The following is a 57,671-nucleotide window of genomic DNA, read 5'->3' as shown; positions in this document are numbered from 1 at the left end:
TCTCGTGCGTGACGGGCTTCTGCCCCAGCTTCGTGACGGTGGAAGGCGGGGCCCTGAAAAAGCCCAAGAAGGCCGCCGCCGGCGACGCCGCCATGCCGGTCCTGCCGTCGCCCGTGCTGCCGGCCACGGCCCAGCCCTACGGCATTTTGATCACGGGTATCGGCGGCACCGGCGTGGTGACGGTGGGCCAGATCCTGGCCATGGCCGCCCACGTGGAAGGCAAGGGCGCCATCGTGCTCGACATGAGCGGCCTGGCCCAGAAGGGCGGCCCCGTGATGTCGCATGTGCGCCTGGCCGACCACCAGGCCGATTTGCACTCGACCCGCGTGGGCACCGGCAGCGCCGACCTGGTGATCGGCTGCGACCTGATCGTCACGGCCAGCCGCGACGCGCTGTCGCGCATGGGCGAGGGCCGCACCTACGCGGCCATCAACTCGACCGGCTCGTCCACGGCGGCCTTCGTCAAGAACCCGGACTGGCAGTTCCCGGACGCTTCCTCGCGCGGCGAGATCGTCAAGGCGTGCGGCGCTGACCATACCGACTTCGTCGATGCCGGCCAGATCGCCACCGCGCTGATGGGCGACTCGATCGCCACCAATATGTTCATGCTGGGCTATGCGTTCCAGAAGGGCCACGTGCCGCTGACGGAAGCGTCCATCGTCAAGGCGATCGAGCTCAATGGCGTGTCCGTCAACTTCAACAAGGCCGCTTTCGCGTGGGGCCGCACGGCCGCGCACGACCTGGCGTCCGTGGTGCGCCTGACCACGCCGGCCAAGGTGATCGAGTTCAAGCGCACCCAGTCGCTGGACGACATCGTCAGCCGCCGCGTGGAACTGCTGACGGCTTACCAGGATGCGCGCTACGCGTCCGACTACAAATCGTTCGTCGACGAGGTGCGGGCGCAGGAGGCCAAGCTGGGCAAGGGCAGCCGCCTGACGGAGGCCGTGGCGCGCTACCTGTACAAGGTGATGGCCTACAAGGACGAGTATGAAGTGGCCCGCCTGTACACGGACGGCGCGTTCCAGCAGAAGATCGCCGGCATGTTCGAGGGCGACATCAAGCTCAAGTTCCACCTGGCGCCGCCGCTGCTGGCCAAGCACGATGCCAAGGGCCAGCTGATCAAGCAGGAATTCGGTCCGTGGATGATGAAGGCGTTCGGCCTGCTGGCGAAGTTCAAGGGCGTGCGCGGCACGGCGCTCGACATCTTCGGCTACACGGCTGAGCGCAAGATGGAGCGGGCGTTGATCGGCGAATACCGCGCGACCGTGTCGGCCCTGCTGCCCAAGCTGACGGCCGACAACCTGGCGCAGGCGGTGGCCATCGCCAGCATCCCGGAGGATATCCGCGGCTATGGCCATGTGAAGGAGCGCCACTTCAAGGCCGCCAGGCAGAAGGAGGCGGCGCTGGTGGCCGCCTTCCACGCCCCGGCCGGTGTAGCGAACCACGCGGCCTGACCACCGTCCGTGGCGCAACCGCCATGTGTGCCTGCGACGCGCAAGCTCGTCGCACGGCCACATGGCGGCTTTTTTTCGGGCCCGCATGGGGCGCAAGCGGATGTAGCCCGTGTGCAAGTAATTGTAATTAACGCCATCTCGCGGCGCGGTGCGCGCTACAATCGCGCGGCCTCTTTTTCGTCAGCGCAAGCCCATGCTCAGCAAATTCACCGTTCTCCTGGCCTCGGCCGCCCTCATCACCCTGGCCGGTTGCGGTGGACAGGGGAGCGCGGGCGCCGGCGACGCGCCGGCCGATCCCGCTCCGCCGGGTGGCGATTCGGCCATTATCGATCCGGCCCACCCACCCGACTGGCTGCGGCTGCGCGGCGTGTGCCAGCACCCGCGCACGGGCCGTGCGCCCAACGGCGCCTTCTATGACGACAAGCAGGGCACGCTGGCCGACGAGCAGAACTGGCTGACCTCCGTCATCGACGCCACTTACTTGTGGTACCGGGAGATCCCCACCGGCCTCAAGATGGCCGACTATCCGACCCCGATCGCCTGGTTTAACGTGCTCAAGACGCCACGCATCACGGCCGTTGGCCGGCCCAAGGACCGCTTCCATTTCACCTATCCCACGGAGGCGTGGAACGCGATGTCCAGCGCTGGTGTGGAACTCGGTTACGGCCTGACCTGGCAGCGCAACGCCGACCCGGCCGCGCCGCGTACCTGGCTGGCCACGGTGGTGGAACCTGGTTCGCCGGCCGACCTGGCCGGGGTGCGCCGCGGCGACCGCTTGCTGGAGGTCGATGGCGAGCGCATCGCCGACAGTGCGGACAGCGCCGTGGCGGGCCGCCTCAACGCCGGCCTGTTTCCCGCGACGGCCGGCGAGACCCACCGTCTGCGGCTGAGCCGCGACGGCGCCACGCGCGAGGTCAGCCTGGTGTCGGCCCGCCTCAGCATCCTGCCGGTGCGGAATGTGAAAGTGATCGAAACGGCCGCCGGCAAGGTCGGCTATCTGCTGTTCAAGCAGCACAACGGCGTGGCCGAGGCGGCGCTGGTGGACGCCATGGCCGGCTTCAAGGCGGCCGGCATCGACGAGCTGGTGCTCGACATGCGTTACAACGGTGGCGGCCTGCTGGCCATCGCCAGCGAGCTGGCCTATATGATCGCGGGCCCGGAGGCGACGGCGGGCAAGGTGTTCGAGCGCTCCAACCACAGCGACCGGGTCAAGCCGCAGCCGCCGCTGGGCTTTACCGCCAGGGCCGCCGGCTACCCGGCGCCGCAGCCGCTCAAACCGGGCAGCGCGTTGCCTTACCTTGGCTTGAAGCGGGTCACCGTGCTGACCACGGCCGGCACCTGTTCGGCCAGCGAGTCGGTGATCAACAGTTTGCGGGGCATCGATGTGGAAGTGAACCTGGTCGGCGACACCACCTGCGGCAAGCCGTACGCCTTCGTGCCGCTGGACAATTGCGGCACCACCTATTTCGCTATCCAGTTCCAGGGCGTGAATGACAAGGGCTACGGCGATTACGCGGACGGCTTCCAGCCCGCCTGCCAGGCCGGCGACGATCTCTCGCATGAATTGGGCGATCCGTACGAAGGCATGCTGGCGGCGGCGCTGGCGTACGGCGTGAGCGGCATGTGCCCCGCCCACCAGGGCAATCCGGCCGGCGCCATGCAGCTGGTGCGTTCGCCGGTCGAGGAATTGTCGATCAACGCCGGTGGCCGTTGATCGCATGGGCTGAGCGGCCCTGGCTTCCTGCCGCGGGCCGTGGCTGGCTCCTGCGCACGGCGGCCATGCCGACTATAATTTCCCGCACCGCGTGCGCCGGCCGCCGGCCGTCAGCGCGGCCCTTTCCACCTTTCCAACTTCGCAGAAAGCCCGTCCATGCTCCGTAACGCCTTGCTGTTCGTCTTCGCCGCCGCTCCGTTGGCGCACGCCGCCGCCACCGATGGCCTGATCACTGCCGCCGAACGTTCCGGCTTCCAGAACACGGGCCGTTACGATGAAGTGGCGGCGCTGTGCGCGCGCTTCCAGAAGGCCTATCCCAAGGCCGTGCGCTGCTTCGAGTACGGCCGCACGCCGGAAGGGCGGCCCATGCTGGCGCTGGCCGCCTCGCGCACGGGCGCGTTGACGCCGGCGCAGGCCCGGCAACGCGGCCTGCCTGTGGTGCTGGTGCAGGGCGGCATCCACGCCGGCGAAATCGACGGCAAGGACGCCGGTTTCCTGGCGCTGCGCGAGACGCTGGAAAGGAAGGCGGCGCCCGGCGCGCTTGATCAGCAGGTGCTGTTGTTCGTCCCCGTGTTCAACGTCGATGGCCATGAGCGCTTCGGCCAGTGGAACCGCCCCAACCAGCGCGGCCCGGTGGCCATGGGGTGGCGTACCACGGCCCAGAACTACAACCTGAACCGCGATTACATGAAGGCCGAGTCGCCCGAGATGCAGGCCATGCTGGCGCTGGTCAACCAGTGGGACCCGCTGGCCTACGTCGACCTGCACGTGACGGATGGCGCCAAGTTCCAGCCCGACGTGTCGATCCAGGTGGAGCCCGTGCATGGCGGCGACGCGCCGCTGCGCCAGGCCGGCACGGCGCTGCGCGATGGCGTGATCGCGGACCTCAAGCGCCAGGGTTCCGATCCCAAGCCATACTACATGTCGTTCGCCGCGACCGACGATCCGGCTTCCGGCTTCGTCGATGAAATGGCCTCGCCACGCTATTCGATGGGTTACTTCATGCTGCGCAACCGCATGGCCATGCTGGTCGAAACCCATTCGTGGAAGGATTATCCGACCCGGGTGCGGGTGACGCGCAACGCCGTGCTGTCGGTGCTGGAGCAGGTGGCCGCGCATGGCAAGGACTGGCTGCGCACGGCGCGCGAGGCCGATGCGCGCGGCGCCACGCTGGCCGGCGCCGAGGTGCCGCAAAGCTACCGCACCACCTACAACAGCAAGACCATCGATTTCCCCGGCTACGCCTACACGCGCACCCAGTCCGACGTGTCGGGCGCCCTGATGACGCGGTACGACGAGAGCCGGCCGCAGACGTGGAGCGTGCCGCTGCGCGACGAGATCGTGCCGGACCTGCGGGTGGCCGCGCCGCGCGGCGGCTACCTGGTGCCGGCCGCGCAGGCCGACATGGTGGCGGCCAAGCTGCGCCTGCACGGCATCGCCTACCGGGTGCTGGGTGCGGCGCTGGAGAACGCGCCGGTGCAGGCGTTCCGCGCCGAGCGCGCCACGCCGGGCGCGCAATCGTTCGAAGGACGCCAGTCGCTCAAGGTGGAAGGTGATTGGCGCGACGAGACGCGCAGCGTGGCCAGGGGCGCGCTGTTCGTGCCCATCGCCCAGCCCAAGGCGCGCCTGCTGATGGCGCTGCTCGAACCGGGCAACGTCGATTCGCTGCTGGCCTGGGGCCTGTTCAACAACGCCTTCGAGCGCAAGGAATATATGGAAGCGTATGTGGCGGAGGAGGTGGCGCGCGGGCAGATGGCGGCCGATCCGGCGCTGGCGGCCGCATTCCGCGCCAAGCTCGCCGCCGACCCGACCCGGCCTTCGCCGCCAGTCCGGAGGCGCGGCTGGAATTCTTCGCCCGCCGCCACGCCTCGTGGGACGAGCGTTACAACCTGTATCCGGTGCTGCGCACGGAGCGCAAGCTCTAAGCGCGCGGTTGCAGCTGGATGAAGCCCGGGGTCTCCGTCGGCGTGGCGCATGGGTCTTCGTCGAACGCGATGTCGCCCTGCGGGTTGGGCACGCCGTCGGCCTTGACGGTGGTGAAGCCGTACAGCGCGTGGTCCATCAGGTGCGACGGCACCACGGTCGACAGGGCCGAGAAGATGTTGTCCACGCGGCCGGGGAATTTCTTGTCCCATTCGCGCATCAAGCCCTTGATCTGCTTGCGCTGCAGGTTCTCCTGCGAGCCGCACAGGTCGCACGGGATGATGGGGAAGCCTTTCACTTCGGCGTAGCGCGTCGTGTCGGCTTCCTTGACGTAGGCCATGGGGCGGATCACGACATGCTTGCCGTCGTCCGACACCAGCTTGGCCGGCATGCCTTTGAGCTTGCCGCCGAAGAACATATTGAGGAAGAAGGTTTCCAGGATGTCGTCGCGGTGGTGGCCCAGCGCGATCTTGGTGGCGCCCAGTTCATCGGCCACGCGGTACAGGATGCCGCGCCGCAGCCGCGAGCACAGCGAGCAGGTGGTCTTGCCTTCCGGGATCAGGCGCTTGACGATGCTGTAGGTGTCCTGGTTCTCGATGTGGAAGGCGATGCCCAGTTCCGTCAGGTAGCCTGGCAGCACGTCGGCCGGGAAGTTGGGCTGCTTCTGGTCCAGGTTGACGGCCACGATGTCGAAGTGGATCGGCGCCCGCTCGCGCAGCGTCATCAGGATGTCGAGCAGGGCGTAGCTGTCCTTGCCGCCGGACAGGCACACCATCACCTTGTCGCCTTCTTCGATCATGTTGAAGTCGCCGATGGCCTGGCCCACCAGGCGGCACAGGCGCTTGTGCAGCTTGTTGTTCTCCAGCGCGATCTTCTCGGCCGATTTGCCGCCCTGGGCGGTTTCGTTCATCACGGCGCTCATACGTTGTCCTTGATCTGGAATACTTCCACGCCCACGCCTTCGCAGTCGGGATAGACGTCCGGTTTCATGGTCGACACGCGCGCGGCGCGCACGCGCGGGTGGGCCAGCATGGCGCGCACCACGTCGTCGCACAGGCTTTCCTGCAGGTGCACATGGCCTTGCGCCATGCGGCGCGCGATGGTTTCGCGCATGAAGTCGTAATCCACCACTTCCTCCAGCTGGTCGTGGGTGGGGGTGGACAGGGCCAGCGGGATGTACAGGTCGACGTTGATCAGCACGCGCTGCTCGCCTTTCTTCTCGAAGTCGTGCACGCCGATATTGATCAGCACTTCGTAATTGCGCAGGAACAGGCGCCGGCAATCGGTCAGGCGCGGATGGGATAGAGCGGACAACATAATTTACCTTCTTTCGGAAATACGGGATAAACGATATAAATAGTATTCAGTCGCTGGCATTCATTTGGTGCATGGTGCTTGGCGTGGTGTGGGGCGCTACTGCGCCAGGAACATCACGTCGCGCGCCAGCGGCATCAGGTGCTGGCCGCCGTCCACCAGCAAGGTGGTGCCGGTCAGGGCCCGGGCGCCGGCCGCGTAGACGACGGCGGCGGCGATGTCGTCCGGGGTGCTGGAGCGGCCCAGCGGCGTTTGCCGGTGGGCCTGGACGAAGCCGGTCTCGCTCTGCTCGCCCGACACCAGCGTGATGCCGGGCGCCACGCCCACCACCCGCAGCTTGGGCGCCAGTTGCTGGGCCAGCATGGTGGTGGCCGTCTGCAGCGCGGCCTTGGACAGGGTGTAGGACAGGTAGTCGGGATTGAGATTGTACAGTTTTTGGTCCAGCAGGTTGATCACGGCGCCCTGGCCGCCGTCCGGCGTGGCCCCATGCAGGGCTTGCGCCAGCAGGATGGGCGCGGCCAGGTTGGCGCGCATGTGGGCTTCCATTTTGGCCACCGTGAAGTCGGCGGCGCTGTCGTAATCGAACAGCGAGGCGTTGTTGACGACGCAGTCGAGCGCGCCCAGCGCCGCCACGGCACGCGGCACCAGCTGGCGCACGGCCGCTTCGTCGGCCAGGTCCGCTTCCAGCGTGACGGCGCGCCGGCCCAGCGCCTCGATGGCGGCGGCCACCTCGCGCGCCTGCGCTGCGGAGGCGCGGTAATGCACGGCCAGGTCCCAGCCGGCATGCGCCAGCGCCAGCGCGATGGCGCGCCCGATGCGCCGCCCGGCGCCCGTCACGAGCGCCGCTGGCGCGCGCGATCCGGTCGCCACGGCCGCCTGTGGCGCAGGCGCTGCGGACGAAGCGGGACCCGGCGCCCCGGACGCCGTCGCTGGATGGGAAGGATGGTGTGAGTCAGTCATGGGTTCTACATTGAATCGCTGGATAAAGATGGCCAACTGGCGCCCGTGCGCGCCGATTCGCTACAATGCGGAAATGTCCCTACCCGCACCTACCTCGGACGCGCTGGCCGCGTCGCACGCCCTGCAGCACCGGATCGCCGCCGACATCGCACGGCACGCCGGCGCCATTTCCTTCGCCCGCTACATGGAGCTGGCCCTGTACGCGCCCGACCTGGGCTACTACAGCGGCGGCGCCGCCAAGCTGGGAAAAGATGGCGATTTTACAACCGCGCCTGAACTGTCGCCCCTGTTCGGGGCCGCGCTGGCGCGGGTGGCAGCCGCTATTATCGCCCAAAGCGCGCCGCGCATCCTCGAATTCGGCGCCGGCACGGGCAAGCTGGCCCTGGACGTGCTGACGGAACTGGCCGCCGCCGGCGTGGCCGTGGAACGTTACGCCATCGTCGACCTGTCGGGCGAACTGCGGGCGCGCCAGCGCGAGACGCTGCGCGCCTTCCCCCAGGTCGAGTGGCTCGATACCCTGCCCGACGCGTGGGATGGGGTGGTGCTGGCCAACGAGGTGCTGGACGCCATGCCCGTGCAACTGGTGCGCAAGACGGCCGCCGGCTGGCGCGAACTGCAGGTGACAGTGGAGGAGGGGCGCTTCACTTACCTGGAGGCGGCGCCCGACGCGGCGCTGGCGGCCCAGGTGGCGCGCCAGGTCGCCCCCCAATTCGCACCTGAATTCGGCCACCAGGATGGGCCGCCGGACGGCTACACGACGGAAGTGCACGGCGCGGCCTGCGGCTTCATGGCGTCGCTGGCGGCCATGCTGGCGCGCGGCGCCGGTGGCGCGGCCATCCTGCTCGACTATGGCTTCCCGGCCCATGAATACTACCTGGGCCAGCGCGACGCGGGCACGCTGATGTGCCACTACCGCCACCATGCCCACCCGGATCCGTTCTATTACCCCGGCCTGCAGGACATCACGGCCCACGTGGATTTCACGGCCATGGCGCTGGCGGCCCAGGACGGCGGCGCCGAGGTGCTCGGTTATATGAACCAGGCCGGCTTCCTGATCGGGGCCGGCATCGGCGAACTGCTGCTGCGCACCGATCCGGCTGACGCGCGCCGCTACCTGCCGCAGGCCAACGCCCTGCAAAAGCTGGTGTCGCCGGCCGAAATGGGCGAACTGTTCAAGGTGCTGGTGGTGGGCCACGGCGTCCAATTGCCGGCCGCCATACTGGCCCACGACCGTTGCCACCGGCTGTGATCAGTTTGACCATACCGGGAACAGCCGTCACTTTCTCCTTGAATTCCATGCGATTTCCCGTCAAAACTCGGCTATGATGACTGATTGAGCGTGAAAACCCGTCGCGGCGCGCTTGTTGAAAACTGAATGGAACGATGGGAAAGATACACACACACTATGACAACCTGAAAGTGGCGCGCATGGCGCCTCAGGAAGTCATACGTGCTGCCTACAAGGCCTTGAGCCAGAAATATCACCCGGACAAGAATCCCGGCGATGAGAAGGCTGCGCGCATCATGGCCATCCTCAACAGCGCCTACGGCACCTTGTCCGATCCCCAGCGCCGCAAGGAACATGACGAGTGGATCGCTGCCGAGGAATGGGAGATCGAGTGGCTGGAAAGCACCCGCCACGAGGACAGCCGCGACAGCCATGGCCGGCCCCGCCACGAGGCGCCCCAGCAAGCCTGGGGCACGGAGGACGAGGAGCCGCGTTTGCCGCGCCGGCGCCGCAACTGGCGTTGGTGGACCAGCCTGGCGCTCTGCCTGGCACTGGGCTGGGCGGCCGGCGTCAGCATGGTGGGCACGCCCCAGTTGCTGGCCACCGTGCTGGCCTCGGCCTGGGGCGACAAGGCTGAAGGGGCCGGCGGCGACGACGCCGCCATGCGCGCGCCGCGCGTCCCCGGCAAGCTGGCCGCACGGCCGGAAGCGCGCGCCGACGCGCGCACCGAGGCTCTCGACAGCTGGGCCGTGGCCCATCCCTACCAGGCCGAGGCGGCCAATGTACGCCCGGCCCCCATCAAGGTGATGGCCTTGTCCCAGATCGTGCTGCCCGGTTCCACGGCCGACTGCGAAGGCGCCACGCCGGCCGCCAGCGCGCCCAACGGCGAAGCGTGGCCGGTCCAGTCGGGCTACGTGGACGGTTTCCCGGTGGCCGCCAAGGGCGACGACATGCAACTGCTGCTCGACAACAGCAGCAACCCGTCGGCCGTGTTCATCAAGGTGTATGACATGGACCGCCACGCCAACGTGCGCTATGTGTTCGTGCTGGCGCGTGACAAGCTGGTGGTGGATAAGCTGTTGAGCGGCAAGTACGAGATCCGCTACCAGAACATCGACCTGGGTGCCGGCTGCCCGCCGCCCAAGCCCACCACCACGGCCAGCAACGGCTAGGCCGGCTGGCGCTCAAGCGGTGGGCGCGTCGCTCAAGCCCATTTCCGCGCTCGACATGAGCTTGTCGATATCGACCAGGATCAGCATCCGTTCGTCGATCGTGCCCAGCCCGATCAGGTAGTCGCTGCTGAAGGCGGTGCCCATCTCGGGCGCCGGCTTGACCTGGTCGGGCGTGAGCGTGGTCACGTCCGACACGGAATCGACCACCATGCCCACCACCCGTCCGGCGATGTTGAGGATGATGACCACCGTGAACTGGTCGTACACCGGCTCGCCCAGCCGGAACTTGATGCGCATGTCCACCACCGGAATGATGATGCCGCGCAGGTTGATCACGCCCTTGATGAATTCGGGCGCGTTGGCGATCCGGGTCACCGTCTCGTAGCCGCGGATCTCCTGCACTTTCAGGATGTCGATGCCGTATTCCTCGGAGCCGAGGGTGAAGGCGAGAAATTCGCGCCCGGCGATGTCGTTGCCGGACAGGGTGGCCGATGCAGGTTCTTGCATGCTAGGGTCCTTTGCGTCGTGAGGGCGGTTCGCGGGTGCGAACCGGTCGCCGGCCGGCCAGTGCCGCCGGGCTGTTCCTATCGTGGTCGCCGCGGCCCGTCCAAGCTGATACGCCGCCGTGCAAGAGTAGCAGAGTCGGTGCCGGAATACGAGCGCGGCAGCGCATCTTTTCATACTTTGTCGGCCCCCGCCGGCGTTCCCCTCGTAAGGGGTTGTCACGCTGTAAGAATCTGATTATGCTAGGACAAAAGGCGGCGGCGAGACCGCCTGCCGGGCGGCACCCGCCCCCTGAGGAGAATGTATGACCGAATCCAACGCTGCCGACGAGAACTGGCTGATCGACGAGGACGAGGACGAAGCCCCGTCAACCAGCCCGGCGGCGCCCGACCAGCGGCTGTGGCGCGTGCTGATCGTCGACGACGACGTTGATGTGCACGCCGTCACCCGGCTGGCACTGCGTAACGTGAGCTTCAAGGGCCGCGAGCTGGAATTGTTTTCCGCCTATAGCGGCCGCGAGGCGTTCGACATCCTGCGCGACACGCCCGACATCGCGCTGGTGCTGCTGGACGTGGTGATGGAGACGGACGACGCCGGCCTGATCCTGGCGCGCCGCATCCGCGAGGAACTGCACAACAGCATCGTGCGGGTGGTGCTGCGCACCGGCCAGCCGGGCCAGGCGCCCGAGCAGCGCGTGATCATCGAATACGACATCAACGATTACAAGGCCAAGACGGAACTGACCACGCAAAAGCTGTTCACCACCGTGATCTCGGCGCTGCGCGCGTATGAAAGCTTGAACATGCTTGAGCGCAGCCGCATCGGGCTGGGCAAGATCCTGGCCGGCGCCACCAATCTGTACCAGATCCACTCGTTGCGCGAATTCGCTTCCGGCGTACTGAACCAGGTGTCGGCCATCCTCGACGTCGGTTCGGACGGCGTGCTGTGCCTGATGCAGGGCGACACCGGCGTGACGACGGTGGTGGCCGCCACGGGCGGCTACGCGGCCTTGAACGACACTGAACTGATGCCCACCGGCCACCCGCTGTGGCCCACCATCGCCAAGGCGTTCGCGGAAAAGAAAAGCCAGTTCGACCATCCGGCCAACGTGCTGTTCATTCACACCCAGGAAAACCGGGAAGTGGCGATCTCCGTCACGCCGCCGTGGCCGCTGGCCCAGATCCAGCGCGACTTGCTGGAAGTGTTTTGCCAGCGTATCGCGGCCGCCTTCGACAACCTGTACATGTTCGGCCAGTTGCGCAAGGCCCAGGAAGCGACCGTGGTGGCGCTGGCCGACCTGGCCGAGTTCCGCGACAGCGGCACGGGCGGGCACGTGCGGCGCGTGCAGCAGTTGTCGAGCGCGCTGGCGCTGCGGCTCAAGGAGCGGGGCGCCTGCCCCGACGAGCTGACCCCGCAGCTGATCGACATGATCGGCCTGGCCAGCATCCTGCACGACGTGGGCAAGGTGGCCACGCCCGACCACATCCTGCTCAAGCCGGGCCTGCACACGCCCGAGGAGCGGGTGCAGATGCAAAGCCATGCGCAAGTGGGCCGCACCATCCTGGAACGGGCCGCCAACATGGTCGACGGCGTCAGCTACCTGACCTACGGCGCCGAGATCGCCGGCGCCCACCACGAGCACTACGATGGCCACGGTTATCCGAACGCCCTGGCCGGGCGCGCCATCCCGCTCTCGGCCCGCATCGTGGCCGTGGTCGACGTGTTCGACTCGCTGCTGCACCAGCGCCCCTACAAGGAACCGTGGCCGCATACGGAAGTGATGAACTACATCACGGAACGGGCCGGCAAGCAGTTCGACCCGGACGTGGTGGCCGCCCTCATCGACCTGATCCACAGCGACCCCAGCATCGGCCACACGCCGGACTGAACCCGGACTGCACGTCGCCGCCCCGCGTGGCGCCGCCGGCACGCTGGCGCCACGCCGTGGCACGCCGGTGCCACTGTGGTTCAATTCTCACAGAAACCCACCAAAATCCCGGCCGCCGCGGCCCCGCCGTATATACTGGGGAGCAGGGCAGGCCCGCCCATGGCGCCTGCCGGCGCGCGCCCCGATGGCGCCGCCCCGAAGCGGAAAACACGAGACATGAACGATTTACAAGGCCTCAGTGCGCTCATCATCGAGCCGCACCAGGGTATGCGCGCCAGCCTGCATGGCATGCTGGGCCAATGCGGCCTGGCGCGCATCACCGACGCGGCCAACGCCAGCCAGGCCATCCGCCTGATGGCGCTCAAGGGCTATGACCTGATCCTGTGCGAGTACGACCTCGACGCCGGCCAGGACGGCCAGCAAATGCTGGAGGATTTGCGCCATCACCGGCTGATGCACCCGGCCACCCTGTTCTTCATGGTGACGGGCGAGGGCAGTTTCGGCAAAGTGGTCAGCGCGGCCGAGCTGGCGCCGGCCGACTACATCCTCAAGCCATTCGCGGCCGACGCCATCCTCGAACGCATCACGCGCGCGCTCGACAAGCGCGCCGTGTTCCTGCCCATCCACGAACTGATCGACCTGGGCAACCAGGCTGGCGCCATCGCCGCCTGCGTGGCCGGGGCCGAACGCCATCCGCGCTACAGCGTCGATTTCGACCGCCTGCGGGCCGAGCTGCACCTGGTGCTGGGCGAGGCGGCCGTGGCCGACGGCATCTACCGCGCACTGTACGAGAGCCGTGGCGTGGGCTGGGCCCGGCTGGGCCAGGCCAAGACCCTGTTTTTGCGCGGCCGCTATGAGGAGGCGCAAACCATGCTGGAGCAGTTGCTGGCCCAGTATCCGCGCTTCCTGGACGCCTACGACTGGCTGGCCCGCACCCATGAGGCCTTGGGCGGCCTGCCGCGCTCGCAAGCGGTGCTGGCGGAGGCGGTGGAGCTGTCGCCGCATGCGCTGCGCCGCCTGCGCCGGCTGGGCGAGGTGGCGTTCGAGGCGGGCGATGTGGACACGGCCGAACGGGCTTTCCGCCAGGTGGTGGCCAAGTCGCGCTATTCCGAATTCCGCGACCCGCAAGACCATACCAAGCTGGTGCGGGCGCTGCTGCGCCAGGGCGACCCGGTACAGGCCGCCAGCGTGATCCGCGACCTGGACAAGGCCATGACGGGCCAGCGCAACGGCGTGGCCTGCGGCGCCATCGCGGCGGCCATGCTGCACGACTACACCGGCAACGACATGCGTTTGCAGCAGTCGCTGGACCAGGCGCTGGCCGGCTGCCGCATCGCGCAAGGCTTGTCGCCCGACCTCAAGCTGGAACTGGCCCGCACCTGCCTGGCCCACGGGCGGGCGCGCCAGGGGGCGGAGCTGGTGCGGGAAGTGATGCGCAACGCCCCCGGCCCGGCCGGGGTGGAGCAGGCCAGCGCCATGCTGGCCCAGGCCGGCCATGGCGCGCTGGCCGAACGGCTGGCCCAGGAAAGCCGGCAGGAAGTGGGCGACATGGTGGCCCACGGCGCGGCGCTGGCCAAGCACGGCGATTACCGGGGCGCGGTGGAGCTGATGCTGGAAGCGGTGGCCAAGCTGCCCGACAATCCGCAAGTGGTGTTCAACGCGGCCGTGGCCGTGCTCAAGTGCCTGGAGCACCTGGGCTGGGACGACCGCCTGGGCCAGTACGCGCTGCAGCTGATCGCCGGCGTGCGCCGGCTCGACCCGCTCAACCCCAAGCTGAACGCGCTGGCAGCCCTGCACCAGCAAATTTTGAAGAAATACAACATCCGGGCCGCGCGCTGGAACGACACGACGAAAGTGGCGCTGGTCTAGGCGGTGCGGCGCTACAATGGATATTATTGCAGAGACATAGATGGAACCCCTATGGAACAGGCATCCTTACGTGGCGCGTCCGGCGAAACCCGTCCGGTGCGCGGCCTGTTGCTGAAAAAACTATGTGACGACGAGGGCATGTTCGCGCTGGGCGCCTCGGTGGCGCGCGTGGTGCAACTGGTCGATGCGGACGACCAGGGCACCCACAGCCTGGCCTACTACGTGCTGTCGGATGTGGCGCTGACCCAGAAGATCCTGCGCCTGGCCAACACCCCCGCTTACCGCACGGCCGGCGGCAGCCCCGTGACCACCATTTCGCGCGCCATTTCCCTGCTCGGTTTCGACAACGTCAAGACCACCGCGCTGGCCATGCTGCTGGTCGATACGCTGGCCAACAGCAAGCACGCACTGGCCGTGCGGGTGGAACTGGAGGCGGCCCTGTGCGCCAGCCTGGTGGGGCGCGAGATGGCCCGGCTGTCGGCCTACCAGGGCGCCGAGGAAGCGTCGATCGGGGCCCTGTTCAAGAACATCGGCCCGCTGGTGATCGCGTCCCAGGAGCATGAGCGCTTCCGTGAAATCGCCGCCCTGATGGCCGGTGGCAAGCACACCCAGGCCCAGGCGTCGCAAATGATCCTGGGCAGCACCTACGACACGCTGTCGGCCGCCATCCTGCATGAATGGAAGATCCCGGATGTGATCGTGCGCGCCTTGAGCGCGCTGCCGCCGGGCAAACAGAGGCCGGCCCTGAACCGCCAGGAATGGGTGCGCCAGGTGGTGTCGTTCAGCATCGACGCGGCGCGCCTGCTGGCGCGCAAGCTGATCCCGTCCGACCCGGACGGGGTGGCGCTGGAGCAGCGCTATGGCGGGGCCTTGAACCTGGACCAGGAGCGCTTGCAGCAACTGTTTTCCACCGTGCGGCGCGACATGGCGGCCCTGCTCGACAGCATGCAGCTGGGGCCGCAGACGGAAGTGGAGGAGCCCAGCGCCGACGGCTTGCCCAACGTGCTGCTGCTGGCCACCATGAACGGCGACAGCCGGGAACAGGAGGGCGTGCACCCCAGCGGCAAGCCGTTCAACGCGCGCGAGCTGTTGCTGGCCGGGGTGCAGGAGGTGACGCAGATCCGCGCCACCCCGCACAGCAAGGCCAACCAGGTGATCCAGGCCGTGCTGGAAACGCTGTACCGCAGCATGGGTTTTCGTTTCGCCACCGTGGTGCTCAAGGATGTGCGCAGCGGCCAGTACCGGGCCCGCATCGCCATGGGCGAGCACCATGCGGCGCGCCAGGCCGGCTTCGTGTTCCCGCTGCTGGCCGATGGCGGGCTGTTCCACCTGGCGATGGAGAACGACGCCGACCTGATGATCGCCGACGCCAGCGCGCCCAAGATCCGCGACCTGCTGCCAGCCTGGCACCGGGCCTTGCTGCCCGATGCGCGCAGCTTCATCGTGCTGCCGCTGGTGGTGCAGGGCACGCCGCTGGGCCTGTTCTACGCGGACCGGGTCCAGTCCGCGCCGGAAGGGGTGCCGCCGGATGAGGCGTCGCTGATCCGGGCGCTCAAGGGCCAGGTGCTGGTGGCGCTCACGCCCGGCAACGGCTGATCCCCTAAGCGATTAAGCGGCTGAGCTGCTGAGCGGCTGGGCGGCCGGCCCGTGCCGCCGCCGGCTGCGCCTCAGCCGGCTTGCGCCACGTCCGCCGGCGCCGCATCGGCCAGCAACAGCGCTTCGAACTGCGCCGCCGGCATGGGCCGCGCGAACAGATAGCCTTGCCCTTCCTCGCACTGCTTGGCGCGCAGGAAGTCGCGCTGGGCCGCCGTCTCCACCCCTTCGGCCACCACGCTCAAGCCCAGCGAGTGGGCCAGCGCGATGGTGGCCGCCACGATCACGGCATCGTTCGGATCGCTCTCGATATCCTTGACGAAGCCGCGGTCGATCTTGATGCGGTCGATCTCGAACAGCTTCAGGTAGCTGAGCGAGGAATAGCCGGTGCCGAAGTCGTCGATGGCCACCTTGCAGCCGCGTGCGCGCAATTCGCGCAGCAGCTTGCGGCTGCGTTCGGGATCCTGCATGGCGGCCGATTCCGTGATCTCCAGTTCCAGCAGGGCCGGCTCCAGCCCATGTTCGGCCAGCAGCCGGTCCAGCTGCGGCAGCAGGCCGGCGCCATGGCACTGGCGGGCCGACAGGTTGACGGCCAGCCGCACATGGCCGAGGCCGCGCGCGCGCCAGCCGGCCAGCAGCGTGGCCGCCTGCTGCAGCACCCACTCGCCCAGCGGCAGGATCAGGCCTGATTCCTCGGCGATGGGAATGAAGCGGTCCGGCCCCACCAGGCCCAGTTCCGGATGGTGCCAGCGCAGCAGCGCTTCGGCGCCGATGATGGCCTGGTCCGCCAGCCGCACCTGCGGTTGCAGATACAGTTCGAACTCGTGCTGTTCCAACGCCAGCCACAGCCGGTTTTCCAGCATCAGCCGCTCGTGGGTGGCCACGTTCATGGCGGCCGAGAAGAACTGGAAGTTGCCGCGGCCCTGGCTCTTGGCCGCGTACATGGCCGTGTCCGCGTGGCGCAGCAGGGTGCCGGCATCGGCGCCGTCGCCGGGGAACATGGCCACGCCCACGCTGGCGCCGCTGTGCACGGTCTTGCCGTCCAGCAGGTAGGGTGCGCCCAGCGCTTCCACGATGCGCACGGCGATGGTACTGGCCTCGTCCGGGGTCACGCTGCCGGAAGTGACGACGATGAATTCGTCGCCGCCCAGGCGGGCGATGGTGTCCACTTCGCGCAGCAGTTCCTGCAGCCGCTGGGCCACTGCCTGCAGCAGCAGGTCGCCCGTCTGGTGGCCGTGGGTGTCGTTGATTTTCTTGAAGTGGTCGAGGTCGATGAACAGCACGGCCGCCGTGCCGTTGGCACGCTTGGTCTGGGCCAGCAGCTGTTCCAGCCGCAGGTTCAGCGACAGCCGGTTGTCCAGCCCCGTCAGCGGATCGTGGTGGGCCAGCCGGTGGATGCGTTCCTGGGCCCGCTGCTGTTCCGTCAGGTCGTGCAGGATGGCCACGAACAGGTGCTCGTCGGGCAGTTCCACTTCGCTCACGGAAACCGTCAGCGGGAAATGGTGGCCGTCGCTGCGCGCGCCCGTCAGCGCATGGGCATGGCTGTCGCTGGCGGCGATGCGGCGCAGCAAGGCGGCCGGCCCCTGGTCCTGGGCCGGTTCGCCGTCCTGCGGCAGCAGCCGCGCCAGCGGCAAGCCCGGCATCTGTTCCGGCAGGTAGCCGAACAGGCGGCCGGCGGCGCCGTTGGCCGACATCAGGCGGCCGTCGCGGCCGATGGTGAGGATGGCGTCGGCCGCCTTGTCGAGGATGGCCTGCAGGCGCGCTTCGCGCTCGCGCAGGCGCGCCGTGCTGTCCTTGACCTGGGCCTGGATGCGGGCCCGTTCGCCGCTGATGAGCAGCATCAGCGCGCCCAACAGGCCGGTCAGCACCAGCCCGCAAGTGAGCACGATCCAGCTTTGCCAGCCGCGCTGGGCCTGCAGGTAGCTGGGCGAGGGCGCCAGGGTCAACAGGAAGATGCGGCCGCCGAAATGCAGCTGGCGCTGGAAGTCGCCGGCCTGGACGGCGCGGCCCAGGCCGTCGCGCAGCACCTGCAGCGGGCCGTTGTCGTCCGTGTCCTCGAAGCGCACCTGGAAGGCGGGAAAGTCGACCTGGCGCAGCGCGTGGTCCAGGTAGCCGTCCATGCGCAAGCCGATCAGCAGCATGCCCAGCGCCCGGTGGCGGTCGTTGGCGGCGTAGGCGGCCTGCAGCAGCACCATGCCGCGCTGCTGGCCCGCCGCGCGGTGCAGCATCAGGGGGGCGCTGGCCGTGGGCTGGCCCGATTGCAAGGCCCGCTCCACAGCCTGGGCCCGCACTTGCTCGGACAGGAAATCGAGGCCCTGGAAGCGGCGGCTGGCGGCCGGTTCGATGAAGGTGGCGGCCATGTAGCGCTGGCGCGCCCCGGCCGGGCGCAGTTGCAGGTCGGGGCCGGCTTCGCGCACGGTGAAGCCGGGCGCCAGATGGCGCTGGCCCCACGCTTCGAAGCCTGGCCGTTGTTCCTCGGTGACCGGTTGCAGCCAGGCCAGCGCCAGTAGCTCGGGGCGCTGGTCCAGGTAGCCGTTGGCCAGGTTGCTGAAATCGTCCGCGCTGAGCACGCGCTGCGGGTCGTTGAGGGCCTTGGCCATGGCGAACAGGAAGCGCTCATGTTCGCTGAACTGGGCTTGCAGCAAGTCGCCCATCTGTTGTGCCTTGAGGCGGAACGCTTGCAGTTGCTGCACCGATTCCCAGCGCGCCGCCTGCAGGTAGATGGCGACGAAGGCGGCCATGGCCAGCAGCAGCGGCAAGCCCACCAGCGCGCGCCGGCGCCACCACAGCGTGCGTGGGCGGCCGATCACGATCCACGCCAGCGGCGCCCCCAGCAGGATGCCGATGGTGTCGCCGATCCACCAGGTGAGCCAGTCGCCCGGCAGCCGCTGCCATTGTTCGATGCCGGCCAGCGCCATGCCCGTCAGCGTCACCGTGCTGCTGACCACGGTGACGCAGGGCGCCAGCAACAGGAAGCGGCCCACGTCGCGCCCGGAACCGAGGCCGCTGTCCACATGGCGCCGGAACAATCGGTTGCCCAGCATCGCTTGCAGCACGGCGCCCAGCGCGCCCATCAACGCGCCTGTCATGGCGTTGGCCGTGATGCCGGCGGCGCTCAGGGCAGGGTAGAACAGGTCGACCGTCAGCGCGCCGACGGCGATGCCGGGCAACAGCCGCAAGCCGCCGCTGACACAGGCGGCCAGCGCCAGTCCGGCCGGCAGGAACAGGGGGGAGGCATAACTGGGCGGCTGGGCCAGCAACAGGCCGGCGCGGCCGACGGCGAGGTACAAGGCGGCCAACGCCAGGTTGGCCAGCAGCGTGTGGCGCCAGTGGTACCGGCCGCGACGGCCGCCGCTACGAGGATTCAACGCGGGTGCTCCTGTGGAGGTGGGAGGTGGGGAATCCGGTCGATTGTATAAGAAAAAGTGAAACCTAAAAACAACACTTGCACATTCGCAGTTGGCCCTATACAATTTCGCCCCGAAGCAGACGATTCATCGCTGAAGCAGATAATAACTGTGGAAGATGATTGACAAGTCGAAGAAGTTGCTTCATACTCTGCGGTTCCTCGCGGAGGGGTGGCCGAGTGGTTAAAGGCGACAGACTGTAAATCTGTTCTCTATGAGTACGCTGGTTCGAATCCAGCCCCCTCCACCAAGTTGTTGCAGGACGACTGAGTGGCAATGAAGATGTGAACGGAACCTCGCGGGTGTAGCTCAATGGTAGAGCTGAAGCCTTCCAAGCTTATGACGAGGGTTCGATTCCCTTCACCCGCTCCAGCATGACGCGGCATATAAGTGTGTCGCAACAATAAGCCCTTGTAGCTCAGTGGTAGAGCACTCCCTTGGTAAGGGAGAGGCCACGTGTTCAATCCACGTCAAGGGCACCAGAATTCGCGGTATTCGTAGCAATACGGCAGTATAAGTAGCACTATCAATGACAGTCGGGCGCGAGCCCTGGCAATCACACCAAATCGTTAGGAGTCTAAAATGGCAAAAGAGAAATTCGAGCGGACCAAGCCGCACGTCAACGTCGGCACCATTGGTCACGTTGACCACGGCAAGACCACCCTGACCGCTGCGATCGCAACCGTACTGTCGAAAAAATTCGGCGGCGAAGCTAAAGCATACGACCAGATCGATGCAGCCCCGGAAGAAAAAGCACGCGGCATCACCATCAACACCGCGCACGTCGAGTACGAAACGTCGACCCGTCACTACGCACACGTTGACTGCCCAGGCCACGCCGACTACATCAAAAACATGATTACCGGTGCGGCGCAGATGGACGGCGCGATCCTGGTGTGCTCGGCCGCTGACGGCCCAATGCCACAGACCCGCGAGCACATCCTGCTGGCCCGTCAGGTTGGCGTTCCATACATCATCGTGTTCCTGAACAAGTGCGACCTGGTCGACGACGCAGAACTGCTGGAACTGGTCGAAATGGAAGTGCGCGAGTTGCTGTCGAAGTACGACTTCCCAGGCGATGACCTGCCTATCGTTAAAGGTTCGGCCCGTATGGCGCTGGACGGCGACACCGGCCCACTGGGCGAACAGGCCATCATGCAACTGGCTGACGCACTGGATTCGTACATCCCAACGCCAGAGCGCGCTGTGGACGGCGCCTTCCTGATGCCAGTGGAAGACGTGTTCTCGATCTCGGGTCGCGGCACCGTGGTGACCGGTCGTATCGAACGCGGCGTGATCAAAGTCGGCGAAGAAATCGAAATCGTCGGTATCAAAGACACCGTGAAAACCACCTGCACCGGCGTGGAAATGTTCCGCAAGCTGCTGGACCAGGGTCAGGCCGGCGACAACGTTGGTCTGCTGCTGCGCGGCACCAAGCGTGAAGACGTGGAGCGTGGCCAGGTTCTGGCCAAGCCAGGTTCGATCAAGCCGCACAACCACTTCACCGGCGAGATCTACGTGCTGTCGAAAGATGAAGGCGGCCGTCACACCCCGTTCTTCAACAACTACCGTCCACAGTTCTACTTCCGTACCACGGACGTGACCGGTTCGATCGAGCTGCCAGCCGATAAAGAAATGGTTATGCCAGGCGACAACGTGTCGATCACCGTCAAGCTGATCAACCCGATCGCGATGGAAGAAGGTCTGCGCTTCGCAATCCGCGAAGGTGGTCGTACCGTCGGCGCCGGCGTGGTTGCAAAAATCATCGCCTAAGGACTGATCCTGACTACCACCTGGGGTGTCCCGGGTGGTAAGATAGATCCTTCCTCTTCAAGTTTTACGTAGGGACGTAGCTCAATTGGCAGAGCGTCGGTCTCCAAAACCGAAGGTTGGGGGTTCGATGCCCTCCGTCCCTGCCACCAATTCTGGTGCAGTGGCACCGAAAGTAAAAAATGTCAAATCAATCCGTGCAGACTGTTAGCACGTCGAATGACAAGATCAAGATCATCGCGGCGATCGCCGTCGTGATCGCAGGTGTGGTCGGGTTTTATTACCTGGCAGACAAACCAGCTCTCGTACGCGCAGGCGCACTTGTAGCTGGTTTGGCTTTTGCCGTTTTGATCTTGTGGACTTCGACCACTGGCCGTGACTTCCTCAATTTCGCCAAAGAAGCTGTGCGCGAAACGAAGAAGGTGGTCTGGCCCACGCGCCGCGAAGCCGGTCAGATCACGGGTATCGTGTTCGCCTTTGTGCTGATCATGGCGATCTTCCTGTGGGGCACGGACAAGACGCTGGAATTCCTGTTGTACGACGTTATCCTGGGTATTAGAAAATAATGAGCGAAATGCAAGATGAAGTGCCGGGCAATGATCCGGCACAAGATGCTGGCGCTGAGCTTAGCACGCCCGTGAGCGTCCCCGTCTCGAACAAGCGCTGGTACGTGGTGCACGCCTATTCCGGTATGGAAAAGAGCGTGCAGCGCGCGCTGATGGAGCGCGTCGAGCGCGCCGGCATGCAAGACCAGTTCGGCCAGATCCTGGTGCCCACCGAAGAAGTGGTGGAAGTCAAGAACGGTCAGAAATCGGTCACCGAACGTCGTTTCTTCCCTGGCTATGTGCTGGTGGAAATGGAAATGACGGATGAAACGTGGCACTTGGTGAAAAACACCAACAAGGTCACCGGCTTTATCGGCGGCAAGTCGAACAAGCCGACCCCGATCCCGGCCCGCGAAATCGACAAGATCATGCAGCAAATGCAGGAAGGCGTCGAAAAGCCCCGTCCCAAAGTGCTGTACGAAGTGGGCGAGCAAGTGCGTATCAAGGATGGTCCGTTCACCGACTTCAACGGCAACGTCGAAGAAGTCAACTACGAGAAATCCAAGGTGCGCGTTTCGGTCACCATCTTCGGCCGCGCCACCCCCGTCGAACTCGAGTTCGGCCAGGTCGAAAAAGTCTAAGCGCCCACCGGAGCGCGCGGCAGTTCAGCGAATCCGGCTAAGAGGAGCCCTGCCACAGCAGTACCGGCGGGGCGCTACTACTCAATCCAACGATAGGAGCCATCATGGCAAAGAAAATCATTGGTTTTATCAAGCTGCAAGTGCCAGCTGGTAAAGCAAACCCATCCCCACCGATCGGCCCAGCGCTGGGTCAGCGCGGTCTGAACATCATGGAATTCTGCAAGGCGTTCAACGCCCAGACCCAAGGTATGGAACCAGGCATGCCGATCCCCGTCGTGATCACCGCCTTCGCCGACAAGTCCTTCACCTTCGTGATGAAGACCCCGCCAGCGACCTACCTGATCAAGAAGCACTCGGGCGTCACCAAAGGTTCGGCCAAGCCGCACACCGACAAAGTGGGCACCCTGAGCCGCGCTCAAGCTGAAGAAATCGCTAAACTGAAGACCCCGGACCTGACCGCTGCCGACATGGACGCCGCTGTGCGCACCATCGCCGGTTCCGCTCGTTCGATGGGCATCACGGTGGAAGGTCTGTAATCATGGCAAAACTGTCCAAGCGCGTAAAAGCAATCAAAGCCAAGGTCGATCGTACCAAGGCTTACCCATTCGACAACGCTGTCTCCCTGATCAAGGAACTGGCGACCGCCAAGTTCAACGAATCGATCGACGTGGCAGTGCAGCTGGGTGTGGATCCTAAGAAATCCGACCAGGTGGTGCGTGGTTCCGTCGTGCTGCCAGCTGGCACCGGCAAGACCGTGCGCGTGGCCGTGTTCGCCTCGGGCGACAAGGCTGAAGCTGCCAAGGCAGCTGGCGCCGACGTGGTTGGTATGGAAGACCTGGCCGAGCGCGTCAAAGCCGGCGACATGCCTTTCGACATCGTCATCGCTTCGCCTGACACCATGCGTATCGTCGGTACCCTGGGCCAGATCCTGGGCCCACGTGGCCTGATGCCTAACCCGAAGGTTGGCACGGTTACCCCTGACGTCGCTACCGCCGTGAAAAACGCGAAAGCCGGTCAAGTGCAGTACCGTACCGACAAGTCCGGTATCATCCACGCGACCATCGGCCGCAAGTCGTTCACCGACGCTGACCTGAAGAGCAACCTGGTTGCCCTGATCGACGCGCTGAACAAAGCCAAGCCAGCCACCAGCAAAGGCGTGTACCTGCGCAAAGTGGCGATCTCGTCGACCATGGGCGCTGGCGTCCGTGTTGACCAGGCTTCGCTGGCAGCGTAATAACAAACGGGTGCCAGCGGCCGACACGCGCAGCGTGTTGGCACCTGGCTTCCGCTGTTTGTAAAGAATTAAGTCCCCGTGCATAACGGGGCGCATCTTTGGGCTGGCTGTTCTAGTTTCTTAGGGCAGCCAGACAATCAAAGACCGTTGGGCCGACCGTGACTGCACGTGCGGGAGGATAAGCAGCAAACCGGGCAACCGGGGCGCGCCCAACGCAGATGGTGTACCCGAACAAGTTTTGTAGTCCATGCTGCGTGAATTCATCCGCTCAGTTCTGTACTTCTTAACGTCGGACGCCGTGTTCGAACCGATGCGAGGTCCCTGGCCATAGGGTCAGGTCCACCGAACATCATTTAAGGAGGTTGACCGTGGGTCTCAATCTGAATGACAAAAAGGCCGTCGTCGCCGAAGTTTCCGCAAAAGTAGCAACTGCGCAAACGATCGTCGTGGCCGAATATCGTGGCATCCAGGTTGCTCACTTGACGCAACTTCGTGCTAAAGCGCGCGCTCAAGGCGTGTACCTGCGAGTGTTGAAAAACACCCTCGCTCGTCGCTCCGTCGAAGGCACGCAGTTCGCCAACCTGGCCGATGAAATGACCGGTCCGCTGATCTACTCGATCTCGGACGACGCCGTTGCCGCAGCTAAAGTCATCAACGACTTCGCTAAAACCAACGACAAACTGGTCATCAAGGCAGGTAACTACGCCGGTAAGCAGCTCGATAAAGCTGCCGTCACCGCGCTGGCGAGCATTCCTAGCCGTGAAGTCCTCATCTCGCAGCTGTTGGGCGTTATGCTGGCTCCGGTGTCGGGCTTTGCACGTGGTCTGGCCGCTCTGGCGGCGAAAAAATCGGAAGGCGCTCCTGCGGAAGCGGAAGTGGCAGCGTAAGCTGGCCGGTTTTTTCTCAAGTACCAATCGATGTATTAACGAATCAAAAAATTATTGGAGTTTCAAATGGCAATTAGCAAAGACGACATCCTGAACGCAGTGAGCGAAATGTCCGTAATGGACCTGAACGAACTGGTCAAAGCTTTCGAAGAGAAGTTCGGCGTTTCGGCCGCTGCAATGGCTGCTCCTGCAGCTGGCGGCGCAGCCGGCGGCGCAGCTGCTGCTGAAGAGCAAACCGAGTTCAACCTGGTTCTGACCGAAGTCGGCGCGAACAAAGTTGGCGTGATTAAAGCCGTGCGTGAAATCACCGGCCTGGGTCTGAAAGAAGCCAAAGACGTGGTCGACGGCGCACCGAAGACCGTGAAAGAAGCCCTGTCGAAAGCTGACGCTGAAGCCGCTAAGAAGAAGCTGGAAGAAGCTGGCGCCAAGGCCGACCTGAAGTAATCCAGTTGTACGGCGGCTAGTTAGTTAGCGCCACGAGCCAAAGCTGCGGATTTCCCCTTGCGAAGGGGGAAATCCGGCTTTGGCTCCTTTGTCGTCTTTGTCGTATTTGTAGCGTTTTTACTACGCTGCAGGAGTACGCAGTTCATTGAATCAGCTGGAAATGGTAGAGCCTTGAGGTTTCGTCTGTGTGACACGCAGCCGACGCTGCTGGAATACAAGCAAAACCTGAATTTTCTATCCTTTCTGTCACTCACGGAGTGTCCATGCACTACTCATTTACTGAGAAGAAACGCATTCGCAAATCATTCGCGAAGCGCGCCAACGTTCACCACGTTCCGTTCCTGCTGGCTACCCAGCTCGAGTCCTACCACAGCTTCCTGCAAGAGGATGTCGCCCCATCTTCGCGCAAGAACGACGGCCTGCAGTCGGCCTTCACCTCCATCTTCCCGATCGTGTCGCACAATGGTTTCGCGCGCCTGGAGTTCCTCTCGTACGTGCTGGGCGACCCCGCCTTCGACGTCAAGGAATGCCAACTGCGCGGCCTGACGTTCGCCTCGCCGCTGCGCGCCAAGGTGCGCCTGGTGATCCTGGATAAGGAATCGCCGACCAAGCCAGTGGTCAAGGAGATGAAGGAACAGGAAGTCTACATGGGCGAACTGCCCCTGATGACGACCACCGGTTCGTTCGTCATCAACGGTACCGAGCGCGTGATCGTTTCTCAGCTGCACCGCTCCCCTGGCGTGTTCTTCGAGCACGACCGCGGCAAGACCCACTCCTCGGGCAAGCTGCTGTTCTCGGCCCGCATCATTCCTTACCGTGGCTCGTGGCTGGACTTCGAGTTCGACCCGAAAGACATCCTGTTCTTCCGCGTCGACCGCCGCCGCAAGATGCCGGTGACGATCCTGCTGAAAGCGATCGGCATGTCGCACGAGCAGATCCTGGCCAACTTCTTCGTGTTCGACAATTTCAACCTGCGCTCGGAAGGCGCGGAAATGGAATTCGTCGCCGAGCGCCTGCGTGGCGAAGTGGCCCGTTTCGACATCGTCGACAAATCCGGCAAGACGCTGGTGCTGAAGGACAAGCGTATCAATGCGCGCCACGTGCGCGACATCGAAGCGGCTGGCATCAAGCACATCTCCGTGCCTGAAGACTACCTGCTGGGCCGCGTGCTGGCCAAGAACATCGTCGATCCGGAAACGGGCGAAGTGGTGGCCAACGCCAACGATGAGCTGACGGAAGACGTGTTGGGCCGCCTGCGCGAAGCCAACATCAGCGCCATCCAGACCCTGTATACGAACGACCTGGACCAGGGCGCCTACATCTCGCAAACCCTGCGCATCGACGACACGGCCGACCAGATGGCCGCCCGCGTGGCGATCTACCGCATGATGCGTCCTGGCGAACCGCCAACGGAAGATTCGGTGGAAGCGCTGTTCAACGGCCTGTTCTACAGCGCCGACCGTTACGACCTGTCGGCCGTGGGCCGCATGAAGTTCAACCGCCGCATCGGCCGCGATGAACTGACGGGCGCCATGACGCTGTCGAACGAAGACGTGCTGGCCGTGATCAAGATCCTCGTCGAGCTGCGCAATGGCCGCGGCGAAGTGGACGATATCGATCACCTGGGCAATCGCCGCGTGCGTTGCGTGGGCGAACTGGCGGAAAACCAGTTCCGCGCCGGCCTGGTGCGCGTCGAGCGCGCCGTCAAGGAACGCCTGGGCCAAGCGGAGGCGGACAACCTGATGCCGCACGACCTGATCAACTCCAAGCCGATCTCGGCCGCTATCCGTGAGTTCTTCGGTTCCTCGCAGCTGTCGCAGTTCATGGACCAGACCAACCCGCTGTCGGAAATCACCCACAAGCGCCGTGTTTCCGCACTGGGCCCTGGCGGTCTGACGCGCGAACGCGCCGGCTTCGAAGTGCGCGACGTGCACCCGACCCACTACGGCCGCGTGTGCCCGATCGAAACGCCTGAAGGCCCGAACATCGGTCTGATCAACTCGCTGGCACTGTACGCCCGCCTGAATGAATACGGCTTCCTGGAAACCCCGTACCGCAAGGTGACCGATTCCAAGATCACCGACCAGATCGACTACCTGTCGGCCATCGAAGAAGGCCGCTACATCATCGCCCAGGCCAACGCCACCATCAACGATGACGGCAAGCTGTGCGACGAACTGGTGTCGGCCCGTGAAGCCGGCGAGACCATCCTGGTGTCGCCGGAGCGCATCCAGTACATGGACGTGGCCCCGGGCCAGATCGTGTCCGTGGCGGCGTCGCTGATTCCGTTCCTGGAACACGATGATGCGAACCGCGCGCTGATGGGTGCCAACATGCAACGTCAAGCCGTGCCTTGCCTGCGTCCTGAAAAGGCGCTGGTCGGTACCGGTATCGAACGCACCGTGGCGGTCGACTCCGGCACCACCGTGCAGGCCCTGCGTGGCGGCGTGGTGGACTACATCGATGCAGGCCGTGTGGTGATTCGCGTCAACGACGACGAAGCGCAAGCGGGCGAAGTCGGCGTGGACATCTACAACCTGATCAAGTACACCCGTTCCAACCAGAACACCAACATCAACCAGCGTCCTATCGTCAAAGTGGGTGACCGTGTGGCCAAGCGCGACGTGATCGCCGACGGCGCATCGACCGACCTGGGCGAGCTGGCACTGGGCCAGAACATGACCGTGGCCTTCATGCCATGGAATGGTCTGAACTTCGAGGATTCGATCCTGATCTCGGAAAACGTCGTCAAGGATGACCGTTACACCTCGATCCACATCGAAGAGTTGTCGGTTGTCGCGCGCGACACCAAGCTGGGCGCGGAAGAAATCACCCGCGACATCTCGAACCTGGCGGAAAACCAGCTGGCTCGTCTGGATGAGTCCGGTATCGTCTACATCGGCGCTGAAGTGCAGGCTGGCGACACGCTGGTCGGTAAAGTGACGCCGAAGGGCGAAACCCAGCTGACGCCGGAAGAGAAGCTGCTGCGCGCCATCTTCGGCGAAAAAGCATCGGACGTGAAAGACACCTCGCTGCGCGTGCCTTCGGGCATGATCGGTACCGTGATCGACGTGCAAGTGTTCACCCGCGAAGGCATCGTGCGCGACAAACGCGCCCAGCAGATCATCGACGATGAACTGAAGCGCTTCCGTCTGGACCTGAACGACCAGATGCGTATCGTCGAGGGCGACGCCTTCCAGCGTCTGGAAAAAATGCTGATTGGCCAAGTGGTCAACGGCGGTCCGAAGAAGCTGGCCAAGGGCGCCAAGATCACCAAGGAATACCTCGATGATCTGGACAAATACCACTGGTTCGACATCCGTCCGGCCGACGACACCGCCGCCACCGCGCTGGAAGCGATCAAGGAATCGATCAACGAGAAGCGCCACCAGTTCGACCTGGCCTTCGAAGAGAAGCGCAAGAAACTGACCCAGGGCGATGAACTGCAACCTGGCGTGCAGAAGATGGTCAAGGTGTACCTGGCCGTTAAACGCCGCCTGCAGTCGGGCGACAAGATGGCAGGCCGCCACGGTAACAAGGGTGTGGTTTCCCGTATCGTGCCGGTGGAAGACATGCCGTACATGGCCGACGGTACGCCGGCCGACGTGGTGCTGAACCCACTGGGCGTTCCATCGCGGATGAACGTGGGTCAGATTCTTGAGACCCACCTGGGTTGGGCCGCCAAGGGCCTGGGTATCCGTATCGGCGAAATGCTGCAACAGCAGATCAAGGTCGAAGAGATGCGCAAATTCCTGGCCACGGTCTACAACGAGAAGGGCCGCGGCGAAGATCTGTCGCAGTTCGACGACGAAGAGATTATGAAGCTGGCGCACAACCTGAAGAAGGGTGTGCCGTTCGCGACCCCGGTGTTCGACGGCGCGCACGAGTCGGAAATCCACCGCATGCTGGACCTGGCGTATCCGGACGATATCGCCGCCAAGCTGGGCATGACGCCTTCGAAGAACCAGGTCACGATGTACGACGGCCGCACCGGCGAAGCGTTCGAGCGCAAAGTCACCGTGGGCGTGATGCACATGCTGAAACTGCACCACTTGGTCGACGACAAGATGCACGCCCGTTCCACCGGTCCTTACTCGCTGGTGACGCAGCAGCCACTGGGCGGTAAAGCCCAGTTCGGCGGCCAGCGCTTCGGTGAGATGGAGGTGTGGGCACTGGAAGCGTACGGCGCCTCGTACGTGCTGCAGGAAATGCTGACCGTGAAGTCCGATGACGTGAATGGCCGTACCAAAGTGTACGAAAACCTGGTCAAGGGCGACCACGTGATCGACGCCGGCATGCCGGAATCGTTCAACGTGCTGGTCAAGGAAATCCGTTCGCTGGGTATCGACATCGACCTCGAACGCAACTAAACGACAGACGGCAACATACTGTCTTTTGGTTTGAGATGCACAAGTGGCAGGAAAACCGGGGACGGACCCCGATTTCCTGCGGAAATCGGGGTCCGTCCCCGGTTTTCCTGCCCTTGATGTAGTCTCAGGTAATACGAAATTTAATCACCTCTGGAGTGATACATGAAAGCACTGCTCGATCTATTCAAGCAAGTTCAGCAAAACGAAACTTTCGACGCGATCAAGATTGGTCTGGCGTCGCCTGAGAAAATCCGTTCGTGGTCCTACGGCGAAGTCAAGAAGCCGGAAACCATCAACTACCGCACCTTCAAGCCTGAGCGCGACGGTCTGTTCTGCGCGAAAATCTTTGGCCCGATCAAGGACTACGAGTGCCTGTGCGGCAAGTACAAGCGCCTGAAACACCGCGGCGTGATCTGCGAGAAGTGCGGCGTGGAAGTGACGCTGGCCAAAGTGCGCCGTGAGCGCATGGGCCACATCGAACTGGCATCGCCTACCGCCCACATCTGGTTCCTGAAGTCGCTGCCATCGCGCCTCGGCATGGTGCTGGACATGACCCTGCGCGACATCGAACGCGTGCTGTACTTCGAAGCATACGTGGTGACCGATCCCGGCATGACCCCGCTCAAGAAGTGCCAGATCATGTCGGAAGACGACTACGCCGCCAAGTACGAAGAGTACGGCGACGACTTCACCGCCTTCATGGGCGCCGAAGGTATCCGTGAACTGCTGCGCTCGATCGACATCCACCGCGATGCCGAAACCCTGCGCGTGGAACTGAAGGAATCGAAGTCCGAAGCAAAGATCAAGAAATACGCCAAGCGCCTCAAAGTGCTGGAAGCATTCCAGCGTTCGGGCATCAAGCCTGAGTGGATGATCATGGAAGTGCTGCCGGTGCTGCCACCGGAACTGCGCCCCCTGGTGCCACTGGACGGCGGCCGCTTCGCGACCTCCGACCTGAACGACCTGTATCGCCGCGTCATCAACCGTAACAACCGTCTGAAACGCCTGATGGAGCTGCGTGCTCCAGAGATCATCACGCGCAACGAAAAGCGCATGCTGCAAGAAGCGGTGGACTCGCTGCTGGATAACGGCCGTCGCGGCAAAGCGATGACCGGCGCCAACAAGCGTCCGCTCAAATCGCTGGCTGAGATGATCAAGGGTAAGGGCGGCCGCTTCCGTCAGAACTTGCTGGGTAAGCGCGTCGACTACTCGGGCCGTTCCGTGATCGTGGTGGGTCCACAGCTGAAACTGCACCAGTGCGGTCTGCCCAAGCTGATGGCCCTCGAGCTGTTCAAGCCATTTATCTTCAACAAGCTCGAACTGATGGGTCTGGCGACCACCATCAAGGCCGCCAAGAAACTGGTTGAGATTCAAGAGCCAGTGGTGTGGGACATCCTGGAAGACGTGATCCGCGAACATCCGATCATGCTGAACCGTGCGCCTACGCTGCACCGTCTCGGTATCCAGGCGTTCGAACCGGTCCTGATCGAAGGCAAGGCGATCCAGCTGCACCCCCTCGTCTGCGCGGCATTCAACGCCGACTTCGACGGTGACCAGATGGCGGTCCACGTGCCGCTCTCGATCGAAGCGCAGATGGAAGCGCGTACCCTGATGCTGGCCTCGAACAACATCCTGTTCCCCTCGAACGGCGAACCGTCGATCGTGCCGTCGCAGGATATCGTGCTGGGTCTGTACTACGCGACCCGCGAGGCGATCAACGCCAAGAACGAAGGGATGCTGTTCCCCGACGTGTCGGAAGTGATCCGTGCCTACGACAACAAGGAAGTGGAACTGACCACCCGTATCACGGTGCGTATCGTCGAGAATCCAAAAGATCCCGCGACGGGCGAATTCGTGCGTACCGTGACCCGTTACGAGACCACCGTCGGCCGCGCCATCCTGTCGGAAATCCTGCCGAAGGGCCTGCCATTCTCCGTGCTGAACCGCGCGCTGAAGAAGAAGGAAATCTCGCGCCTGATCAACACCTCGTTCCGCAAGTGCGGCCTGCGCGCCACCGTCGTGTTCGCCGACCAGCTGATGCAGTCGGGCTTCCGCCTGGCGACCCGCGCCGGTATTTCGATCTGCGTGGACGACATGCTGGTACCGCCGCAAAAGGTGACCCTGATCTCGACCGCCGAATCGGAAGTCAAGCAGATCGAACAGCAATACGCTTCCGGTCTGGTGACCGCGGGCGAGCGTTACAACAAGGTGGTCGACATCTGGGGCAAGACCTCGGACGAAGTCGGCAAGGCCATGATGGACCAGCTGAAAGTGGAAGACGTCATCAAGCGTGACGGCACCAAGTCGACCCAGGAATCGTTCAACGCGATTTACATGATGGCCGACTCGGGCGCCCGCGGTTCGGCGGCCCAGATTCGTCAGCTGGCCGGTATGCGCGGTCTGATGGCGAAACCGGACGGTTCGATTATCGAAACCCCGATTACCGCGAACTTCCGCGAAGGTCTGAACGTGTTGCAGTACTTCATTTCGACCCACGGCGCCCGTAAGGGTCTGGCCGATACGGCGCTGAAGACCGCGAACTCGGGTTACCTGACCCGCCGTCTGGTGGACGTGACCCAGGATCTGGTGGTGATCGAGGACGATTGCGGCACCTCCAACGGCACCATCATGAAAGCGATGGTCGAGGGTGGTGAAGTGATCGAAGCGCTGCGCGACCGTATCCTGGGCCGCGTGGTGGTGAACGACGTCGTCAATCCTGAAACCCAGGAAACCCTGTACGAAGCCGGCACCCTGATGGACGAAGACATGGTCGAAGAGATCGAGCGTCTGTCCATCGACGAAGTGAAGGTCCGCACTCCGCTCACTTGCGACACGCGCTTCGGCCTGTGCGCCAAGTGCTACGGCCGCGACCTGGGCCGCGGCCTGCTGGTCAACGCCGGCGAAGCGGTCGGTGTGGTGGCGGCGCAGTCGATTGGTGAGCCGGGTACCCAGCTGACCATGCGTACCTTCCACATCGGTGGTGCGGCATCGCGTGCGGCAGTGGCCTCGTCGGTGGAAGCCAAGTCGAACGGTACCATCCGCTTCACCTCGACCATGCGTTACGTCACCAACGGCAAGGGCGCGCAGATCGTCATTTCCCGTTCCGGCGAAGTGCTGATCACCGACGACCACGGTCGTGAGCGTGAACGTCATAAAGTGCCGTACGGCGCCACCCTGATCGTCAAGGACGGCATGGTCATCAAGGCCGGCACGGCGCTGGCGACCTGGGATCCGCTGACCCGTCCGATCATCACGGAATACGCCGGTACGGTGCGTTTCGAGAACGTCGAAGAAGGCGTGACCGTGGCCCGTCAGGTGGACGAAGTGACCGGTCTGGCCACCCTGGTGGTGATCGATGCGAAACGCCGCGGTTCGCTGACCAAGACCATGCGTCCGCAAGTGAAACTGCTGAACGACGCCAACGAAGAAGTGAAGATCGCCGGTACCGAACATTCGGTGGCGATCGGCTTCCAGGTCGGCGCGCTGATCATGGTGAAAGACGGCCAGGCAGTGTCGGTCGGTGAAGTGCTGGCACGTATCCCGACCGAATCGCAGAAGACCCGCGATATTACCGGTGGTCTGCCGCGCGTGGCCGAGCTGTTCGAAGCCCGTTCGCCGAAAGATGCCGGTATGCTGGCTGAAGTGACCGGTACCGTCGCCTTCGGTAAGGAAACCAAGGGCAAGCAGCGTCTGGAAATCACGGACATGGACGGCAACAAGCACGAGTTCCTGATCACCAAGGACAAGCAAGTGCTGGTGCACGACGGCCAGGTGGTGAACAAGGGCGAGATGATCGTGGACGGCCCGGCCGATCCGCAAGACATCCTGCGCCTGCTGGGTATCGAAGCGCTGGCCCGTTACATCGTTGACGAAGTGCAGGACGTGTACCGTCTGCAGGGCGTGAAGATTAACGATAAGCACATCGAAGTGATCGTGCGTCAGATGCTGCGTCGTGTGCAGATCGTCAACGCCGGCGACACCAACTACATCGTTGGCGAGCAGGTGGAGCGTTCGGAACTGCTGGACGAGAACGATCGCGTGATCGCCGAGAACAAGATTCCTGCGACCTACGAAAACGTGCTGCTGGGTATTACCAAGGCATCGCTGTCGACCGATTCGTTCATCTCGGCCGCATCGTTCCAGGAAACCACCCGCGTGCTGACGGAAGCGGCGATCATGGGCAAGCGCGACGGTCTGCGCGGCCTGAAAGAGAACGTCATCGTTGGTCGTCTGATCCCTGGCGGTACGGGTCTGGCCTTCCACCGCGCACGCAAAGAGAAGGAAGCGTGGGAAGTGGAAGAGCGTCAGGCACTGCTGCTGGCGGAAAAGGCCTCGATGGCCGCCAGTGTCGAAGCGGAACCGACCGAACAGGTCAGCCCGCACAGCGACGAAGCGTAATGCAGCTTCACGGCATTTAAAGAACGGCACCTTCGGGTGCCGTTTTTTTTCGCCTGTTTATGCCGTTGATCGGGTATGCACCGTTAACCGGATAGGCACCGCTGCCTGGATAGGCAGCGCTGCCCGGATACCTGTCGGAATACGGGAGGGGAGGTCCTCGCAATTCCGCGCCTCGTTCTCATTCGATCTATTTAATGCGCTTGCAATCTAATCCAGTCTTAAATGCGGGAGCCATAGTCTAAAACGGTCTACAAAATAGGCCCACAGGCCTCCCAGTCTAATTTCCGAAGGCGAAAGTCTAAATGAGTCGCTAAATGCGTTCCGCCATAGAACTTTTAGCCCGTTCCTGCCCGAATTGCCAAGTCGCAATCATGTCATTGTTTAGCGGTAATGCCGAAAATGATGAAAATCGAATTCGTCTAAAAGTTATGGACTGGAATAGATTTATAGATGGTTTTAGATTTTTAATGCTTAAAATTAGACTGCTTTAGACTTTCACCAGGATTTTTTAGACCGTTCTGGATTTCTCCATGTAGACCTTAGACTGGTTTAGCGCGGTGCCGTGTCGATTAGACCGGTTTAGTCTGAGGTCCGATTTTGAACAGCACCCCAGCTCCGCCAGCGATCATTTTCCAACTAAGCGGATAGTTGCGCAGGCGGCCGCCACGTCGACCCGCCCAGTTCGCTGGGCTGTGCGGTCGCACAATAAATGCACGCCTGTTGTGCCAGAAATTAGTATATTCATGCTAAGATTTGGCGCATGATCGCTCAAGCCCTCTTCACGCCCGCCCAGCAAAAGCTGCTGGGGCTGCTGTTTGTCCGTGTCAACGACGGTTTCCACTTGAATGAGATCATGCGCCTGACGGGGCTGGGCAGCGCCTCGGCCCAGCGCGAGTTGAAGCGCTTGAACGATGCGGGTTTGATTATTTCCGAGCGCATCGGCAATGTGCGCCGCTTCCGGCCGAATAAGGAGTCCCCGGTCTACGAGGAATTAAGCAGCCTGGTGAAAAAGAGTTTTGGCCTGGTTAGCGTGTTGCGGGCGGCGCTGGTGCCGCTGCAACGTGTGCTGAATGTCGCCTTTGTATATGGCGCCACCGCCAAGGAGCAGGAAGCGCTGGATACGCCGGTTGAATTGCTGTTGATCGGTGATAACACCAGCTATGGTGAATTGTTATCCCGGTTGCCCACGGCGGAACGTTTGTTGCGCCGTAAAATCAATCCCAATCTTTATTCCGTTCCCGATTTCCGTCGCCGCTTGCGCGAACAGCAGGGTTTTATTATCCAGGTATTGCGGGAAAAGAAATTATTCGTGCTGGGCGAGGAAGCCGACCTGGACAAGATAATACTGGGCGATGCGGGAATTGAGGCGGATGCGAAATGGCGTCAATTTCAGAATATCAACCAACCACCGGGGGTGTAAATGGAGGCCGATTTGCCGCAATCGCGATATAAGACGTTCCAGGAATTTTATCCCTATTATTTAAGTGAGCACGCCAATGCAGTTTGCAGGCGCCTGCACTTTATTGGTTCCAGCTTGATTATTTTAATGGTGGGAATCAGCGCGGCGACTGGCAATCTGGCCTTGCTGTGGAGCTTGCCGCTGATCGGCTATGGCTTCGCATGGATCGGTCATTTCTTTTTCGAACATAACCGGCCCGCCACGTTCACCTATCCGTTCTATAGCCTGTTGGGCGACTGGGCCATGTTCCGCGACATCCTGATTGGCCGCGTGCGCTGGTAAAACCCGGGACGGTAGGAAAAGAAAACGGGAACGGTCCGCAAGCGGAGTCCGTTCCCGTCGATAGTCGGCCGCTTAGTGTTGCGCTTGTTTCTGGGCCGCGATCCAGTTGTCGATCTTCTGTTCCAGCAGGGCCAACGGCAGGGTGCCATCGCCCAGCACCGCTTCGTGGAACTTCGGCAGGCTGAACTTGTCGCCCAGGGCGGCGGCGGCCCGCTGGCGCAGTTCGACGATCTTCAGCATGCCGATCCGGTAACCGAGCGCTTGCGCCGGCCACGCCATGTAGCGTTCCGTCTCGCTCTTGGCCGTTTCATCGTAACCGAGCGTATCGTGCATGTACTGGATGCTTTGCTCGCGGCTCCAGCCCTTGGCGTGCATGCCGGTGTCCACCACCAGGCGCACGGCGCGCAGCAGCGCATCGTTCAAATGGCCGAAGTACTGGGCCGGATCCTCAAACAAGCCCATTTCCTTGCCCAGCGTTTCCGCGTACAGGGCCCAGCCTTCCGTGTAGGCATTGTTGCCGCCGTATTTGCGGAAGTCCGGCAAGTTCAATTCCTGCATCAGGGCGATGTGGAAGTGGTGGCCGGGCTTGCCTTCGTGCAGGAACAGCGTCGTCATGCCCGTGTTGCCGTATTTGGCAGGGTCGTTGACGACCGACCAGAATACGCCCGGACGGGAACCATCGCCAGCCGGCGCGGTGTAATGGTCGGATGCCGTGGCGCGGCTCAGCTCCGGCTCCAGCCGCAGGTCCAGCTTGGCCTTGGGCACCAGCGTGAACAGTTGCGGCAACTTGGTGTCGAGCACGTCATTGAGCTTATGGTAGACGGCCTGTACTTCTTCTTCCGTCTTGAACGGGCGGAACTTGTCCTGCTGCGCCACCCACACGGGCAGGCCGGAGGCGGGGCCGGTATAGCCCAGTTTCGGACCCAGCAGTTCGAATTCGTGCTGGATGGTCGCCACCTCACGCAAGCCGATGGCGTGGATTTGCTCGGGGTTGAGCGACGTTGTGGTCTGGTTGGCGACACGGGCCTGATACCAGGCCATGCCGTCCGGCAGTTTGCCGAGGCCGGTCGTGGTGCGGCAGGCCGGGATGTATTCCTTCTCCAGGAAGGTGGCCAGGCGGGCCAGGGCCGGCATCACCTTGTCGGCCACGGTGGCGCGGTAGGCGGCCGTCAGGCGCTGCTTGTCGGCGTCGGAGAACGTGGCCGGCAGCTTGGTGATGGGCGTGTAGTAGATATTCGTTTCCGGCGTGGCGCTCACCAGCTTCTGGAACTGGGGCAGGGCCGACAGCATGATGGCCTTGGGCTGGGTCACGCCTTTGCGCATGCCGACGCGCATGTTGGCGATGGCCTGATCGATCCAGGCTGGCAACTGGGATACGCGGCTCAGGTACGCATCATATTGCGCCACCGTGCCGATAGGCTGCGACGCTTCGCCGCCCGCGTAGTTGGCCAGCATCACGGGGACGCTGTCCATCTGGTTGATCGGCAGCAAATGCTCGGGAAATTTTTCCATCGCCAGCAGACCGTGCAGCTCAAAAGCGAGGATGTCGTAATTGATGCGGTCGCCCCGGTCCAGCTGGGCGCGGGGAATGGCGCCCAGTTGCTGACGGTACTGGCGGTACAGCGCGAACTGTTTGGCGCGCTGCGCGGGCACGATGCTCATGCCGAGCTGGTCATCGAAGCGGTTGTCGCCGTTTTCCGTGGCGCCTATCGGATCGAAGAGGGCCGTGGCTTGATAGTAGGCGTCGGCCAGGGCCAGCAGTTGCTGGCGCACGGCGGCGGGCGTGGCGGTTGGCACGGCCTGGGTGGCTTGCACGGCCGGGGTAACGGCGTGGTCGGCGGCATGGCTCAGCGGTGTGCAGGCCAGGGCCACAGCGGCGGCCAGCGGAGCAAGCATGAGGCGGAGGTGTTGCGTCATATTCGTTTCCTGATCTGAATTGTCGGGGGATAGGGCAAAACGGCGCTAAGCATACGCCATCGCGTCGACGCTGCCCAACAATTTTGCCAGCCGATCAGGCCGCGTCGCGCGCCAAGCGGCTTTCGTAGAGCGCCGCGACCAGGTCCGATTGCGTGACGATGCCGGCAAATCGCTCTTCTTCGTCGACGATAGGGATGTGGTGGAAGCCGATGTCGGCCATCAGCGGCACCAGGTCGACGATGGGCGTGTCCAGTCGCGCCGTCACGGGCTTGCTGCGCATGATCTGGCCCACCACTTCCGCCTTCTCCGTGTGGCTCAGGCCGCTGGGTCGGAGGAACTGGCGCAGGCGCTGGCGCACGCCGTGATAGTCGTCCAGTCCGCCATGTTCGAGGAAGTCGCCCTGGGTGACGATGCCGATCACGCGCCGGGCCCGGTTCAGCACGGGCAGCGAAGCCACCTTGTGGCCGCGCATGTCGCGCCACGCCTGGTCCAGCCCAGTGCCGAACTCGGCCGTGATGACGTCCCGGGACATGATGTCGGCGCAACTGATGATGCCGAAGCGGCGCTGGTAAGCCCGTTGCTCCGTCTGCAGGAACAGCGCTTCCAGGTCGTCGCGGCTGACGTCCAGCACCTGGTTGTATTGGCGCAGCGCGGCGTCCAGGTCTTCCGGCGCGAAGCCCAGGCGCGAAGTGGGCACGGCATCGGCCGTCGCATGCGGATGGGGATGCGGAGTCTGCTGGGTGTGTGGATAGCGCCGTCCCGTGAGGTTGTTGTACAGCACGGCCGTGCCGACCAGCACCACGCAGTTGAACAGCACCGTCACCAGCGGGAACTGGTAGCCGGCGCTCAGTACGGCCGGGCCGCCGATCACGGCCGTCAGGGCCACGGCGCCGCCGGGCGGATGCAGGCAGCGCAGCGCGAACATGGCGGCGATGGCCAGGCAGCCGGCCAGGGCGGCCACCGGTACGCCGGCGCCCAGCCAGTGCACGCAGGTCACGCCCACCAGACCCGACAGCACGTTGCCGCCGATCACGGACCAGGGCTGGGCCAGCGGGCTGGCCGGCAAGCCGAACAGCAGCACGGCGGAAGCGCCCATCGGTGCGATGAAGAACAGGCTGATGCCATCACGGGCCAGGATGACATGGCCGACCAGTCCGGTCAGCAGCAGGCCGGCGGCGGCGCCCGCGCACGCGCGTAGGCGCTCGCTACGGCTGGCCGTGTGAGGGGCGGGCAGCCAGCGTTCCAAAAAGGCGATCATATTGTGTGGTGCGAAAAACGGGGAGTCGGGCATTATCCCACGATGCGCCGCGCCGCGCTCAGCCTGGCAGGCCGTGCGAAACGAGGGCCAACGGCAGCGCCGTGGTGAACTTGATCTGTTCCATCGAGAATGCCGAGGATACGCCGGTCAGCTGCGAAACCTTGATCAACTTCTTGTAAAATCTGTCATATCCGTCGATATCGCTCGTCACCACCTTGAGCAGATAGTCCACGTCGCCGCTCATGCGGTGAAATTCCTGCACTTCCGGCAACGCGATCACGGCGGCGGCGAAGCGCGCCAGCCATTGCTCGTCGTGGTGGCTGGTGCGCACGCTGACGAACACGGTCACCGGCAAGCCCACTTTGCGCCGGTTGACGATGGCGACCCGGCTTTCGATATAGCCTTCCTCTTCCAGCCGGCGCACCCGCTTCCAGCAGGGCGTGCTGGACAGCCCGACCTTCTCGCTGAGCTGGGCGATCGACAGCGTGCCGTCCGCCTGCAGCGCAGCCAGGATGGCGTAATCGTAGCGATCAAGATGTTCCATGCTGTTTTTCTTCAAAAATGAGCATATTCATTCCAAATAAACCGTGTGCAGCAGTCATTTTAGAACATAATTTCACGTTGGAATACGTAAGCTATGTGGCATGACTGCAATTACCATGAATGCCCATCATGCTCGCCACCATGCGCACTGAAATCTACCTCGACAGCAACGCCACCACCTCCGTCCTGCCCGCCGCCATCGCCGCCGCCGTGGACGCCATGGCCCAGTGCTTCGGCAACCCCAGCAGCAGCCACGGCGCCGGCCTGCGCGCCAAGGCCGTGCTGGACGGCGCCCGCGCCCGCGCCACCCGCCTGTTGGGCGTGGGCAGCGGCCGCCTGATGTTCAACAGCGGCGCCACCGAAGGTATCCAGACGGCCGTGCTGTCGGCCCTGCGTGCGCTGCGCGAACGCCAGTCCCGTGGCGAGGCCACCGGCGACCTGCTCGTCTATGGCGCCACCGAACACAAGGCCGTCCCCCAAAGCCTGGACCACTGGAACCGCCTGCTGGGCCTGAATCTCACGCTGCATGCCTTGCCCGTGGACGGCGAGGGCCGCCACGACCTGGCGGCCTTGCGCGCGCTGGCGCCACGGGCCGCGCTGGTGTGCACCATGGCCGCCAACAATGAAACGGGCGTGATCTCGGACCTGGCCGGTATTGAAGCGGTGCTCGCGGACACGGCCAGCGCCGCCTACTGGCTGGTCGATTGCGTGCAGGCGCTGGGCAAGTTGCCGCTGGACCTGGCGCGCACCCGCATCGATTACGCGCCGTTCTCCGGCCACAAGCTGTACGCGCCCAAGGGCATCGGCATGTTGTACGTGCGCGATGGCGCGCCGTTCACGCCGCTGATCATGGGCGGCGGCCAGGAGGCGGGCCTGCGTTCCGGCACGGAAAACATGGCCGGCATCGCCGCGCTGGGCGCCGTGCTGGCCGCATTGGAGCAGGGCGGCACCTTCCGCAGCCACGCTGAACTGGCCGGCTTCCGCGCGCGCCTGGCCGACAGCCTGTGCGCCGCCTTGCCCGGCATCGTGTTCAACCACGGGTTCGCGGCCTCGCTGCCCACCACGCTCAACTTCTCCGTGCCCGGTGTCGCCAGCCGCGCATTGATGGATGTGTTCGACGCGGCCGGCGTGCGCGTCAGTTCCGGCAGCGCCTGTTCGGCCAAGGCCGCCGCGCCCAGCTACGTGCTGGTGGCGATGGGCGTGCCGGACTGGCGTGCCAGCGGCGCCATCCGCATGTCGTTTGGCCCGTTGACGGATGCGGCGACCATCGCCGCCGCCTGCGCCCGCATCGCCCGCTGTGGCGCCGCCTTGCGCAGCGGTGGCCTGCTGCCGCTGGACGGCGCCCCGGCCGTGCACGATGCTGCCGAGGCCGCGCACGACGGCGCCGAGGCCAGCCGGCAGCCTGGCGCCACGCTGCCCGCGCCCGATGCGTCCGCCCCACCGGCGGACGACGCCATGCGGCTGGCGCCCGCCGCGCTCGATGCCTTCCTGCAAGCCCATCCCGATGCGCGCCTGATCGACGTGCGCGAACGGTATGAATGTGCCGCCACGGTCACGCCGGCCCCCGGCGGGCGGCCCGCCATCAGCGTGCCCTTGGGCCAGTTGCCCGGCTGGCTGGCGCAGTGGCGGGGCGAAGCGCAAGTGCCCTTGGTGTTCTATTGCCGCAGCGGCAACCGCAGCCTGAAGGCCGCGCAATACCTGCGCGGGCTCGGCCACCAGCAAGCGTGGAGCCTGGACGGCGGCCTGGCGCTGGCCTCGCCGGCCATCGACGCCTGACCCAGCGGGCGCGCCGCCCGCCAGCGCGCAATCGATCCCAACTGTTGCCTTGCCGGGCTCTCGGCAGCCGTGCGCCCCTGTCGGGGTGATCGGCAGATAATTTCCATCGCGTTGGCCTATTCGTCTAGCGAGGTCCGATGGAACAGCACACCACTTTGTTTCCCAAGTTCACGCTGGGTTTTCACGCCGCCTCAGCCGGCGCCGCGCGTGCCGACGAGGAAGAGGAGATGCCCCTGCGGGCCGAGCTGTTCAGCGCGGCGCAGATGGCGGCCCATGGCCGCGCGCTGGCGACGCAGCACGTGCCCAGTCCCGGTGGCGGCCGCGACCGCCTGCTGGCGCGCCTGGCCGACAACGCCGCCGTCATCGCCGCCACCTGCGATGGCTTGACGGACGCGCTGCAGGCCGGGCGCCAGGTGACCCCCGCCTCTGAATGGCTGCTCGATAATTACTACCTGATCGAAGACCAGATCCGCACCGCGCGCCGGCACCTGCCCAAGCACTACAGCCGGCAACTGCCGCGCCTGAACGGCGACGCCGGCGCCGGCGCCGGTGCCGGCAGCGCGGTGCCGCGCGTGTACCGGATCGCGCTGGAAATCATCGCCCACGGCGACGGCCGGGTCGACCCGGACAGCCTGCGTGGCTTCGTCGATGCCTACCAGGAAGTGGCTACGCTGCAACTGGGCGAGTTGTGGGCCATTCCCATCATGCTGCGCCTGGCGCTGATCGAGAACCTGCGCCGGGTGGCCGCGCGCGTGGCCGACGACCGCGCCCAGCGCGACCTGGCCACCCAGTGGGCCGAGCGCATGGTGGAGGTGGCCGAGCAGAATCCCAGCGGCCTGATCCTGCTGGTGGCCGACATGGCCCGTTCCAACCCGCCCGTCACCAGCGCCTTCGTGGCCGAACTGGCGCGCCGCCTGCAAGGCCAGAGCCCGGCCCTCACACTGGCGCTCACCTGGCTGTCGCACCGGCTGGCCGAATCGGGCCACACCATCGAACTGCAGATCCAGGCCGAGATCCAGTTGCAGGCCGCCGAGCAGGTGTCGATCGCCAACAGCATCGGCAGCCTGCGTTTCCTGGGCACCATGGACTGGCAGGAATTCGTCGAAACCATGAGCGCCGTCGAGCGCGCGCTGCGGCACGATCCGGCTGGTATCTACACCGGCATGGACTTCGCCACCCGCGACCGGTACCGCCATGTGGTCGAGACGCTGGCGCGCCACGCGCCCGCCACCGAGGAGCAAGTGGCCGAACGGGCCGTGCGCCTGGCGCAGGACGCGGCCGGCGACGCCGAAGGGCGCCACCGCCACGTCGGCTACTTCCTGGTGGGGCCCGGTTCGGCCGAGCTGGCGCGCCTGGCCGGCGTGCGCCTGCCGCTGGCACAGCGGGTCGGCCAACTGGCGCGGCATGCGCCGCTGGCCTGCTACCTGGGCGCCATCGGCCTGCTCACGGCCGGCGGCTGCGCCTGGTTGCTGGCGCGCACGGCACGCGACGGCGTCGACCAGCCATGGTTGCTGGCCGTGCTGGGCGTGCTGGCGTTGCTGGGCAGCGGCCAGTTGGCGCTGAGCCTGGTGAACTGGGGCGCCACCGCGCTCACCGAACCGCATCCCTTGCCGCGCATGGACTTCCGCGGCGGCGTGCCGGACGACGCGCGCGCCGTGGTGGCCGTGCCCACCCTGATCTACAGCCGCGACAACGTGGATGAATTGTGCGAACAACTGGAAGTGCGCTTCCTGGCCAACCGCGACCCCAACCTCGTGTTCTGCCTGCTCACCGACTTTCCCGACGCCAGCGAGGAAACCCTGCCCGACGATGGCGCCCTGCTGGCCCACCTGCAGCAGCGCATGCGTGCGCTCAACGTGCGCTACGAAGGCGCGCCGTTCCTGCTGCTGCACCGGCCCCGCTTGTGGAATCCGCGCCAGGGTGTGTGGATGGCGTACGAGCGCAAGCGCGGCAAGCTGCACGCGCTCAACCGCTACCTGCGCGGCGGCGCACGCGACGCGTTCTCGCTCATCGAAGGCGACAGCAGCCGTTTGCAGGATATCCGTTACGTCATCACGCTCGACACCGATACCCAGTTGCCGCGCGACACGGCGCGCCAGTGCATCGCCACCATGCGCCATCCGCTCAACCAGCCGCGCTACGACGCCCACCGTGGCCGCGTGGTGGAAGGCTATGGCGTGCTGCAGCCACGGGTGGCGGCCAGCCTGCCCGGTGAGGCGGCATCGCGCTACGAGCGCCTCGGTGGCGGCGAACCGGGCATCGATCCCTACACCCGCACCGTGTCCGACGTGTACCAGGACGTGTTCGGGGAAGGCTCCTTCATCGGCAAGGGCATCTACGACGTCGACATGTTCGAGCAGGTGCTGGGCGGGCGCTTGCCCGATGACCTGATCCTCAGCCACGATCTGCTGGAAGGCTGCTACCTGCGCGCCGGCCTGCTGAGCGACGTGCAGTTGTATGAGGCGTGGCCGGCCACCTACGCCGACGACGTCGGCCGCCGCCAGCGCTGGCTGCGCGGCGACTGGCAATTGTGCGGCTGGCTGGCCGGTCCCGTGCGGCGGGCCGACGGCCGGCGCGAGCGCAACCCGCTGTCGGCGCTGTCGCGCTGGAAGCTGTTCGACAACCTGCGCCGCAGCCTGACGGCGCCGGCGCTGCTGCTGGCGTTGCTGGTGGCGTGGGGCGCGCTGCCCGACCCGTGGCTGTGGACGGCGGCCGTGCTGGCCGTGCCCTTGCTGCCGCCGCTGGTGGGCGCCTTGCACCACGCGGCCCGCCGTCCGCGCGACACCTTGTGGTCGCAGCACTGGTGGGCCGTGGTGCGGCTGGCCATGATCCATTTCTCGCACGCGCTGTTGATGTTGGCCTGGTTGCCGTACGAGGCCGCGTTCGCGCTGGACGCCATCGGCCGCGCCCTGTGGCGGCTGCTGCTGTCGCACCAGCGCCTGCTGGAATGGCGCGCCTCCGGCCTGGCGCGCGCCGGCGCCGGCCTGGCCGACTGCTGGCGCAACATGCGCAGCGCCTCGCTGCTGGCCGTGGCGGCCGCCGCCGCGCTGGCCCTGTGGCGGCCGGCCGGCATGGCGCCGGCCGCGCCGCTGCTGGCGGCGTGGCTGGCCGCGCCGCTGCTGGCGTGGTGGATCAGCCGGCCCGTGCCGCGCCCGCCGGTGCGCCTGAGCGCGGCCCAGCTGCACTTTTTGAACCAGCTGGCGCGCCGCACCTGGGGCTATTTCGACCGCTACGTGGGGCCGGACGACAACTGGCTGCCGCCCGATAATATGCAGGAACATCCCGTGGCCGTGGTGGCGCACCGCACTTCGCCCACCAACATGGGCCTGGCGCTGATGGCCAACCTGAGCGCTTGGGACTTCGGCTACCTGCACACGGGCCAGCTGCTGGAACGCACCGGCCACACGCTGGGCGCGATGGAATTGCTGGAGCGCTACCAGGGCCACTTCTACAACTGGTACGACACCCAGACCCTCAAGCCCTTGTACCCGATCTACATTTCCACCGTCGACAGCGGCAACCTGGCCGGCCACCTGCTTACGCTGCGGGCCGGACTGGCGGCGCTGGCCGACCAGCCGCTGCTGGGGCCGCAATGCCTGGATGGCCTGGCCGCCACGCTGGGCTTGCTGCACGAAGCGCTGGCCGCCATGGAGCCGGCCGCACCCCTGCAGGCCGGGGCGCAGGCGCTGCGCGTGCTGGACACTTTGCTGGCGCCGGCCGGCCGCCCCGATGTGGACGACCTGGGCGCGCTGCACGACTGGCTGGCGCGCGCCTGCGACAGCGCCGCCACGCTGCTGGAAGCGGCCGCCGCCCACGGCGACGAAGCCGTGCGCGAATGGAGCGCGGCGCTGGCCAGCCAGTGCCGTGCGCTGCGCGAGGAACTGGAGGGCTACGCGCCCTGGCTGGCGCTGGGGCCGGGCGCGCTGTGCGACAGCCGGCTGGCGCGCATGCCCACCTTGCGCGCGCTGGCCGGCTGGTCCGGCATGGAGGCCGCGCCGTCCGACCTGGCGCCGGACGAGCGCGAGCGCCAGCGCAAACTGGCCACGCTGGTGGCGCAGGGCGGCGCCCAGGCGCGCGTCCGCATGGCTGCCATCGACACGCTGCTGCTGCGTTGCGCCGCCTGCGCCCAGCCCGACTACAGCTTCCTGTACAACCCCACCACCAAGCTGCTGGCGATCGGCTACAACCTCAGCGAGCGCCGCCTCGACGCCAGCTATTACGACTTGCTGGCGTCGGAAGTGCGGCTGGCCAGCTTCGTCGCCATCGCCCAGGGCCAGCTGCCGCAGGAACACTGGTTCGCGCTGGGCCGCCAGTTGCGCATCGTGGCCGGCAAGCCGGTGCTGCTGTCGTGGAGCGGCTCCATGTTCGAATACCTGATGCCGCTGCTGGTCATGCCCACCTACGCCAGCACGCTGCTGGACCAGACCTACCAGGCCATGCTGGACGCCCAGATCGACTACGGCCGGCGCCGCAACGTGCCGTGGGGGATTTCGGAATCGGGCTACAACACGGTCGACGCCAGTCTCAATTACCAGTACCGCGCGTTCGGCGTGCCGGGCCTGGGCATGAAGCGCGGCCTGGGCGACGATCTGGTGATCGCGCCCTATGCCACCATGCTGGGCCTGATGGTGCGGCCGGAGGCGGCCTGCGTCAACCTGCAGAAGATGGCGGCGCTGGGCTATGTGGGCCGCTACGGCTGCTACGAGGCGATCGACTACACGCCGGCCCGGCTGCCACGGGGCCAGGCCTCGGCCGTGATCCGCTCGTTCATGGTGCACCACCAGGGCATGGGCTTGCTGGCGCTGAGCTACCTGCTGCACGACCGGCCCATGCAGCGCCGCTTCATGTCCGACCCGCTGCTGCAATCGGCCTTGCTGGTGCTGCAGGAACGCAGCGCCCAGGTGGGCGCGTTCCACTCGGCCACCGAGCAGCAGCTGGCCGCGCCGGGCGCCGGCGCCGAGCAGGCCATGCCGATGCGGGTGCTGAACCAGGCCACCGCGCTGCCGGAAGTGCAACTGCTGTCGAACGGGCGCTATCACGTCATGGTCAGCAACGCCGGCGGCGGCTACAGCCGCTGGAAGGACCTGGCCGTGACCGGCTGGCGCGAGGATGGCACGCGCGACCACTGGGGCAGCTTCCTCTACCTGCATGACGTCGACAGCGGCCTGTCCTGGTCGGGCGCGTGGCAGCCCACCTTGGCCGAGCCGCGCAAGTACGAAGTGATCTTCTCGGAAGGGCGGGCCGAATTCCGCCGCAGCGACCACGGGCTGGAGCTGTACACGGAAATCGTCGTCTCGCCCGAGGACGACATCGAACTGCGGCGCCACCGCCTGACCAACCAGAGCGACCGCGAACGCACCATCGAGCTGACCAGCTATGCGGAAGTGGTGATGGCGCCGGCGGCGGCCGAGGCGGCCCATCCCGCCTTCACCAAGCTGTTCGTGCAGACCGAGATCCTGGGCCCGCGCCACGCCATCCTGTGCACCCGCCGGCCGCGCGGCAAGGATGAGCGGCCGCCGTCGCTGCTGCACCTGATGACGGTGCACGGCGCCACCGTGCTGGAAGAGTCGTACGAAACCGACCGCGCCGCCTTCATCGGCCGTGGCCACGGCACCCAGGCGCCGCAGGCGCTGCGGGTGGCCGGGCGGCTGGCCGGCGGCCACGGCTCCGTGCTCGATCCGGTGGTGGCGATCCGCCACCGCATCACGCTGGCGCCCGACCAGAGCGCCACCATCGACCTGGTGACGGGCATGGCCGACACGCGCGAGGCGGCCCTGCACCTGGTGGACAAATACCAGGACCTCCACCTGGCCGGGCGGGTGTTCGAACTGGCCTGGACCCACAGCCAGGTGGTGCTGCGCCAGCTCAACGCCAGCGAGGCCGACGCGCAGTTGTACGCGCGCCTGGCCGGCAGCGTGCTCTATCCACACGGCGCACTGCGGGCCGAGGCGGCCATCCTGCAGCGCAACCAGCGCGGCCAGTCCGGCTTGTGGGCCTATGCCATCTCGGGCGATCTGCCCATCGTGCTGCTGCAGATCCGCGACCCGGCCAACATCGAGCTGGCGCGCCAGCTGGTGCAGGCGCACGCCTACTGGCGGCTGAAGGGACTGGTGGTGGACCTGGTGATCTGGTACGAGGACCAGGGCGGCTACCGCCAGTTGCTGCACGAGCAGATCATGGGCCTGATCGCCTCCGGTATCGACGCCCAGGCCATCGACCGGCCCGGCGGCATCTTCGTGCGGCTGGCCGACCAGATCGCGCCCGAGGACCGGGTGCTGCTGCAATCGGTGGCGCGGGTGATCATCAGCGACAGCCGCGGCACCCTGGCCGAACAGGTCAAGCGCGCCGTGCCGCCGCCACTGCGGGTGCCGACGCTGGTGGCCGACGGCCGCGCCGCCGCCGATACGGTCGCGGCAGCGCCGCCCGTCACGCCGCCGCTGCTGCTGTTCAACGGCAGCGGCGGTTTTACGGAGGATGGACGCGAGTACGTGATCGTCAGCGGCCCCGGCCAGCCCACGCCTGCGCCGTGGTGCAACGTGCTGGCCAATTCCCAGTTCGGCAGCGTCATCTCGGAAAGCGGCCAGGCCTACACCTGGCACGAGAACGCCCACGAATTCCGGCTCACGCCATGGCACAACGACCCCGTCACGGACGCCAGCGGCGAAGCCTGGTATCTGCGCGACGAGCAGAGCGGCCAGGTCTGGTCGCCCACCGGTCTGCCCGCGCCCGGCGCCGGCCCTTACCTGACCCGCCACGGCTTCGGCTACAGCGTGTTCGAACACACGGAAGGCAGCATCGCCACCAGCCTCCTTACCTTCGTCGCGCTGGACGCGCCGGTCCGCTACACGGTGCTGGAAGTGCGCAACGACGGCCCTGTGGCGCGCCGCCTGTCGGCCACCGGCTATGTGGAATGGGTGCTGGGCGACCTGCGCGCCAAGACCGCCATGCACGTGGTGACGGAACTGGATGGCGCCAGCGGCGCGCTGTTCGCGCGTAACGCCTACAACACGGAGTTCCCTGGCCGGGTGGCCTTCTTCAACGCCGACGGCGGCAGCGCCCGCAGCGTGACGGCCGACCGCGCCGAATTCATCGGCCGCAACGGCAGCCTGGCGGCGCCCGCCGCGCTGCGCCGGGTCCGCCTGTCGGGCCGGGTGGGGCCCGCGCTCGATCCGTGCGGTGCGATCCAGTTGCCGTTCGAGCTGTTGCCGGGCCAGCGGCGCGAGATCGTGTTCGTGCTGGGCGTGGGCGGGCGCCGCAACGCCGACGTGAGCGTGCTGGTGCAGCAGCACCGGGGCGTGGCGGCCGCGCGCGAGGCGCTGGCGGCCGTGCGCGCGCATTGGGACCGCACGCTGGGCGCGGTGCAGGTGGCCACTCCCGAGCCGGCGCTGGACGTGCTGGTCAACGGCTGGCTGATGTACCAGACCATCGCTTGCCGCTTGTGGGCCCGCAGCGGCTACTACCAGTCCGGCGGCGCGTTCGGCTACCGCGACCAGCTGCAGGACGCGATGGCGGCCGTCCACACGGCGCCCCAGTTGCTGCGCGAGCAGTTGCTGCTGTGCGCGGGACGCCAGTTCATCGAAGGCGATGTGCAGCACTGGTGGCATCCGCCCACGGGACGCGGCGTGCGTACCCATTGTTCCGACGACTACCTGTGGCTGCCGCTGGCGGCGGCCCGCTACGTGGCCGTGACGGGCGATGCGTCCGTGCTTGACGAGCAGGCGCCATTCCTGGAAGGGCGCGCCGTCAAGCCGGAGGAGGATGCGTATTACGATTTGCCCGTGGCCGCGCCGTACAGCGCCAACCTGTACGAGCATTGCGTGCGCGCCATCCGCCATGGCCAGCGCTACGGCGCGCATGGGCTGCCCCTGATCGGCTCCTGCGACTGGAACGATGGCATGGACAAGGTGGGCGAGCAGGGCCGGGGGGAATCCGTGTGGCTGGCGTTCTTCCTGTGCGAAGTGCAGCAGCGCTTCGCTGAACTGGCCGAGCGTCGCGGCGACACCGAGTTCGCCGCCGCCTGCCGCCAGGAGGCGCGCCGGCTGGCTACCAGCGTCGAGCAGCAGGCCTGGGATGGCGCGTGGTACCGGCGTGCCTATTTCGACGACGGTACCCCGCTCGGTTCGGCCAGCGCGGTGGAATGCCAGATCGACTCGCTGTCGCAAAGCTGGGCCGTGTTGTCGGGCGTCGCCGACCCGGTGCGGGCCCGCGCTGCCATGGAGCAGGTGGACCAGCGCCTGGTGCGGCGCGAGGCCGGCCTGATCCAGTTGCTGGACCCGCCGTTCGACCAGGCCGGCCCCAATCCCGGCTACATCCGCGGCTATGTGCCGGGGGTGCGCGAGAACGGCGGCCAATACACCCACGCCGCCATCTGGACCGCGATGGCCTTCGCGCGCCTGGGCGAGGGCGAGCGCGCGTGGGAGCTGGCGCGCATGATCAACCCGGTGCGCCATGGCGCCACGCCCGAAGCGTGCCAGCGCTACAAGGTGGAGCCGTACGTGGTGGCGGCCGACGTGTACGCCGTGCCGCCGCACGTGGGGCGCGGCGGCTGGACCTGGTACACGGGATCGGCCGGCTGGATGTACCGGCTGCTGCTGGAATCGCTGCTGGGCGTGACGCGCAACGGCGCCACGCTGGCGCTGGCGCCGTTGCTGCCGGCCGGCTGGGATGGCTACACGGTCAGCTACCGCTATGGCGCGACGCCGTACACGATACGGGTCGCGCCGGCCGGGCCGGACACGCCGCCCGGCCTGACGGTCGATGGCCAGGCCAGCGCCGGCTACGTGGTGGCCCTGGTCGACGACGGCCAGATGCACGCCGTGGAACTGCGCGTGGCGCGCTAGCGGCAAGCGGAAAGTGGCATGCGCTCAGGTCAGGTCAAGTCAGGTCAGGTCAGGCATGCGGGCTGCGCGCGGCGGCGCGCCGCTCACAGTCCGACGCCAGCGCCCGCGCCCAGCAGCGTAAGCACACCCAGCACAGCGAACACGGCGGCGGCGACGCCGTGCACCAGCTTGAGCGGCACCTTGCCGGCGATCCGGCCACCCAGATACACGGCTGGCACATTGGCCAGCATCATGCCGACCGTGGTGCCGGCCACCACGGACACCAGGCTGTGGTAGCGGGCCGCCAGCGCCACGGTGGCGACCTGGGTCTTGTCGCCCATCTCGGCGGCGAAGAAGGCCACCAGCGTGGTCAGGAACACGCCGTAATGGGCCAGCTTGGCGTCGTCCTCGTCGATCTGGTCGGGCACCAGGGTCCAGGCGGCCATGGCGATGAAGCCCAGGCCCAGCACCCAGCGCAGCACATCGGGCCCCATCAGGGCGGTGAGCCAGCTGCCGACGGCGGCCGCGAAGGCGTGGTTGGCCACGGTGGCCACGAAAATGGCCAGCACAATAGGCAGCGGCTTGCGGAACTTGGCGGCCAAAATAAAAGCGAGCAATTGAGTTTTATCGCCGATTTCGGCGAGCGCGACGATGCCGCTGGAGACGAGGAAAGCTTCCATGATGTGATGTCAGTACGTGGGCCGGATGGTTAACCGATGAGCCATGGGCGACTCCGGCCCATGCGGCCGCCCCTGGTTCATGGTCTCGTCAAGTGATCCACCAGCTGTACCACGGCCTGCGGGCCGATGATGTTGACACAGCTTCCTTCGCGGGACGAAGGACGACTACTCCCCACAACTGCCCGCATGATAACCCGGAACGGCCGGCCCGGTCCAGAAAGGCTGTGTTATTCTGCATCGCGCCGCCAGCGGCGCAACACGCAACACGCAATATTTAACCAGCGTTGACGATCATTGATCATCATCGCTCATCGTCGACCCTCCACCGATCCGACCACCATGCCTATCGCCACCTTCCCGCGCGCCGTGTTATCCGCACTGCTGTGCGCCTGCGGCGCCGCCTGGGCCGACCCGCTCAGCTACGCCCAATACGACCAGGTCCGCACCACCGACCTGCACCTGGACCTGAAGGCCGATTTCGGCCAAAAGACGTTGTCCGGCTATGCCGAATTGACGCTGGACTGGCTGACGCCCAAGGCCCGCGGCCTGGCGCTCGACACGCGCGACCTGCGCATCGCCCAGGTGCGCATCCAGCGCCCCGGCGGCGGCTGGGCGCCGGCCTCTTATCTGCTCGACCCGCCCGAAGCGGGCCAGGCCGGGAAGGGCAGGGCGTTGCGCATCGCGCTGGCTGGCCAGCCGCGCAAGGTGCGCATTTACTACCGCACGGCGCCCGGCGCGGCCGCCCTGCAATGGATGACGCCGCAGCAAACCATGTCCGGCAAGCGGCCGTTCATGTTCAGCCAGTCCGAAACCATCAACGCCCGCTCCTGGGCCCCGGTGCAGGACACGCCGGCCGTGCGCTTCACCTACAGCGCCCACATCGAGGCGCCGTCCGGCCTGCGCGTGGTGATGAGCGCCGAGAACGATCCCAAGGCCACCGGCGTGGGCGGCTGGAACTTCCGCATGCCGCAGCCGGTGCCGGCCTACCTGCTGGCCATCGCCATCGGCGAACTCGATGTGCGCAGCGTCGGCCCCCGTTCGGCCGTGTACGCGGAACCGGCCCGCATCGAGGCGGCCGCCTTTGAGCTGGCCGACACGGAAAAAATGATCGCCGCCGCCGAGTCGCTGTACGGCCCTTATCGCTGGGGGCGCTACGACATGCTGGTGCTGCCGCCCTCGTTCCCCATCGGCGGCATGGAAAATCCGCGCCTGACCTTCCTCACCCCCACCATGATCGCCGGCGACCGCAGCCTGGTGGACCTGATCGCCCACGAACTGGCCCACTCCTGGTCCGGCAACCTGGTCACCAACGCCACCTGGAAGCACTGGTGGCTCAACGAAGGCTTCACCAACTACGTCACCACCCGTATCGTCGAAAGCCTGTACGGCGCCGAAGTGGCCGACATCAACCTGCAGGTGGAGCAGGAGGAGGCGTACGCTTCGCTGCCATCGATCGCCCCGGCCAGGCAAGCCTTGCTCACGCGCGGCCCGGACACCGATCCCGAGGCCACCTACACGGACGAGGAGCTGGCCTATCCCAAGGGCGCCTGGCTGCTGCGCACGCTGGAGCAGCGGGCCGGCCGCGCCGTGTTCGACCCGTTCCTGCGCGGCTGGTTCGACCAGCACGCGTTCCAGTCGGCCACCACGGAACAATTTGTCGCCTACCTGCACCACAATCTGCTCGACACGCATCCTGGCTTGATGTCGGCGGCGGAGCTGGATGAATGGCTGTACGGCCAGGGCATCCCGGCCAACGCCGTGCGGGTGGCGTCGCCCCGGCTGGCGGCCGTGGACGCCCAGCGCAGCAGCTGGTTGCGGGGCGAACTGGCCACCGACAAGCTCGATGCCAAACACTGGATCGCGCTCGAATGGATGCACTTCCTGAACGACATCGACGGCAAGGCCAGCGCCGGCCAGATGCGCGAACTGGACCAGAGCTTCGGCCTGGGCAAGAGCGGCAACAATGAGATCGCCTACCGCTTCCTGCTCGGCTCCATCAAGGCCGGCTATGATGTGCGCGCGCCGCTGCAAGCGTTCCTGATGAGCGTGGGACGGCAGAAGTTCGTCGTGCCCCTGTACGCGGCCCTGCTGCAGCGCCCGGACGACCGGGCCTGGGGCCAGGCCCTGTACGCCAAGGCGCGCGAACGCTACCACCCGGTCACGCAGGCGGCCGTCGATAAGAAGTTCGCCGAGAAATAAGCGGCCGGAGGCGGTATATGCTGGCGTATGCTGTCGCCATCAACTGCATATACCGTATAAACCGTTTATAACATTCAAGGCGGAGAGCGGGCGGCGCGGTCCGGCGACGGGTGGCGGCGGGCGATCAGCAGCGGGGGCGGCCACGGCCGCTCAGGCCGGCTGGCTTTCGACCCGGTTGCGGCCCTGGTGCTTGGCGCGGTACAGCGCCAGGTCGGCCGCCTGGAACAGGCTGTCGAGCGCCAGGTGCGGGCCTTCCGAGGCGGCTACGCCGAAGCTGGCCGTCACGTGCAGCACATGGCCGTTGGCCAGCGTGAGCGGCGCCGCCTCGATGGCGCGCCGCATGCGCTCGGCCACCGCGTGCGCGCCCTGCAGGTCGCAGTTGCCTGGCATGACGACGAATTCCTCGCCGCCGTAGCGGGCCAGGATTTCGCCGTCGCGCAATTCCTCGCGCGCCAGCGCGGCGATGCGGATCAGCACCTGGTCGCCGGCGTCGTGGCCGTGGCTATCGTTGACGGCCTTGAAGCGGTCCACGTCGAACAGGATCACGGCCAGCGCCAGTTTGTGCTCGCGCGCGCGCCGCAGGCGCTGGTTGCCGACGGCCGTGAAGGCGCGCCGGTTCAGGATGCCCGTCAAATAGTCGGTGTCGGCGCGCAGCCGCAGTTCCTCGATCAGGCGCTGGCGTTCCAGTTCCAGCTGCTGCTTTTCCAGCCCGGCCGCGCGCAACTGGCCCAGCGCGCGCAGCAGGTCGCCGATCTCGTCGTGGCGCCGGGTTTCGTGCATGCGGATGGAAAAATCGCCGTTGCCCAGCTTGACGAGCGCCCGCGTGGCCTGCGCCAGCGGCACCATCACGCGCGCCCGCAGGATGATCATCAGCAGCGCCATCGCCAGCAGGATGGCGCCGCCCGTCACACAGGCCAGCAGCAGTTCGCGCTGGGCCGTGTCGTAGTCCTGTTGCGCCTGGTCCAGCGCCGCCTCCAGCAGCACGTCGCGCACGGCCAGGATGGGCGTCATGAACGGCACATAGCGTTGCGCGAACTGGGCCGTGTCCATGCCGTAGGGCTGGTGGGCCCGGCTGTCGCGCTCCACCCCCGTCACCAGCGCCAGGCCGCTGTTGAAATACCCTTCATCCATGGTGCGCAGCGCTGCCAGCACCCGCGGGTCGCGGTCGATGGCGCTGGTGGACATGACGATCAGGTGGCGCAGCTGTTCGATCTGGCCGCGCAGGAACTGGATTTGCGTGTGCTCGGTCTCGGCCAGCGGCTGGCCCGAGGCCAGCGCCACCGTCAGGCGCGAGCCGAGCCGGCCCGCGTATTCGCGCAGCTCGACGGCGAAGCGGGCCTTCATGAGGATTTTCGCCAGGTTGGGGTAGGCTTGCTCGGCCGCGCCCGCGTAGCCCGTCACATCGTCCAGCACCACGGGGATCAGCGCGAACATCTGCTCCACGGCCGCCGTCAGCCGCTGCGGCGTGCGCTGGGCCGGCGGCAAGGCGGCCACGGCGTCCACCGCGCGCCGCGCCGCCGCCAGCTGGGCTTCGATGGCGCGCACCGTCGCCGTCGGGCCCTGGGTGGCCGCCAGCGTGGCGGCCAGCCGGGCCAGCGCCTGGTCGCTGGCGGCGCGCGCCACGGCCAGCCGCGCCCGCTTGGCGGGATCGGGCGGCACGGCGTCGCCCATCACGGCGTTGACGGGGCCCCGTTCGAACGACAGCTTCTCGGCCGCGATCATGCCCCGCTGCACCAGTTGCAACGCGTGCAGGCCGCCGCGCGCGGCCCGGTAGTTGTTCCATTCACCCCACAATATCCGGCCCAGCATGGCGCCCACCAGCAGCGCCAGGATGGCCATGGATATGGCGAACATGCGGGTCAGTCTCATTCTCCAGCGCTCCTCGTGGCTGCCAGCCACACGGTGGGGGAGCAGCGATTTTCTAACTAGCAATATGCCACAAGCGCTGGCCGCTGTCGCCCCCGGCGGGGCCTGAAATGGGACGGCGCGCACGAGTAGTGGTACGATTGCGACCGCGCATCAAGGCGGAACGGTCCTCGGGTCCGGCCGGTGGCCCAGCCGGCCACTGGGATTGCTTTGAGGCAAGCCTTGAACCCCATTTAACGAAGGATGAAGTGATGTCTATGCAACGAGTTATGCTGCGTGCCAAGCTGCACCGGGTCACGGTCACGCAAGCGGACCTCCATTACGAAGGTTCCTGTGGTATCGACCAGGATCTGCTGGATGCGGCCGATATCTGGCCCAATGAAAAGATCGAGTTGTACAACGTGAACAATGGCGAGCGCTTCGCCACCTACGCCATTCCCGGCCTGCGCGGCAGCGGCGAGATTTCGCTCAACGGCGCGGCCGCGCGCCGGGCCCAGCTGGGCGACCTGCTCATCATCTGCACCTACGCGCCGATGACGGAAGCGCAGATCGCCAGCTACGAACCCAAGATTGTGTTCGTCGATGGCAACAACAAGATCACGGGCATGAAGCAGTAAACACGGTCCGAAGTAATTCGCTTACAGGAAAACGGCGCTCAGGTGAGCGCCGTTTTTTTATGCCGCCTTCTGCTGCGCGTCCTGCCGCAGCAGCTGCGACATATACTGGGGCGTGATGCCCAGGAAGGAGGCGATCACCTTTTGCGACACCCGCGCCTCCAGGCCCGGATATTCGTCGCGGAATGCGTCCAGCCTGGACTGGGCCGAGGCGGCGCTGCTGTTGTAGATGCTGCGGCCCTGGCGCAGGATGCTGGCCTCCGACACTTTCAGGTAATAGGCGCGTGCCTCCTCGTGCCGCTCGCACAGGCGGCCCACGTCGGCCCAGTCCATGCGGAAACCGTGCAGCGCCGTCTCGGCCACCACGAACTGGCGCGCCGGCAAGCCATCTCGGGCGCGCAGCAAGTCTTCATGCGAGGCCACCGTGTCGCCTTCGGTCCAGAAGCGCAGCGTCACTTCCGTGCCGCCTTCCGTCACAAAGCCGGCCCGCGCCACGCCGCTGTAGATCCAGTGGAACGATTGGGCCACCGTGCCGCTGCGCTGCAGCACCTCGCCCTTGCGCGCGCTGACGGGTACCACCAGCGGCGCCATCAGCCGGTTGATGGCGTCGTACATCTGCTCGCTGACGCCGTAGTGGCGCATGGTTTGCGCCTTGTACTTCTCTCGTTGTTCCAGAAAACCGTGTCTCATGATTATGCTTGCCGAGCCCGGCGACCCGGGCGTAAGTTGGGTTGACATGCCGGCCCAGGCGGATCGGTGCGAGCGTTCCGAGGTGGCGCGGCGGCAGGCGCCGGCGGCGCCGGGCGCGGGGGATGGTCGGGCGTTCTGCGGGGTTGTTTTTTTTATCACTCTCAGTAATAAGCTGCTAAGCAATATAAAGGAATAGATAGTCGAAAACAATTGCCCATTGGTGCAATGTGTTGCAAATAAGAACCATTTTTGTACTTTTATTTCAAACTTAAAGTACGTGATCCTGCCGGCGGCCCGTCTTTTCTATACTGCTGGGCCATCCAGTTCCACCCCCGCTGCGTTTCGCGCTACCATGGCACGGCCAGCGCGCCATGGCGCAGCCGGTGGCTGGCGCGTTTGCGCCAGACCTCATATCGACGATGGGGAGGGGGCGTGATGAGGATCGCTGATCTGGGTATAGGACGGCGCCTGGCGCTGGGTTTCGCGGTGGTGCTGGCGATCCTGATCGTCAACACGGGGCTGGGGATTTACCGCCTGCAGGGTGTGGCCGCCGCCACCCGCACCATGATGGAAGTGCCGCTGGCCAAGGAGCGCATGATCGGCGACTGGTACCGCCTGGTGTACGCGGGCATCCGCCGCACCTCGGCCATCGCCCGCAGTGAAGACCCAGCCCTGGTGGCGTTTTTCGCCGACGACATCGCCAGCTCCACCCGCACCGCCCAGGAGCTGGTCAAGCGCATCGAGGCGCTGGCCGGTGCCGACGACCTGGCCCTGTTCCAGCAAATGAAGGAAGTGCGGGCCCGCTACATCAGCACCCGCGACGCCATCAACAAGACCAAGGCGGCCGGCGACGCGCAAGGCGCGCAGCGTATCCTGGAGCAGCAATACTTGCCCGCCTCGCGCGAATATGAAGCCAAGCTGCAGCAAATGCTGGAACACCAGCGCAAGGAGATTGACAGCGCGGCCAAAGCCATCGACCAGGTGGCCGAGCGCAGCCGCGACCAGTTGCTGTTGCTGGCGCTGCTGGTGGTGAGTTTTGGGGTGGCGTTCGCCTGGTGGCTCACGCGCGGCATCACCGGACCCATCAACGAAGCCGTGGGCGTGGCCCAGCGCGTGGCCGAGGGCCGCCTGTCGGCCGACGGCGCGCCGCGCCAGTTCGCCCATGACGAGCCGGGGCGTTTGCTGCACGCCTTGTACCGCATGTCGGGTAACCTGGAGCGCATCGTGCGCGAAGTGCGGCAGGGCACGGAAACCATCGCCACCGCTTCCGGCCAGATCGCCAGCGGCAACCTGGACCTGTCCTCGCGCACCGAGCAGCAAGCCAGTTCGCTGGAGCAGACGGCATCGTCGATGGAGCAGTTGACGGCCACCGTCAAGCAGAACGCGGAACACGCGCGCCAGGCCAACACGCTGGCCGCGTCGGCCTCGGACGTGGCCCAGCGCGGCGGCGCCGTGGTGTCGGACGTGGTGCAGACCATGGCGTCGATCGACGCCTCCTCGCGCAAGATCGTCGACATCATCGGGGTGATCGACGGCATCGCATTCCAGACCAATATCCTGGCCTTGAACGCGGCCGTGGAAGCGGCCCGCGCCGGCGAGCAGGGCCGCGGTTTCGCGGTGGTGGCGTCCGAGGTGCGCGGCCTGGCCCAGCGCTCGGCCGCGGCGGCCAAGGAGATCAAGCAGTTGATCGACGATTCGGTGGGCAAGGTGGCGGCCGGCACCCGCCTGGTGGACCAGGCCGGCGGCACCATGGAGCAGGTGGTGGCGGCCATCGGCCGGGTCACCGCCATCATGGCCGAGATCAGCGCGGCCAGCGGCGCCCAGACCGACGGCATCGAACAGATCAACGACGCCATCACCCAGATGGACACGGCCACCCAGCAGAACGCCTCGCTGGTGGAGCAGGCCGCCGCCGCGGCCGAGGCCATGCAGGATCAGGCGGCCCGGCTGGCCCAGGCCGTGAGCCTGTTCAAACTCGACGAAGCGGCCGGCGCGCCCGCGCGCTGAGCCCCCCGGGGCGGGGGCGGCCGGCGCTCCCATCAGTCCTTGCTGCCGATGCAGCGGTACACGGCCGCGCCCAGCAGGGCGCCGGCGATCGGCGCCACCCAGAACAGCCACAGCTGGCTGGTGGCCCAGTCGCCCACGTACAGCGCCACGCCGGTGCTGCGGGCGGGATTGACGGAGGTGTTGGTGACCGGAATGCTGATCAGGTGGATCAAGGTCAAGCCCAGGCCGATCGGCAGCGGCGCGAAG

Annotated in this window: 36 protein-coding genes, 4 tRNA genes and 1 riboswitch (2 of these 41 running past the window's edge); of the genes, 28 read left to right on the top strand and 12 right to left on the bottom strand. The window is 65.7% G+C overall.

Features of this window, described 5'->3' with window-relative positions:
• The 3 genes from H3H39_RS01195 to H3H39_RS01185 form a co-directional block, all read left to right on the top strand.
• Window positions 1–1,454, top strand: partial view of an indolepyruvate ferredoxin oxidoreductase family protein gene (locus tag H3H39_RS01195; RefSeq protein WP_182151432.1) — the final stretch only. 2,110 nt of this gene lie to the left of the window's left edge; the window shows 1,454 of its 3,564 coding nt (coding positions 2,111–3,564); the start codon falls outside the window, past its left edge; the stop codon is at window positions 1,452–1,454.
• Window positions 1,455–1,647: 193 nt separating this feature from the next.
• Window positions 1,648–3,168: a S41 family peptidase gene (locus H3H39_RS01190; protein WP_182151431.1), complete on the top strand. Its 1,521-nt coding sequence runs from the start codon at window positions 1,648–1,650 to the stop codon at window positions 3,166–3,168.
• Between the two features lie 156 nt (window positions 3,169–3,324).
• Entirely contained in the window at window positions 3,325–5,115 is a 1,791-nt protein-coding gene (locus H3H39_RS01185) for a M14 family metallopeptidase (RefSeq protein ID WP_311196820.1), read from the top strand.
• Here the strand turns inward: H3H39_RS01185 and ttcA are convergent.
• The 3 genes from ttcA to H3H39_RS01170 all read right to left on the bottom strand — a co-directional run bounded on the left by ttcA (window position 5,090) and on the right by H3H39_RS01170 (window position 7,365).
• Window positions 5,090–6,013, bottom strand: a complete 924-nt coding sequence (gene ttcA, locus H3H39_RS01180) for a tRNA 2-thiocytidine(32) synthetase TtcA (protein WP_182151430.1) — start codon at window positions 6,011–6,013, stop codon at window positions 5,090–5,092. The genes H3H39_RS01185 and ttcA overlap by 26 nt on opposite strands.
• Window positions 6,010–6,408: a dihydroneopterin aldolase gene (locus H3H39_RS01175; RefSeq protein ID WP_182151429.1), complete on the bottom strand. Its 399-nt coding sequence runs from the start codon at window positions 6,406–6,408 to the stop codon at window positions 6,010–6,012. Before H3H39_RS01175 ends, ttcA begins: the two co-directional genes overlap by 4 nt.
• Before the next feature lie 96 nt (window positions 6,409–6,504).
• Window positions 6,505–7,365 (bottom strand): SDR family oxidoreductase, encoded by an 861-nt coding sequence (locus H3H39_RS01170; protein ID WP_182151428.1) that lies wholly within the window; start codon window positions 7,363–7,365, stop codon window positions 6,505–6,507.
• Between the two features lie 73 nt (window positions 7,366–7,438).
• Here H3H39_RS01170 and H3H39_RS01165 point away from each other — a divergent pair, with 73 nt between their 5' ends.
• Window positions 7,439–8,614 (top strand): class I SAM-dependent methyltransferase, encoded by a 1,176-nt coding sequence (locus H3H39_RS01165; protein ID WP_182151427.1) that lies wholly within the window; start codon window positions 7,439–7,441, stop codon window positions 8,612–8,614.
• A 134-nt stretch (window positions 8,615–8,748) separates the two neighbouring features.
• Window positions 8,749–9,765, top strand: a complete 1,017-nt coding sequence (locus tag H3H39_RS01160; protein WP_182151426.1) for a J domain-containing protein — start codon at window positions 8,749–8,751, stop codon at window positions 9,763–9,765.
• A 12-nt stretch (window positions 9,766–9,777) separates the two neighbouring features.
• Here the strand turns inward: H3H39_RS01160 and H3H39_RS01155 are convergent, their stop codons facing one another.
• Window positions 9,778–10,272, bottom strand: a complete 495-nt coding sequence (locus tag H3H39_RS01155) for a chemotaxis protein CheW (protein ID WP_182151425.1) — start codon at window positions 10,270–10,272, stop codon at window positions 9,778–9,780.
• Between the two features lie 301 nt (window positions 10,273–10,573).
• Between H3H39_RS01155 and H3H39_RS01150 the strand changes: the two genes are divergently transcribed.
• The 3 genes from H3H39_RS01150 to H3H39_RS01140 all read left to right on the top strand — a co-directional run bounded on the left by H3H39_RS01150 (window position 10,574) and on the right by H3H39_RS01140 (window position 15,622).
• Window positions 10,574–12,157, top strand: coding sequence for a DUF3369 domain-containing protein (locus H3H39_RS01150; RefSeq protein ID WP_182151424.1), 1,584 nt, complete (start codon window positions 10,574–10,576; stop codon window positions 12,155–12,157).
• Between the two features lie 216 nt (window positions 12,158–12,373).
• Complete coding sequence (locus tag H3H39_RS01145; RefSeq protein ID WP_182151423.1) at window positions 12,374–14,026, top strand: tetratricopeptide repeat-containing response regulator; 1,653 nt, start codon at window positions 12,374–12,376, stop codon at window positions 14,024–14,026.
• Window positions 14,027–14,077: 51 nt separating this feature from the next.
• Complete coding sequence (locus tag H3H39_RS01140; RefSeq protein WP_182151422.1) at window positions 14,078–15,622, top strand: HDOD domain-containing protein; 1,545 nt, start codon at window positions 14,078–14,080, stop codon at window positions 15,620–15,622.
• 71 nt (window positions 15,623–15,693) lie between these two features.
• On the opposite strand, the gene H3H39_RS01135 is transcribed toward H3H39_RS01140, so the two are convergent.
• Window positions 15,694–18,987 carry an EAL domain-containing protein gene (locus tag H3H39_RS01135; RefSeq protein ID WP_182151421.1) on the bottom strand — a complete coding sequence of 1,098 codons (3,294 nt, stop codon included), beginning with the start codon at window positions 18,985–18,987 and terminating at the stop codon, window positions 15,694–15,696.
• A gap of 204 nt (window positions 18,988–19,191) precedes the next feature.
• Here H3H39_RS01135 and H3H39_RS01130 point away from each other — a divergent pair.
• From H3H39_RS01130 to H3H39_RS01060, 15 genes are all read left to right on the top strand, one after another.
• Window positions 19,192–19,276 (top strand) — tRNA-Tyr (locus H3H39_RS01130).
• Window positions 19,277–19,324: 48 nt separating this feature from the next.
• Window positions 19,325–19,398, top strand: a tRNA-Gly gene (locus H3H39_RS01125).
• Between the two features lie 35 nt (window positions 19,399–19,433).
• Window positions 19,434–19,508 (top strand) — tRNA-Thr (locus H3H39_RS01120).
• A 100-nt stretch (window positions 19,509–19,608) separates the two neighbouring features.
• Window positions 19,609–20,799: an elongation factor Tu gene (gene tuf / locus H3H39_RS01115; RefSeq protein WP_182151379.1), complete on the top strand. Its 1,191-nt coding sequence runs from the start codon at window positions 19,609–19,611 to the stop codon at window positions 20,797–20,799.
• Between the two features lie 70 nt (window positions 20,800–20,869).
• A tRNA-Trp gene (locus tag H3H39_RS01110) sits at window positions 20,870–20,945 on the top strand.
• Window positions 20,946–20,978: 33 nt separating this feature from the next.
• Window positions 20,979–21,362: a preprotein translocase subunit SecE gene (gene secE / locus H3H39_RS01105; RefSeq protein WP_182151420.1), complete on the top strand. Its 384-nt coding sequence runs from the start codon at window positions 20,979–20,981 to the stop codon at window positions 21,360–21,362.
• 8 nt (window positions 21,363–21,370) lie between these two features.
• Window positions 21,371–21,982 carry a transcription termination/antitermination protein NusG gene (gene nusG, locus H3H39_RS01100; protein ID WP_375540397.1) on the top strand — a complete coding sequence of 204 codons (612 nt, stop codon included), beginning with the start codon at window positions 21,371–21,373 and terminating at the stop codon, window positions 21,980–21,982.
• A gap of 104 nt (window positions 21,983–22,086) precedes the next feature.
• Window positions 22,087–22,518 carry a 50S ribosomal protein L11 gene (gene rplK / locus H3H39_RS01095; protein ID WP_182151419.1) on the top strand — a complete coding sequence of 144 codons (432 nt, stop codon included), beginning with the start codon at window positions 22,087–22,089 and terminating at the stop codon, window positions 22,516–22,518.
• Window positions 22,519–22,520: 2 nt separating this feature from the next.
• Window positions 22,521–23,216, top strand: a complete 696-nt coding sequence (gene rplA / locus H3H39_RS01090; protein WP_182151418.1) for a 50S ribosomal protein L1 — start codon at window positions 22,521–22,523, stop codon at window positions 23,214–23,216.
• A 368-nt stretch (window positions 23,217–23,584) separates the two neighbouring features.
• Window positions 23,585–24,103, top strand: a complete 519-nt coding sequence (gene rplJ, locus H3H39_RS01085) for a 50S ribosomal protein L10 (protein WP_182151417.1) — start codon at window positions 23,585–23,587, stop codon at window positions 24,101–24,103.
• Window positions 24,104–24,169: 66 nt separating this feature from the next.
• Entirely contained in the window at window positions 24,170–24,547 is a 378-nt protein-coding gene (rplL, locus tag H3H39_RS01080; RefSeq protein WP_072789264.1) for a 50S ribosomal protein L7/L12, read from the top strand.
• 263 nt (window positions 24,548–24,810) lie between these two features.
• Window positions 24,811–28,917: a DNA-directed RNA polymerase subunit beta gene (gene rpoB / locus H3H39_RS01075; RefSeq protein ID WP_182151416.1), complete on the top strand. Its 4,107-nt coding sequence runs from the start codon at window positions 24,811–24,813 to the stop codon at window positions 28,915–28,917.
• A 162-nt stretch (window positions 28,918–29,079) separates the two neighbouring features.
• Complete coding sequence (gene rpoC, locus H3H39_RS01070) at window positions 29,080–33,315, top strand: DNA-directed RNA polymerase subunit beta' (RefSeq protein ID WP_182151415.1); 4,236 nt, start codon at window positions 29,080–29,082, stop codon at window positions 33,313–33,315.
• A gap of 760 nt (window positions 33,316–34,075) precedes the next feature.
• Window positions 34,076–34,735, top strand: coding sequence for a winged helix-turn-helix domain-containing protein (locus H3H39_RS01065; RefSeq protein WP_182151414.1), 660 nt, complete (start codon window positions 34,076–34,078; stop codon window positions 34,733–34,735).
• Window positions 34,736–35,056, top strand: coding sequence for an Mpo1-like protein (locus tag H3H39_RS01060; RefSeq protein WP_182151413.1), 321 nt, complete (start codon window positions 34,736–34,738; stop codon window positions 35,054–35,056).
• Window positions 35,057–35,128: 72 nt separating this feature from the next.
• Here the strand turns inward: H3H39_RS01060 and H3H39_RS01055 are convergent, their stop codons facing one another.
• From H3H39_RS01055 to H3H39_RS01045, 3 genes are all read right to left on the bottom strand, one after another.
• The gene (locus H3H39_RS01055; protein WP_182151412.1) at window positions 35,129–36,973 is read right to left on the bottom strand and encodes a DUF885 domain-containing protein; all 1,845 of its coding nucleotides are present in this window, start codon (window positions 36,971–36,973) and stop codon (window positions 35,129–35,131) included.
• 94 nt (window positions 36,974–37,067) lie between these two features.
• A complete protein-coding gene (locus H3H39_RS01050; protein ID WP_182151411.1) occupies window positions 37,068–38,231 on the bottom strand; it encodes an HPP family protein in 1,164 nt (387 codons plus the stop codon).
• 58 nt (window positions 38,232–38,289) lie between these two features.
• Window positions 38,290–38,775, bottom strand: coding sequence for an Lrp/AsnC family transcriptional regulator (locus tag H3H39_RS01045; RefSeq protein ID WP_182151410.1), 486 nt, complete (start codon window positions 38,773–38,775; stop codon window positions 38,290–38,292).
• Window positions 38,776–38,915: 140 nt separating this feature from the next.
• On the opposite strand from H3H39_RS01045, the gene H3H39_RS01040 reads away from it, so the two are divergent.
• Together H3H39_RS01040 and H3H39_RS01035 are read left to right on the top strand one after the other, a co-directional pair.
• On the top strand, window positions 38,916–40,550 hold the full coding sequence (locus H3H39_RS01040; protein ID WP_182151931.1) for an aminotransferase class V-fold PLP-dependent enzyme: 1,635 nt from the start codon (window positions 38,916–38,918) through the stop codon (window positions 40,548–40,550).
• Window positions 40,551–40,687: 137 nt separating this feature from the next.
• Complete coding sequence (locus H3H39_RS01035; RefSeq protein ID WP_182151409.1) at window positions 40,688–49,390, top strand: glycoside hydrolase family 94 protein; 8,703 nt, start codon at window positions 40,688–40,690, stop codon at window positions 49,388–49,390.
• An 83-nt stretch (window positions 49,391–49,473) separates the two neighbouring features.
• Here H3H39_RS01035 and H3H39_RS01030 read toward each other — a convergent pair whose 3' ends face one another.
• Entirely contained in the window at window positions 49,474–50,049 is a 576-nt protein-coding gene (locus H3H39_RS01030; RefSeq protein ID WP_182151408.1) for a TMEM165/GDT1 family protein, read from the bottom strand.
• 11 nt (window positions 50,050–50,060) lie between these two features.
• Window positions 50,061–50,238: riboswitch (yybP-ykoY riboswitch) on the bottom strand.
• Between the two features lie 150 nt (window positions 50,239–50,388).
• Between H3H39_RS01030 and H3H39_RS01025 the strand changes: the two genes are divergently transcribed.
• Complete coding sequence (locus tag H3H39_RS01025) at window positions 50,389–52,248, top strand: M1 family metallopeptidase (RefSeq protein WP_182151407.1); 1,860 nt, start codon at window positions 50,389–50,391, stop codon at window positions 52,246–52,248.
• A 150-nt stretch (window positions 52,249–52,398) separates the two neighbouring features.
• Here H3H39_RS01025 and H3H39_RS01020 read toward each other — a convergent pair whose 3' ends face one another.
• Window positions 52,399–54,117, bottom strand: coding sequence for a GGDEF domain-containing protein (locus H3H39_RS01020; protein ID WP_182151406.1), 1,719 nt, complete (start codon window positions 54,115–54,117; stop codon window positions 52,399–52,401).
• Window positions 54,118–54,371: 254 nt separating this feature from the next.
• Here H3H39_RS01020 and panD point away from each other — a divergent pair, with 254 nt between their 5' ends.
• Complete coding sequence (panD, locus tag H3H39_RS01015; RefSeq protein WP_182151405.1) at window positions 54,372–54,731, top strand: aspartate 1-decarboxylase; 360 nt, start codon at window positions 54,372–54,374, stop codon at window positions 54,729–54,731.
• 57 nt (window positions 54,732–54,788) lie between these two features.
• Here the strand turns inward: panD and H3H39_RS01010 are convergent, their stop codons facing one another.
• The gene (locus tag H3H39_RS01010; RefSeq protein WP_229217813.1) at window positions 54,789–55,418 is read right to left on the bottom strand and encodes a Crp/Fnr family transcriptional regulator; all 630 of its coding nucleotides are present in this window, start codon (window positions 55,416–55,418) and stop codon (window positions 54,789–54,791) included.
• Between the two features lie 435 nt (window positions 55,419–55,853).
• Between H3H39_RS01010 and H3H39_RS01005 the strand changes: the two genes are divergently transcribed.
• Window positions 55,854–57,425, top strand: a complete 1,572-nt coding sequence (locus tag H3H39_RS01005; RefSeq protein WP_182151404.1) for a methyl-accepting chemotaxis protein — start codon at window positions 55,854–55,856, stop codon at window positions 57,423–57,425.
• 32 nt (window positions 57,426–57,457) lie between these two features.
• Here the strand turns inward: H3H39_RS01005 and aqpZ are convergent, their stop codons facing one another.
• Window positions 57,458–57,671, bottom strand: partial view of an aquaporin Z gene (aqpZ, locus tag H3H39_RS01000; RefSeq protein ID WP_182151403.1) — the 3' portion only. The gene runs 473 nt beyond the window's last position; only the last 214 of its 687 coding nucleotides appear in the window; its start codon lies off the right edge, out of view; it ends in the stop codon at window positions 57,458–57,460.

It is taken from the genome of Rugamonas apoptosis (genome assembly GCF_014042355.1).
In the GTDB taxonomy this organism is placed as follows: domain Bacteria; phylum Pseudomonadota; class Gammaproteobacteria; order Burkholderiales; family Burkholderiaceae_D; genus Rugamonas; species Rugamonas apoptosis.
The sequence above is the reverse complement of the archived record's forward strand: the minus strand, read 5'-3'. Positions and strand labels throughout refer to the sequence as shown.

Excerpts from the sequence above, each read along its gene's own strand:
- H3H39_RS01005 (WP_182151404.1), top strand. The coding sequence starts at position 55,854 with ATGAGGATCGCTGATCTGGGTATAGGACGGCGCCTGGCGCTGGGTTTC.
- H3H39_RS01155 (WP_182151425.1), bottom strand. The coding sequence starts at position 10,272 with ATGCAAGAACCTGCATCGGCCACCCTGTCCGGCAACGACATCGCCGGG.
- rpoB (WP_182151416.1), top strand. The coding sequence starts at position 24,811 with ATGCACTACTCATTTACTGAGAAGAAACGCATTCGCAAATCATTCGCG.
- H3H39_RS01060 (WP_182151413.1), top strand. The coding sequence starts at position 34,736 with ATGGAGGCCGATTTGCCGCAATCGCGATATAAGACGTTCCAGGAATTT.
- H3H39_RS01040 (WP_182151931.1), top strand. The coding sequence starts at position 38,916 with ATGCGCACTGAAATCTACCTCGACAGCAACGCCACCACCTCCGTCCTG.
- rplA (WP_182151418.1), top strand. The coding sequence starts at position 22,521 with ATGGCAAAACTGTCCAAGCGCGTAAAAGCAATCAAAGCCAAGGTCGAT.
- H3H39_RS01185 (WP_311196820.1), top strand. The coding sequence starts at position 3,325 with ATGCTCCGTAACGCCTTGCTGTTCGTCTTCGCCGCCGCTCCGTTGGCG.
- H3H39_RS01030 (WP_182151408.1), bottom strand. The coding sequence starts at position 50,049 with ATGGAAGCTTTCCTCGTCTCCAGCGGCATCGTCGCGCTCGCCGAAATC.
- H3H39_RS01050 (WP_182151411.1), bottom strand. The coding sequence starts at position 38,231 with ATGATCGCCTTTTTGGAACGCTGGCTGCCCGCCCCTCACACGGCCAGC.
- rpoC (WP_182151415.1), top strand. The coding sequence starts at position 29,080 with ATGAAAGCACTGCTCGATCTATTCAAGCAAGTTCAGCAAAACGAAACT.
- H3H39_RS01025 (WP_182151407.1), top strand. The coding sequence starts at position 50,389 with ATGCCTATCGCCACCTTCCCGCGCGCCGTGTTATCCGCACTGCTGTGC.
- H3H39_RS01140 (WP_182151422.1), top strand. The coding sequence starts at position 14,078 with ATGGAACAGGCATCCTTACGTGGCGCGTCCGGCGAAACCCGTCCGGTG.
- rplL (WP_072789264.1), top strand. The coding sequence starts at position 24,170 with ATGGCAATTAGCAAAGACGACATCCTGAACGCAGTGAGCGAAATGTCC.
- H3H39_RS01165 (WP_182151427.1), top strand. The coding sequence starts at position 7,439 with ATGTCCCTACCCGCACCTACCTCGGACGCGCTGGCCGCGTCGCACGCC.
- H3H39_RS01010 (WP_229217813.1), bottom strand. The coding sequence starts at position 55,418 with ATGAGACACGGTTTTCTGGAACAACGAGAGAAGTACAAGGCGCAAACC.
- secE (WP_182151420.1), top strand. The coding sequence starts at position 20,979 with ATGTCAAATCAATCCGTGCAGACTGTTAGCACGTCGAATGACAAGATC.
- H3H39_RS01175 (WP_182151429.1), bottom strand. The coding sequence starts at position 6,408 with ATGTTGTCCGCTCTATCCCATCCGCGCCTGACCGATTGCCGGCGCCTG.
- tuf (WP_182151379.1), top strand. The coding sequence starts at position 19,609 with ATGGCAAAAGAGAAATTCGAGCGGACCAAGCCGCACGTCAACGTCGGC.
- nusG (WP_375540397.1), top strand. The coding sequence starts at position 21,371 with ATGCAAGATGAAGTGCCGGGCAATGATCCGGCACAAGATGCTGGCGCT.
- H3H39_RS01045 (WP_182151410.1), bottom strand. The coding sequence starts at position 38,775 with ATGGAACATCTTGATCGCTACGATTACGCCATCCTGGCTGCGCTGCAG.
- H3H39_RS01020 (WP_182151406.1), bottom strand. The coding sequence starts at position 54,117 with ATGAGACTGACCCGCATGTTCGCCATATCCATGGCCATCCTGGCGCTG.
- H3H39_RS01160 (WP_182151426.1), top strand. The coding sequence starts at position 8,749 with ATGGGAAAGATACACACACACTATGACAACCTGAAAGTGGCGCGCATG.
- H3H39_RS01170 (WP_182151428.1), bottom strand. The coding sequence starts at position 7,365 with ATGACTGACTCACACCATCCTTCCCATCCAGCGACGGCGTCCGGGGCG.
- ttcA (WP_182151430.1), bottom strand. The coding sequence starts at position 6,013 with ATGAGCGCCGTGATGAACGAAACCGCCCAGGGCGGCAAATCGGCCGAG.
- H3H39_RS01190 (WP_182151431.1), top strand. The coding sequence starts at position 1,648 with ATGCTCAGCAAATTCACCGTTCTCCTGGCCTCGGCCGCCCTCATCACC.
- rplK (WP_182151419.1), top strand. The coding sequence starts at position 22,087 with ATGGCAAAGAAAATCATTGGTTTTATCAAGCTGCAAGTGCCAGCTGGT.
- H3H39_RS01150 (WP_182151424.1), top strand. The coding sequence starts at position 10,574 with ATGACCGAATCCAACGCTGCCGACGAGAACTGGCTGATCGACGAGGAC.
- H3H39_RS01055 (WP_182151412.1), bottom strand. The coding sequence starts at position 36,973 with ATGACGCAACACCTCCGCCTCATGCTTGCTCCGCTGGCCGCCGCTGTG.
- panD (WP_182151405.1), top strand. The coding sequence starts at position 54,372 with ATGCAACGAGTTATGCTGCGTGCCAAGCTGCACCGGGTCACGGTCACG.
- H3H39_RS01145 (WP_182151423.1), top strand. The coding sequence starts at position 12,374 with ATGAACGATTTACAAGGCCTCAGTGCGCTCATCATCGAGCCGCACCAG.
- H3H39_RS01065 (WP_182151414.1), top strand. The coding sequence starts at position 34,076 with ATGATCGCTCAAGCCCTCTTCACGCCCGCCCAGCAAAAGCTGCTGGGG.
- H3H39_RS01035 (WP_182151409.1), top strand. The coding sequence starts at position 40,688 with ATGGAACAGCACACCACTTTGTTTCCCAAGTTCACGCTGGGTTTTCAC.